The sequence below is a fragment of the Planomonospora corallina genome (assembly GCF_042650625.1).
GTDB classification, from domain to species: Bacteria; Actinomycetota; Actinomycetes; order Streptosporangiales; family Streptosporangiaceae; genus Planomonospora_B; species Planomonospora_B corallina.
This window is the reverse complement of the sequence record NZ_JBHSBM010000025.1, coordinates 164,638-220,755: the sequence shown is the minus strand read 5'-3', so window position 1 is coordinate 220,755 and position 56,118 is coordinate 164,638. Positions and strand designations below refer to the sequence as shown.

General features: G+C 73.2%; 53 protein-coding genes, 1 tRNA gene and 1 pseudogene. 29 read left to right on the top strand and 26 right to left on the bottom strand.

Translation table 11 applies throughout. The annotated features are described in order from the left end of the window. Positions 1–182 precede the first annotated feature (182 nt). The 6 genes from ACFOWE_RS23010 (at position 183) to ACFOWE_RS22985 (ending at position 5,161) form a co-directional block, all read left to right on the top strand. Positions 183–326 (top strand): hypothetical protein, encoded by a 144-nt coding sequence (locus ACFOWE_RS23010; RefSeq protein ID WP_344861243.1) that lies wholly within the window; start codon positions 183–185, stop codon positions 324–326. Positions 327–413: 87 nt separating this feature from the next. Continuing rightward, the gene (locus ACFOWE_RS23005; RefSeq protein WP_377291126.1) at positions 414–1,862 is read left to right on the top strand and encodes an FtsK/SpoIIIE domain-containing protein; all 1,449 of its coding nucleotides are present in this window, start codon (positions 414–416) and stop codon (positions 1,860–1,862) included. A gap of 1 nt (position 1,863) precedes the next feature. Then, positions 1,864–2,073 carry a hypothetical protein gene (locus tag ACFOWE_RS23000; RefSeq protein WP_377291124.1) on the top strand — a complete coding sequence of 70 codons (210 nt, stop codon included), beginning with the start codon at positions 1,864–1,866 and terminating at the stop codon, positions 2,071–2,073. Between the two features lie 39 nt (positions 2,074–2,112). Continuing rightward, complete coding sequence (locus tag ACFOWE_RS22995; protein WP_377291122.1) at positions 2,113–2,322, top strand: hypothetical protein; 210 nt, start codon at positions 2,113–2,115, stop codon at positions 2,320–2,322. Then, complete coding sequence (locus ACFOWE_RS22990) at positions 2,319–4,001, top strand: replication initiator (RefSeq protein WP_377291120.1); 1,683 nt, start codon at positions 2,319–2,321, stop codon at positions 3,999–4,001. Before ACFOWE_RS22995 ends, ACFOWE_RS22990 begins: the two co-directional genes overlap by 4 nt. Then, positions 4,001–5,161: a tyrosine-type recombinase/integrase gene (locus ACFOWE_RS22985; protein ID WP_377291118.1), complete on the top strand. Its 1,161-nt coding sequence runs from the start codon at positions 4,001–4,003 to the stop codon at positions 5,159–5,161. Before ACFOWE_RS22990 ends, ACFOWE_RS22985 begins: the two co-directional genes overlap by 1 nt. A gap of 56 nt (positions 5,162–5,217) precedes the next feature. Here ACFOWE_RS22985 and ACFOWE_RS22980 read toward each other — a convergent pair. The 7 genes from ACFOWE_RS22980 to ACFOWE_RS22950 form a co-directional block, all read right to left on the bottom strand. Continuing rightward, a tRNA-Val gene (locus ACFOWE_RS22980) sits at positions 5,218–5,292 on the bottom strand. A gap of 32 nt (positions 5,293–5,324) precedes the next feature. Next, positions 5,325–6,308, bottom strand: coding sequence for an ROK family protein (locus ACFOWE_RS22975; protein WP_377291116.1), 984 nt, complete (start codon positions 6,306–6,308; stop codon positions 5,325–5,327). Positions 6,309–6,367: 59 nt separating this feature from the next. Next, positions 6,368–6,700: a hypothetical protein gene (locus ACFOWE_RS22970; protein WP_377291114.1), complete on the bottom strand. Its 333-nt coding sequence runs from the start codon at positions 6,698–6,700 to the stop codon at positions 6,368–6,370. A gap of 53 nt (positions 6,701–6,753) precedes the next feature. Then, positions 6,754–7,212 (bottom strand): peroxiredoxin, encoded by a 459-nt coding sequence (locus ACFOWE_RS22965; RefSeq protein WP_377291112.1) that lies wholly within the window; start codon positions 7,210–7,212, stop codon positions 6,754–6,756. Positions 7,213–7,305: 93 nt separating this feature from the next. Continuing rightward, positions 7,306–7,734, bottom strand: coding sequence for a DUF3052 domain-containing protein (locus ACFOWE_RS22960; RefSeq protein ID WP_377291110.1), 429 nt, complete (start codon positions 7,732–7,734; stop codon positions 7,306–7,308). Positions 7,735–7,860: 126 nt separating this feature from the next. Then, entirely contained in the window at positions 7,861–8,268 is a 408-nt protein-coding gene (locus ACFOWE_RS22955) for a secondary thiamine-phosphate synthase enzyme YjbQ (RefSeq protein ID WP_377291108.1), read from the bottom strand. 33 nt (positions 8,269–8,301) lie between these two features. Beyond that, complete coding sequence (locus ACFOWE_RS22950; protein WP_377291106.1) at positions 8,302–8,496, bottom strand: DUF1918 domain-containing protein; 195 nt, start codon at positions 8,494–8,496, stop codon at positions 8,302–8,304. A gap of 257 nt (positions 8,497–8,753) precedes the next feature. On the opposite strand from ACFOWE_RS22950, the gene aceE reads away from it, so the two are divergent. After that, a complete protein-coding gene (gene aceE / locus ACFOWE_RS22945; protein ID WP_377291104.1) occupies positions 8,754–11,501 on the top strand; it encodes a pyruvate dehydrogenase (acetyl-transferring), homodimeric type in 2,748 nt (915 codons plus the stop codon). 92 nt (positions 11,502–11,593) lie between these two features. Beyond that, entirely contained in the window at positions 11,594–13,135 is a 1,542-nt protein-coding gene (locus ACFOWE_RS22940) for an alpha/beta hydrolase (protein ID WP_377291102.1), read from the top strand. 19 nt (positions 13,136–13,154) lie between these two features. Here the strand turns inward: ACFOWE_RS22940 and ACFOWE_RS22935 are convergent, their stop codons facing one another. From ACFOWE_RS22935 to ACFOWE_RS22925, 3 genes are all read right to left on the bottom strand, one after another. After that, positions 13,155–14,966, bottom strand: coding sequence for a serine/threonine-protein kinase (locus ACFOWE_RS22935; protein WP_377291100.1), 1,812 nt, complete (start codon positions 14,964–14,966; stop codon positions 13,155–13,157). 144 nt (positions 14,967–15,110) lie between these two features. Then, positions 15,111–15,794: a response regulator gene (locus ACFOWE_RS22930; protein ID WP_377291098.1), complete on the bottom strand. Its 684-nt coding sequence runs from the start codon at positions 15,792–15,794 to the stop codon at positions 15,111–15,113. Further along, positions 15,791–17,041: a sensor histidine kinase gene (locus ACFOWE_RS22925; RefSeq protein WP_377291096.1), complete on the bottom strand. Its 1,251-nt coding sequence runs from the start codon at positions 17,039–17,041 to the stop codon at positions 15,791–15,793. Before ACFOWE_RS22925 ends, ACFOWE_RS22930 begins: the two co-directional genes overlap by 4 nt. A 180-nt stretch (positions 17,042–17,221) precedes the next feature. Here ACFOWE_RS22925 and ACFOWE_RS22920 point away from each other — a divergent pair, with 180 nt between their 5' ends. Continuing rightward, a complete protein-coding gene (locus ACFOWE_RS22920) occupies positions 17,222–17,449 on the top strand; it encodes a hypothetical protein (RefSeq protein WP_377291094.1) in 228 nt (75 codons plus the stop codon). Here the strand turns inward: ACFOWE_RS22920 and ACFOWE_RS22915 are convergent. Next, a complete protein-coding gene (locus ACFOWE_RS22915; RefSeq protein ID WP_377291092.1) occupies positions 17,379–18,686 on the bottom strand; it encodes an amidohydrolase family protein in 1,308 nt (435 codons plus the stop codon). The genes ACFOWE_RS22920 and ACFOWE_RS22915 overlap by 71 nt on opposite strands. A 75-nt stretch (positions 18,687–18,761) precedes the next feature. Here ACFOWE_RS22915 and ACFOWE_RS22910 point away from each other — a divergent pair, with 75 nt between their 5' ends. Next, complete coding sequence (locus tag ACFOWE_RS22910) at positions 18,762–19,289, top strand: MarR family winged helix-turn-helix transcriptional regulator (RefSeq protein WP_377291090.1); 528 nt, start codon at positions 18,762–18,764, stop codon at positions 19,287–19,289. 121 nt (positions 19,290–19,410) lie between these two features. Here ACFOWE_RS22910 and ACFOWE_RS22905 read toward each other — a convergent pair whose 3' ends face one another. Both ACFOWE_RS22905 and ACFOWE_RS22900 read right to left on the bottom strand, forming a co-directional pair. Beyond that, on the bottom strand, positions 19,411–19,800 hold the full coding sequence (locus ACFOWE_RS22905; protein WP_377291088.1) for a VOC family protein: 390 nt from the start codon (positions 19,798–19,800) through the stop codon (positions 19,411–19,413). A 75-nt stretch (positions 19,801–19,875) separates the two neighbouring features. Further along, entirely contained in the window at positions 19,876–20,577 is a 702-nt protein-coding gene (locus ACFOWE_RS22900) for a helix-turn-helix transcriptional regulator (RefSeq protein ID WP_377291086.1), read from the bottom strand. A 153-nt stretch (positions 20,578–20,730) separates the two neighbouring features. On the opposite strand from ACFOWE_RS22900, the gene ACFOWE_RS22895 reads away from it, so the two are divergent. The 9 genes from ACFOWE_RS22895 to ACFOWE_RS22855 all read left to right on the top strand — a co-directional run bounded on the left by ACFOWE_RS22895 (position 20,731) and on the right by ACFOWE_RS22855 (position 29,230). Then, entirely contained in the window at positions 20,731–21,150 is a 420-nt protein-coding gene (locus ACFOWE_RS22895; RefSeq protein WP_377291084.1) for a hypothetical protein, read from the top strand. A 9-nt stretch (positions 21,151–21,159) separates the two neighbouring features. Beyond that, positions 21,160–22,320: a glutathionylspermidine synthase family protein gene (locus ACFOWE_RS22890; RefSeq protein WP_377291082.1), complete on the top strand. Its 1,161-nt coding sequence runs from the start codon at positions 21,160–21,162 to the stop codon at positions 22,318–22,320. 82 nt (positions 22,321–22,402) lie between these two features. After that, positions 22,403–22,885 (top strand): DUF350 domain-containing protein, encoded by a 483-nt coding sequence (locus ACFOWE_RS22885; protein WP_377291080.1) that lies wholly within the window; start codon positions 22,403–22,405, stop codon positions 22,883–22,885. A 118-nt stretch (positions 22,886–23,003) separates the two neighbouring features. Beyond that, positions 23,004–24,128 carry a PucR family transcriptional regulator gene (locus tag ACFOWE_RS22880; protein WP_377291345.1) on the top strand — a complete coding sequence of 375 codons (1,125 nt, stop codon included), beginning with the start codon at positions 23,004–23,006 and terminating at the stop codon, positions 24,126–24,128. Positions 24,129–24,231: 103 nt separating this feature from the next. Next, positions 24,232–25,161: an ACP S-malonyltransferase gene (locus tag ACFOWE_RS22875; RefSeq protein ID WP_377291078.1), complete on the top strand. Its 930-nt coding sequence runs from the start codon at positions 24,232–24,234 to the stop codon at positions 25,159–25,161. 40 nt (positions 25,162–25,201) lie between these two features. Then, entirely contained in the window at positions 25,202–26,155 is a 954-nt protein-coding gene (locus ACFOWE_RS22870; RefSeq protein ID WP_377291076.1) for a beta-ketoacyl-ACP synthase III, read from the top strand. A gap of 79 nt (positions 26,156–26,234) precedes the next feature. Then, a complete protein-coding gene (locus ACFOWE_RS22865; RefSeq protein WP_377291074.1) occupies positions 26,235–26,474 on the top strand; it encodes an acyl carrier protein in 240 nt (79 codons plus the stop codon). A 59-nt stretch (positions 26,475–26,533) separates the two neighbouring features. Continuing rightward, on the top strand, positions 26,534–27,766 hold the full coding sequence (gene fabF / locus ACFOWE_RS22860; RefSeq protein WP_377291072.1) for a beta-ketoacyl-ACP synthase II: 1,233 nt from the start codon (positions 26,534–26,536) through the stop codon (positions 27,764–27,766). Between the two features lie 12 nt (positions 27,767–27,778). Further along, entirely contained in the window at positions 27,779–29,230 is a 1,452-nt protein-coding gene (locus ACFOWE_RS22855) for an acyl-CoA carboxylase subunit beta (RefSeq protein WP_377291070.1), read from the top strand. Between the two features lie 271 nt (positions 29,231–29,501). On the opposite strand, the gene ACFOWE_RS22850 is transcribed toward ACFOWE_RS22855, so the two are convergent. Then, complete coding sequence (locus tag ACFOWE_RS22850; RefSeq protein ID WP_377291068.1) at positions 29,502–29,996, bottom strand: DUF3145 domain-containing protein; 495 nt, start codon at positions 29,994–29,996, stop codon at positions 29,502–29,504. 384 nt (positions 29,997–30,380) lie between these two features. Between ACFOWE_RS22850 and ACFOWE_RS22845 the strand changes: the two genes are divergently transcribed. The 4 genes from ACFOWE_RS22845 to ACFOWE_RS22830 all read left to right on the top strand — a co-directional run bounded on the left by ACFOWE_RS22845 (position 30,381) and on the right by ACFOWE_RS22830 (position 35,118). Further along, positions 30,381–31,445 (top strand): S8 family peptidase, encoded by a 1,065-nt coding sequence (locus ACFOWE_RS22845; RefSeq protein ID WP_377291066.1) that lies wholly within the window; start codon positions 30,381–30,383, stop codon positions 31,443–31,445. Positions 31,446–31,511: 66 nt separating this feature from the next. Next, entirely contained in the window at positions 31,512–32,078 is a 567-nt protein-coding gene (locus ACFOWE_RS22840) for an RNA polymerase sigma factor (protein ID WP_377291064.1), read from the top strand. After that, on the top strand, positions 32,075–32,581 hold the full coding sequence (locus tag ACFOWE_RS22835; RefSeq protein WP_377291062.1) for a hypothetical protein: 507 nt from the start codon (positions 32,075–32,077) through the stop codon (positions 32,579–32,581). The genes ACFOWE_RS22840 and ACFOWE_RS22835 overlap by 4 nt, the downstream gene beginning before the upstream one ends. Beyond that, the gene (locus tag ACFOWE_RS22830; protein ID WP_377291060.1) at positions 32,578–35,118 is read left to right on the top strand and encodes a CHAT domain-containing protein; all 2,541 of its coding nucleotides are present in this window, start codon (positions 32,578–32,580) and stop codon (positions 35,116–35,118) included. Before ACFOWE_RS22835 ends, ACFOWE_RS22830 begins: the two co-directional genes overlap by 4 nt. Here the strand turns inward: ACFOWE_RS22830 and ACFOWE_RS22825 are convergent. The 4 genes from ACFOWE_RS22825 to ACFOWE_RS22810 all read right to left on the bottom strand — a co-directional run bounded on the left by ACFOWE_RS22825 (position 35,058) and on the right by ACFOWE_RS22810 (position 40,432). Beyond that, positions 35,058–35,870 carry a sulfurtransferase gene (locus ACFOWE_RS22825; protein WP_377291058.1) on the bottom strand — a complete coding sequence of 271 codons (813 nt, stop codon included), beginning with the start codon at positions 35,868–35,870 and terminating at the stop codon, positions 35,058–35,060. The two genes, ACFOWE_RS22830 and ACFOWE_RS22825, sit on opposite strands and share 61 nt — an antisense overlap. Next, complete coding sequence (locus ACFOWE_RS22820) at positions 35,867–36,991, bottom strand: alkaline phosphatase family protein (RefSeq protein WP_377291056.1); 1,125 nt, start codon at positions 36,989–36,991, stop codon at positions 35,867–35,869. Before ACFOWE_RS22820 ends, ACFOWE_RS22825 begins: the two co-directional genes overlap by 4 nt. After that, on the bottom strand, positions 36,988–37,581 hold the full coding sequence (locus tag ACFOWE_RS22815; protein WP_377291054.1) for a DUF5998 family protein: 594 nt from the start codon (positions 37,579–37,581) through the stop codon (positions 36,988–36,990). Before ACFOWE_RS22815 ends, ACFOWE_RS22820 begins: the two co-directional genes overlap by 4 nt. Positions 37,582–37,648: 67 nt before the next feature. After that, positions 37,649–40,432 carry a bifunctional acetate--CoA ligase family protein/GNAT family N-acetyltransferase gene (locus ACFOWE_RS22810; RefSeq protein WP_377291052.1) on the bottom strand — a complete coding sequence of 928 codons (2,784 nt, stop codon included), beginning with the start codon at positions 40,430–40,432 and terminating at the stop codon, positions 37,649–37,651. Positions 40,433–40,608: 176 nt separating this feature from the next. Between ACFOWE_RS22810 and ACFOWE_RS22805 the strand changes: the two genes are divergently transcribed. Beyond that, positions 40,609–41,502: a carbohydrate kinase family protein gene (locus ACFOWE_RS22805; protein WP_377291050.1), complete on the top strand. Its 894-nt coding sequence runs from the start codon at positions 40,609–40,611 to the stop codon at positions 41,500–41,502. A gap of 37 nt (positions 41,503–41,539) precedes the next feature. Here the strand turns inward: ACFOWE_RS22805 and ACFOWE_RS22800 are convergent. From ACFOWE_RS22800 to ACFOWE_RS22785, 4 genes and pseudogenes are all read right to left on the bottom strand, one after another. Further along, positions 41,540–42,063: pseudogene (locus ACFOWE_RS22800) on the bottom strand (LuxR C-terminal-related transcriptional regulator); the annotation flags it as partial. 238 nt (positions 42,064–42,301) lie between these two features. After that, positions 42,302–43,147: an ATP-binding cassette domain-containing protein gene (locus tag ACFOWE_RS22795; RefSeq protein ID WP_377291048.1), complete on the bottom strand. Its 846-nt coding sequence runs from the start codon at positions 43,145–43,147 to the stop codon at positions 42,302–42,304. A gap of 129 nt (positions 43,148–43,276) precedes the next feature. Further along, a complete protein-coding gene (locus ACFOWE_RS22790) occupies positions 43,277–45,361 on the bottom strand; it encodes a RecQ family ATP-dependent DNA helicase (RefSeq protein WP_377291046.1) in 2,085 nt (694 codons plus the stop codon). 159 nt (positions 45,362–45,520) lie between these two features. Continuing rightward, positions 45,521–46,348: a hypothetical protein gene (locus ACFOWE_RS22785; RefSeq protein WP_377291044.1), complete on the bottom strand. Its 828-nt coding sequence runs from the start codon at positions 46,346–46,348 to the stop codon at positions 45,521–45,523. Positions 46,349–46,427: 79 nt separating this feature from the next. On the opposite strand from ACFOWE_RS22785, the gene ACFOWE_RS22780 reads away from it, so the two are divergent. Both ACFOWE_RS22780 and ACFOWE_RS22775 read left to right on the top strand, forming a co-directional pair. Further along, positions 46,428–47,018 carry a GNAT family N-acetyltransferase gene (locus tag ACFOWE_RS22780; RefSeq protein ID WP_377291042.1) on the top strand — a complete coding sequence of 197 codons (591 nt, stop codon included), beginning with the start codon at positions 46,428–46,430 and terminating at the stop codon, positions 47,016–47,018. A 63-nt stretch (positions 47,019–47,081) separates the two neighbouring features. Beyond that, entirely contained in the window at positions 47,082–49,604 is a 2,523-nt protein-coding gene (locus ACFOWE_RS22775) for a DNA gyrase/topoisomerase IV subunit A (RefSeq protein ID WP_377291040.1), read from the top strand. A 192-nt stretch (positions 49,605–49,796) separates the two neighbouring features. Here ACFOWE_RS22775 and ACFOWE_RS22770 read toward each other — a convergent pair whose 3' ends face one another. Continuing rightward, positions 49,797–50,162, bottom strand: a complete 366-nt coding sequence (locus tag ACFOWE_RS22770; protein WP_377291038.1) for a VOC family protein — start codon at positions 50,160–50,162, stop codon at positions 49,797–49,799. Between the two features lie 192 nt (positions 50,163–50,354). Continuing rightward, a complete protein-coding gene (locus tag ACFOWE_RS22765; protein ID WP_377291036.1) occupies positions 50,355–50,672 on the bottom strand; it encodes a hypothetical protein in 318 nt (105 codons plus the stop codon). A 165-nt stretch (positions 50,673–50,837) separates the two neighbouring features. Here ACFOWE_RS22765 and ACFOWE_RS22760 point away from each other — a divergent pair, with 165 nt between their 5' ends. Further along, a complete protein-coding gene (locus tag ACFOWE_RS22760; protein WP_377291034.1) occupies positions 50,838–51,332 on the top strand; it encodes a beta-class carbonic anhydrase in 495 nt (164 codons plus the stop codon). A gap of 201 nt (positions 51,333–51,533) precedes the next feature. Here ACFOWE_RS22760 and ACFOWE_RS22755 read toward each other — a convergent pair whose 3' ends face one another. Next, the gene (locus ACFOWE_RS22755) at positions 51,534–53,606 is read right to left on the bottom strand and encodes a DNA gyrase/topoisomerase IV subunit B (protein ID WP_377291032.1); all 2,073 of its coding nucleotides are present in this window, start codon (positions 53,604–53,606) and stop codon (positions 51,534–51,536) included. 237 nt (positions 53,607–53,843) lie between these two features. Here ACFOWE_RS22755 and ACFOWE_RS22750 point away from each other — a divergent pair, with 237 nt between their 5' ends. Beyond that, positions 53,844–54,074, top strand: coding sequence for a DUF7455 domain-containing protein (locus ACFOWE_RS22750; protein WP_377291030.1), 231 nt, complete (start codon positions 53,844–53,846; stop codon positions 54,072–54,074). A gap of 17 nt (positions 54,075–54,091) precedes the next feature. Here the strand turns inward: ACFOWE_RS22750 and ACFOWE_RS22745 are convergent, their stop codons facing one another. Continuing rightward, entirely contained in the window at positions 54,092–54,877 is a 786-nt protein-coding gene (locus tag ACFOWE_RS22745; protein ID WP_377291028.1) for a GNAT family N-acetyltransferase, read from the bottom strand. 141 nt (positions 54,878–55,018) lie between these two features. Between ACFOWE_RS22745 and ACFOWE_RS22740 the strand changes: the two genes are divergently transcribed. Continuing rightward, positions 55,019–55,753 carry a YaaA family protein gene (locus tag ACFOWE_RS22740; protein ID WP_377291026.1) on the top strand — a complete coding sequence of 245 codons (735 nt, stop codon included), beginning with the start codon at positions 55,019–55,021 and terminating at the stop codon, positions 55,751–55,753. The last annotated feature ends 365 nt before the right edge of the window (positions 55,754–56,118 follow it).

Genomic DNA, 56,118 nt, shown 5'->3' with positions numbered 1-56,118 from the left:
CGTATCTCCGCCCAGACCTGGACTATGGGCAAGGGCTGGCGCCAGACCGGTCCGAAGTGCCCCGACTGCAAGGGCCGCGGCACGCTCCCCACGCGCTGAGCCGACACGTTCCGATCATGACCCCGGCCCGTCCATCCGACCAAGAACGTCGGGCCGGGGCTCCTCGAAAGGAGATCTCCAGCATGGCACGACAGACCACGGTGCACCACATCCCCCGTCACGCCGGATGGCCGAACGGAGAGCCGCAGAGCGTCCGTGACGCTTACGACCGGATGCTCGCCGAGCAGGCCGGCCAGGACGGCGACAAGCGGGACGGCAAGTCCTGAAATCACGCGGGGCCACCGTGAAGCGGCAACTTCCGGTGGCCCCTGATCTCCCCGGTTCCCAGCAAGGATCAGGAAGGACCTCAGTTTATGCTGCGCAAACTCCCCGGTGACACCGCCCGTGATCTGGTGTCCACCACGCCGGACACGGCGATCGTGTTCCGGCCCACCGTCGTCAACACACCCGCGATCGTGGTGATCGTGATCGCGCTGTGGCGGTTCCTGGCCGGGATCGTCCACACCGTCTGGCGGCACCCGACCGCGGTCGCCTCGCTCCTCGTCCCCGCTGCCGTGGCCGTGCGCTACGGCTGGACCTGGGCGGGGCTCCTGGTCGGCTCCGTGCTCGTCCTCGGAGTCGTCTGGGCGCTGCTGCACCGGGTCTCGTTCCTGGCCGTGGCCGGCTGGCGGCTGCTGGCCTTCTGGCGCTGGATGTGGATCTATCGGCGGCACTGGCAGCCGGTCATGGTCATCGCGGGCCTGTCCAAGGTGATGAAGGGCCGCGACTACCTGCCCGTGCTCGTGCGCGTGTCCTGCGACGACTTCACCGACCGGGTGACGGTCAAGATGCTGTCGGGTCAGTCGGTGGAGGACTGGGCCAAGCGCACCGACCACCTCGCGCACGCCTTCGGCGCACTCTCCTGCCGGGTCTCGATCGTGCGGGCCGGTCGGCTGCTGCTGACCTTCCCGCGTCGTGATCCGCTGGCAACCCCGATCGAGGCGCTGCCGATCCCGCCTGCGGTGGACCTGGGCGCGGTGCCGGTCGGCAAGCGTGAGGACGGTCGGCCATGGACGCTCAAGCTGCACGGCACGCACGTTCTGGTGGCGGGTGCGACCGGTTCGGGCAAGGGCTCGATCATCTGGTCTGCGGTGCGTGGTCTGCTGCCGGCGGTCCGGGCCGGGCTGGTCCAGATCATCGGGCTGGACCCCAAGCTCATGGAGCTGTCCTATGGCCGGGAGCTGTTCCACCGCTATGCCTCCTCTCCCGAGGAGTGCGCCGATGCGCTGGAGGAGACGGTCGCGCTGATGCACGACCGGGCCGGTCTGTACGCCGGTCACCAGCGCTCGCACACGCCGTCCGTGGCCTACCCGTTCGTGCTCGTGGTCGTGGACGAGGTGGCGTTCCTGACCGCCTACCAGACCGACAAGCACCTTCGGGAGCGGGTCAAGGCCGCGCTCGCCACGCTGACCACGCAGGGCCGGGCGGTCGGTGTCGGGGTACTGGCGGCGCTCCAGGACCCCCGCAAGGAGGTCATGAGCATCCGCAACCTGTTCCCCGACAAGATCGCGCTCCGGTTGGACGAGTCGGAGCAGGTGGACATGGTCCTCGGCGAAGGTGCCCGCGACCGGGGCGCGCTGGCCGATCAGATCTCCCCGATCCCCGAGCGCGGCGCGGGCGTCGGCTTCGTGCGGCTGGAGACCTCGCCGGACCCGGTGCGGGTGCGAGCGGCCTACGTCTGCGACGCCGACATCCACGCGATGGTGGCCGAGTTCGCCTCCTCGCCCGCGCTGCCCGAGGTGCCTTCGGAGGAGGTGGCATGAGATGGCTCGCAAGCGCCCCGCCCCGGCTCGTGAGCGCGGCTTCCTCGACTGGACCGGCCAGGACGACGGCGTCAACCACTGGCTCGGCGGTCGCCGCCTGCCGTGCCGGATCTGCCACCGGCCGACGTTCCTGTGTGATGACGCTCAGGTCCCGTGCCACAAGACCTGTGCCGACGCCGAGTTCACCCGCGACCGACGAAAGGGGAGCTGACGTGACCCGTCCCAGCATCCTCAGTGTGGAGGTGGCTCGATGAGTGCCGAACCGTTGACCGGGCACCGCTGCCCGACCTGCAAGGCCAAGGGCACTTGCTGGCTCGACGCCGAGACCCAGCAGATCACCTGCACCGAGTGCGGACAGGCGTCCCTCGTCCTGATCGCACCCGAGCCCATGCCGGAGCCTGCGCCGGCCAAGCCCACTCGCCGTACCCGCAAGAGCACCGCCAGGAGCACGGCCAAGTGACCACCTCGACCGACCGGACGACGCCCCGGGCGCTGCGGATGGCTCAACCGCTCGCCCGGGATGTCGTCGATCAGATCGCCGCCGAGTACGGCGTGTGCCTGCGCCCTATCCCGATGTACCGCCTGGATGAGGTCACCGGCGAGACCAGGCTGTTCGATCTGCCGTGCGGGGCCACCCTGGCTAGCAAGTGCGCTCCCTGCGCGGAGCGGAACCGGCTGCTGCGCATGGCCCAGTGCCGCGAGGGCTGGCACCTGGAGACCGAACCCGTCATCCCGCCCAAGCCGCCAACCGAGGAACAGCGGTGGCTGATCGAGTTCCGCGCTGACTGGCAGGCCAAGCGGGACGCCGCCCACGCCGCCGGCGAGGACACCAGCGAGCATGACGAGGTGCTGCGCGGTCTGGATGCGGAGATCCGGGCCGCCGGGATGCGGGGCAGCGTGACCGGTCGGGCCTCGACGGCTCGTAAGCGCTCGACCCGCCGCCGCCAGGATGCCCCGGACTTGCCCAGGCGACGCAGGGTCGCCACGACGCTCGGGCGGACCTACACCGGACGGGACGGCAGGCGGTTCCGTCCGTCGATGTTCATCACGCTGACCCTGCCCTCCTACGGCAAGATCCAGACCGATCGCGGGGTGCCGGTCGATCCGGACGCCTACGACTACCGGCGGGCCGCCCGGGATGCGATCCACTTCGCCCGCCTGGTGGACCGCTTCGTGCAGAACCTGCGCCGGGTGGCCGGCTATGACGTGCAGTACTTCGCCGCGGTGGAGCCGCAGAAACGGCTGGCGCCGCATCTGCACATGGCCATGCGGGGCACCCTGTCGCGGGCGGAGATCAAGCAGATCGCGGCGGCCACCTACCACCAGGTGTGGTGGCCTTCGGTGGACGTGGTGCGCTTCGAGGGCGAGCACCTGCCCGTCTGGGTGGAGCGGGCCGAACGCGAAGACGGCACGCCGTACCCGGACCGCCAGAGCGGCGACTACATCGACCCGGCCACGGGCGAGGTCCTGCCGACCTGGGATGAGGCATTGGACGCGATCGGCGACGACGACGAACCCATGCACGTGATCCGCTTCGGTGAGCAGGTCAAGGCGGACGGCATCATGGCCGGCACCAAGGACGCCGACAAGGCGATCGGCTACATCTCCAAGTACTTGACCAAGTCGATCGGCGAGAGCGTCAGCACCGGCGGCCCCGACGATCCCGACCAGCAGGCCCGCCAGGCGCACGCCGCCCGGATGGTCGAGGCCCTGCGCTACGAGCCGTGCTCGCCCACCTGCGCGAACTGGCTGCGCTACGGCGTGCAGCCGAAGAACGCCCGTGCCGGAATGGTCCCGGGCCGGTGTCGAGGCAAGGCGCACAAGCCCGAACACCTCGGCTACGCGGGCCGGCGGGTGCTGGTCTCCCGGAAGTGGTCGAACAAGACGCTGACCGATCACCGGGCCGACCGGCGGGCCTTCGCCCTGGAAGCGCTCGGTCTTTCGGCAACGGAGGAGACCGACCCGGGCCGCTACTCCTGGCGGCCGGTCCCATCCGGTGACCCCGGCCTTCGGCCGCTGGGTGAGCGGCTCCTCCTGGCCGTGGCCGAGCGCCAACGTTGGCGACGCCTGCGCGACGAGCTACGGGCCAGAGCAGACGGACAAGATCTTTCGGCAACCGAGAAGAGGAGGGCGGCGTGATGGCGAACAAGCCCGGCAAACGACGGTTCGGCAGTATCCGCAAGCTGCCCTCCGGCCGGTTCCAGATCCGCTATCCCGGTCCTGACGGCCGGATGCGGACCGGTGAGACGACCTACGAGCGGGAGCGCGACGCGGACAAGGCGCTCTCCCTCCTGGAGGCCAAGCTCACCGCTGGCGGGTGGACCGACCCTCAGCGGGCCAAGGTCAAGCTCGGCGACTACGCCGCGAAGTGGATCAGGGAGCGGACCAACCTCCGGCCCCGCACAGTGGAGATCTACGAAGGGCTTCTCCGGCGGTTCGTCGTTCCGCATCTCGGCAACGTCCCGCTCGGGAAGATCGATACGGCGATGGTCCGGGAGTGGCGGGTCACCCTGATCGGCAGCGGTGTCGGCTCGTCCGAGGTTGCCAAGTCCTACCGGTTCCTGCGGGCCGTGCTGATGACCGCGACCGATGACCAGATCATCCCGCGCAATCCCTGCCGCATCCGGGGCGCCGGGGAGGAGAAGCCCGACGAGCGGCCGGTCCTGACGGTGGCCAAGGTGTTCGAGCTGGCCGACCTGGTGCCGGAACGCCTCCGCGCTCTCATCCTGCTGTCCACCTTCGCGAGTCTGCGCTGGGGTGAGGCGGCGGCGCTGCGCCGGATGGACCTCGACCTCGTCGCCGGCACGGTCAGCGTTCGGCAACAGCATGTCGAATTGGACTCGGGAGAGTTGATCGTCGGTCCGCCGAAGTCCCGGGCCGGTGCCCGTACGGTCGCCATCCCTACGGCGATCATTCCGGCGCTCCAGGATCACCTCGCCGAGTTCACCGGGCCACAGCCGGAAGCGCTGGTCTTCACCGGAGCCCGTGGCGCTCGGATGCGGCGGAGCAACTTCTACCGGGCGAGCAAGTGGGTCGAGATCCGCAAGAAGATCGGCTACCCGGAACTGCACTTCCACGATCTCCGGCACACCGGGAACACGATCGCGGCCAGCTCGGGCGCGAGCCTGCGGGACCTCATGGAGCGCATGGGCCATGACTCGGTGCGGGCCGCACTGATCTACCAGCACCGCACGACGGAAGCCGATCGGAAGATCGCAGACGCGATGAACGACAAGATCTCCGAGGTCCGCCCGGACGACGACGAAGGATCTTCAGGAGTGCCCGCCCGGATCGGCTAATGGCACGCTAATGGCACGACGCCCCGTTTCCATGATCGGAAACGGGGCGTTTTCGCTGGTGGGCGCTACCGGGTTCGAACCAGTGACATCTCGCTTGTAAGGCGAGCGCTCTACCGCTGAGCTAAGCGCCCGGGAAATCCCGTCACACAGACGGGATACAACCTTACGGCACAGCGGGGGTCTTCGGCACATCGAGCGTCCAGGAGGCCCCCGCCTCCGGCGCTCCGGCCGCCCGCCAGCCGAGCAGGGCCGCGCCGAACATGCCCGCGGAGACACCGAGGGCGGCCCTGCGCAGCGGCGGGGCGCTGCGGAAGGTCAGCCTTTCGCCGAGGCGGGCGGCCAGCGGGTCGGAGAGCAGGGCTCCGGCCTCGGCCAGGCCGCCGCCCAGCACGATCGCGGAGGGGTCCAGCAGGAGCGTGTAGGTGGCCAGTGCCAGCGACAGCGCCTCGACCGCGTCGTCCCAGACCTTCACCGCCAGCGGGTCGCCGGCCGCGGTGAGCCGGGCGACCTCCTCGGCGGTGGCGGGGGACGCGGCGCGGGCCGAGTAACGGCGGGCGACGGCCGAGGCGGAGGCGTAGGTCTCCAGGCAGCCGGTCTGGCCGCAGGCGCACGGCTCCCCCTCGGGGAAGACCGGGATGTGCCCGATCTCGCCGGCCCAGCCGGAGGTCCCGCCGTACGGCCCGCCCTTGATGATCATTGCGCCCGCGATGCCGGTGCCGATCGGCAGGAAAAGGAAGTCGGACAGCTCCCGGCCGGCTCCGAGCACGCTCTCGGCCAGCCCGCCGGTGCGCACGTCGTGGCCGAGCAGGACGGGGACGTCGAGCGGGACGAGGGCGGTGGCGGGGACGTCTCGCCAGCCGAGGTTGGCGGCGTAGAGGGCGGTGGCCGTCGCGTCGTCCACCAGCCCCGGTACGGCGATGCCGGCCGCCGCGGGTCCCCGCCCGAGCAGGGAGGCGCCCCGCGCGGCCAGTTCCCCGACGAAGGAGCGGATGACGGCGACCACGTTGTCCGGCCCGCCCTCGGCGCCGGTCGGTCGGCGGCCGGTCACGGCCAGCTCGCCGGAGCGGGTGACGATCCCGCCCTTCATGGAGGTGCCGCCGACGTCGACGGCCACCACGTAGTCGCTCATCCCGGCCTCTCCCGTCACCGGCGCCTCCTTCTCCGGCGGCGCGCGCCGGATCACCCTAGCCCAGGAAGCGCGGGCCGTCAGGCGGGGGAGAACCGGCCGAGCACGCGGTCCAGCGCCGCCGCGACCTCGTCGGCCAGGCCGTCGGCCCGCTCCGGGGCGCAGGGCCGTTCCGGGGCCGCGGTGGGCCGCTCGGCGAGCCGTACCGCGCCGCAGGAGCGGCACTCCACCTCTCCGAGGCGGCAGATGAGCGCGATGGAGCCGCACGAGGCGCAGGTGTCGAGATCCAGGTCGTGGGTGCGCTGGCAGTCCGGGCAGATCAGCACCTGGGTCTGCCTGCGCACTCCGCGCTTCCACGGACTGGCGCCGCGGACCGGGTCGGTCTGCCGGGCCCCGCACGAGAAGCAGGGCATGATCGCCTCCGAGTGGTCGAGAACGGCGGGAGCGCGCCCCGCCGGGTCACCGCTTAGGAAATCTCGGCGAGCACCTTGCGGTACTCGGCGATGTCGCGCGCCTCGGGGATCGGGTTCACGACGCGCCAGCGGACCACGCCCTCGCCGTCGATGACGAAGGTCCCCCGCAGCGCGACGCCCTTCTCCTCGTCGAACACACCGTACGCCCGCGCGACCTCGCCGTGCGGCCAGAAGTCGGCCAGCAGGGGGAAGTCGTAGCCTTCCTGGTCGGCCCAGGCCCGGTGGGCGAAGACCGAGTCGACCGAGACGGTGAGGACCTGCACGTCCTCGGGGAGCTCGGGGACGAGCTCGTCCCGCAGGGCGCAGAGCTCACCGTTGCAGACGCCGGTGAAGGCGAGGGGGTAGAAGATCAGCACGACCTTCCTGCCCCGGTGGTCCGAGAGCCTGACCGGAGCGCCGTGCTGGTCCTTCAGCTCGAAGTCCGGCGCGGGGGATCCCACCTCGACAGCCATGTCGCTGGTCCTTTTCTCGATGATGGACGAACATCATCATCCTGCCGTACGGCTCGCGTGAGCCGTACGGCAGGGTGGACCGTTACCGGACCCTTACCGGCGCGCCTTGGGCGTGACCAGACGTGTCCCGGACCAGTCGGGGGCGGCGCTGATGCTGCTGGTCTGCGACAGACCCGCGGTCGTGGCGTCCTCCCCGATGTCGCTGGGCTCCACGTGGCCCTCTCGACCGGCCTTGGGCGTCAGCAGCCAGATCTGGCCGCCGTCGGTCAGGTTGGTCACCACCCCGCTCAGGGCGTCGAACAGGTCACCATCACCGTCCCGCCACCACAGCAGCACGACGTCGACGACGTCCTCATAGTCCTCGTCGACCAGTTCGTTGCCGGTCAGCTCCTCGATGGAGTCGCGCAGGTCGTCGTCGACGTCGTCGTCCCATCCGACCTCCTGCACCACTTGGCCCGGCTTGAGACCGAGCCGTTCGGCCAGGCTGCGTTCGCCCTGCGCCTGACCCGCGGTCGCGCTCACGTCTATCCCTCCTGCTTCGATGGCCCCGCCTCCGTACGGCGGTGCTCAAAGTGCTTCGGCACAGTCCACACGCTGTGACCCTCAGTCGTCAACGGTCGCCACGGCAACGACTGGGCTACGCGCGAATCAGTCCGACAAAAACGACAACCGGACCTGCCGTTCGCGGTTGTCGACGTTGAGGTCCACCACGGCGACGGACTGCCACGTGCCCAGCGCGAGCCTCCCGGCGAGGACCGGGACGGTGGCGTACGGAGGGATGAGAGCCGGCATGACATGCGACCTCCCATGCCCTCTGGATCCGTGCGCATGCCTCCACCGGTCGTCCGCCGGGAGCAGGTCCGCGAGCGCGGCGAGGAGGTCGTCGTCGCTGCCCGAGCCGAGCTCGATCAGCGCGACCCCCGCGGTCGCGTGGGGCACGAAGACGTGCAGCAGTCCGTCGCCTCCGCACGCCCGGGCGAAGTCCTCGCACTCGGCGGTGATGTCGTGCACCCGCTCCCGCGAGCCGGTCACCACCTCGATCGTCTGTGATCTCACCCGCGGAATCCTACGAGCCGCGCCGGGCCGCACTCACGTCCGCGCCCCCGCCGGGAGCACGAGCGCGTCCGGGCCGGGGAACACGAGTCCGGTGTGGCCGTCGTCGAACCGCACCAGGTAAGGAGGGGCCCCGCCGTCCCCGCGGACCTCGAGGATCTCCCCTCTCCGGTCGTGGTGGCCGACCGTGTCGCCGTGGACCAGGATCTGATCCCCCACTGTCGCGTGCATCTTCTCGCGCCTCCTCTCAACAGCTGCCGACGACCTTCTTCCAAGGGTCGTACCCAGCGCCTCCGCAGAAAAGAGCACCCCGGGTGTTACCTTTGAGATCCATTCGTCCTACGATCGGTGGACTAGGCCACATCGCCGCTCCTGCCAGCGGCTACATCCTGGTTACCGGCTAGTAGTGATGCACTTTCCGGAGTGAGCGACCAGGATGGATGGTGACCGACACAGACATGAAGTCCATCCTCGGAAGGCGAGACCCAGTGGCTTCCGGACGCCAGCGTTTCTCGATCATCAGCGACGGCCTACCCAGTCAGCTCCCTGATGTCGACCCCAGCGAGACCCAGGAGTGGCTCGAGTCGCTCGACAACGTCGTCAAGACGGAGGGCCGTACCCGTGCCCGCTACTTGATGCTCCGCCTCTTGGAGCGGGCCCGCGAGCACCAGGTCGGCGTCCCCGGCCTGCGCAGCACCGACTACATCAACACGATCCCGCCGGAGCGCGAGCCCTGGTTCCCCGGCGACGAGCACGTCGAGCGGCGGATCCGCGCCTACATCCGGTGGAACGCCGCGGTCATGGTGACCCGGGCCAACGCCCGCACCAACGTCGGCGGCCACATCGCGACCTACGCCTCGGCCGCCTCCCTCTACGAGGTGGGCTTCAACCACTTCTTCCGGGGCAAGGACCACGGCGAGTCCGGCGACCAGGTCTTCTTCCAGGGCCACGCGGCGCCGGGCATCTACGCCCGGGCCTTCCTGGAGGGCCGCCTCAACGAGGCGCAGCTCGACGCGTTCCGCCAGGAGCTGTCGCACGGCTTCCGCGGCCTGCCCTCCTACCCGCACCCGCGCCTGATGCCCGACTTCTGGGAGTACCCCACGGTCTCCATGGGCCTGGGCCCGATCAGCGCGATCTACCAGGCCCGGTTCAACCGCTACCTGCTGAACCGGAAGATCAAGGACACCAGCCGCAGCCACGTCTGGTGCTTCCTCGGCGACGGCGAGATGGACGAGCCTGAGTCGCTCGGCGCGATCGGCGTGGCCGCCCGCGAGGAGCTCGACAACCTCACCTTCGTCATCAACTGCAACCTGCAGCGCCTGGACGGCCCGGTCCGCGGCAACGGAAAGATCATCCAGGAGCTGGAGACCTACTTCCGCGGCGCCGGCTGGAACGTCATCAAGGTCGTCTGGGGCCGCGACTGGGACCCGCTGCTCGCGGCCGACGTCGACGGCGTGCTCGTCAACCAGATGAACACCACGCCCGACGGCCAGTTCCAGACCTACTCCGTCGAGTCGGGCGCCTACATCCGCGAGAACTTCTTCGGCGGCGACCCCCGCCTGCGCAAGATGGCCGAGCACCTGTCCGACGACGAGATCCGCAAGCTCTCGCGCGGCGGCCACGACTACCGCAAGGTCTACGCGGCCTTCAAGGCGGCCCGCGAGCACGTCGGCCAGCCGACGGTCATCCTCGCCCAGACCATCAAGGGCTGGACGCTCGGCAAGGACTTCGAGGCGCGCAACGCGACGCACCAGATGAAGAAGATGTCCAAGGCCGAGCTGAAGGAGTTCCGCGACCGGCTCTACCTGCCGATCCCGGACTCCGCGCTCGACGCGGACCTGCCGCCCTACTTCCACCCGGGCGAGAACGACCCCGAGATCGCCTACATGAAGGAGCGGCGCGCCGCGCTGGGCGGCTTCCTGCCCCGGCGCACGGTCCGCGCCAAGCCGATCAGGCTGCCCGGCGAGGAGTCCTACGCGCAGCTGAAGAAGGGCTCCGGCAAGCAGAACGTCGCCACCACCATGGCCTTCGTCCGCCTGCTCAAGGACCTCATGCGCGACAAGGAGATCGGCCACCGCTTCGTGCCGATCATCCCGGACGAGGCCCGTACCTTCGGCCTCGACGCGATCTTCCCGACCGCGAAGATCTACTCGCCGCACGGCCAGACCTACGAGGCCGTGGACCGCGAGCTGCTGCTGTCGTACAAGGAGTCGACCGAGGGCCAGATCCTGCACGAGGGCATCAGCGAGGCCGGCTCGATGGCCTCGACGATCGCCGCCGGCACGTCGTACGCCACGCACGGCGAGCACATGATCCCGGTCTACATCTTCTACTCGATGTTCGGCTGGCAGCGCACCGGCGACCAGATGTGGCAGCTGGCCGATCAGATGGGCCGGGGCTTCCTGCTCGGCGCCACCGCCGGCCGCACCACGCTGAACGGCGAGGGCCTGCAGCACGAGGACGGCCACTCCCCGCTCATCGCCTCGACGAACCCCGCTGCGGTCTCCTACGACCCTGCGTGGGCGTTCGAGATCGGCCACATCGTCCGGGACGGCCTGCGGAGGATGTACGGCGAGGCTCCGGAGAACGTCTTCTACTACCTGACGGTCTACAACGAGCCCTACCCCCAGCCGGCCGAGCCCGCCGACCTGGACGTGGAGGGCCTGCTCAAGGGCCTGTACCGGTTCGCCCCCGCTCCGCAGGTCCAGGGGCCGAAGGCCAACATCCTGGTCTCCGGCGTGGCCGGTCCGTGGGCGGTGGAGGCCCAGCGCATGCTGGCCGAGGAGTGGGGCGTGGCCGCCGACGTCTGGTCGGCCACCTCCTGGTCGGAGCTGCGCCGCGAGGCGCTGGAGGCCGAGGAGCACAACCTGCTCAACCCCGACGCCGAGCAGCGCGTGCCGTACGTGACCCGGGTGCTGTCGAAGGCCCAGGGCCCGTTCGTGGGCGTCAGCGACTACATGCGCGCGGTGCAGGACCAGATCGCCCGCTGGGTGCCCGGTGACTGGGCCTCGCTCGGCACCGACGGCTTCGGCCTGTCGGACACCCGCTCGGCGCTGCGCCGCCACTTCCACGTGGACGCGGCCTCGATCACCCTGGCCGTGCTCACCCAGCTCGCCAGGCGCGGCGAGGTCAACGAGGAGGTGCTGCGCGAGGCCATCTCCCGCTACCACCTCAAGAACGGCGTGACCGAGGCCGGAGGCGCCGAGAGCAACGACACCCAGTCCATGGGTCTGTGAGATCCTTCCGGGTGGGGTCCGCCGGCGGGCCCCACCCGGGGACGGAGGCCGGACCGCTCCCCCCGGGGTGATCCTTAGGGGGGATGCACGTCATGCGAGGAATCCCGGCGACGGCCGCGACCGCGGCGCTGTCCGTGGCACTGGCCGCCACACTGGCCGCCTGCGGCGCCGGGGAGGACGGCGAACGCGGCGGGACGGCCGCCCCGAGCGCCACCGCCACGGCGCCGGGCGCGATCGCCTGGGGGCCGTGCACCGACATCCAGCGTCCCGGCGGCCAGAGCGCCGCCCCGGAGCCGGGCGAGGAGTGCGGGAAGCTGGCCGTGCCGCTCGACTACGCCGATCCTTCGGCCGGGACGATCGACATCGCCCTCATCCGTGTCAAGGCCACCGGTCCCGGGGAGCGGATCGGCTCGCTGCTGTTCAACTTCGGCGGTCCCGGCGCCTCCGGCGTCGACACCCTGGCCCAGGCCGCCAAGGTGCTCGGCAGCCTGCGCACCCGCTACGACCTGGTCAGCTTCGACCCGCGCGGGGTGGAGCGCAGCTCCGGCGTCCGGTGCGGCGGCACCGCGGAGATGGACGAGTTCACCGCGGTGGACAGCACCCCCGAGGACGCGGCCGAGCGCGCGGAGATCGAGCAGGTCATCGAGGAGTTCGCCGGCGCCTGCGAGAAGACCTCCGGGAAGGTCCTGCCGTACATCGGCACCGTGAGCGCCGCCGAGGACATGGAGCGCATCCGCCAGGCGCTGGGCGACGCGAAGCTCAATTACGTCGGCATGTCGTACGGCACCGAGCTCGGCGCGGTCTACGCGACCCGGTACCCGAAGAACGTGGGCCGGTTCCTGCTGGACGCCCCGGTCGACCCCAGCCTCTCGATGCGCGAGCACACGCTGGCCCAGACGGCCGGCTTCCAGCAGGCCTACGAGTCCTTCCTGAAGGACTGCGTCAAGGACGGCCAGTGCAAGATCGGCGCCGACCAGGATGCCGCGGACGAGAACGTCGCGGCGCTGCTGAAGAAGCTGAACGACAAGCCCCTGCCGGTCGGCTCCGGCCGGGAGCTCACCGAGGGCCTGGCGATCACCGCGATCGCCTCCGCCCTCTACTCGGAGCAGACCTGGCCCTTCCTGGACCAGGCCCTGAGCACGGCGATCAGGGGCAACGGCCAGGCGCTGATGGCCCTGGCCGACAACTACAACGGCCGCGAGCCCGACGGCTCCTACAGCACGATCATGAGCAGCTTCCCCGCCATCAGCTGCGTGGACACCGCCGAGCGGCCCGACGAGGCGGAGCTGCTCAGGACGGAGAAGGAGGCGCTGAAGATCTCCCCGCTGTTCGGCAGCGCCGGCATGGGGACCATCTGCTCCTCCTGGCCGATCCCCGGCAACGACGAGTCCAAGAAGATCGACGCCTCCGGCTCCGCGCCGATCGTGGTGATCGCCGGCACCGGCGACCCCGCCACGCCGTACGAGTGGGGGCCGAAGCTGGTCGAGCAGCTGGGCACGGGCGTGCTGGTCACCTACAAGGGCGAGGGCCACGGCGCCTACCTGTCCGGTGACGCCTGCGTGAAGCAGGTCTCCGACGACTACCTGCTCGACGGGAAGGTTCCCGCGGAGGGCACGACCTGCCCGAAGGAGTGACGCGTGTCCCGAGCCCCGCCTACCGGCAGGGCTCGGGACGGGGGCGCCGGGTCTGGAACCCGAAGTCCACCGCCCCGAAGTGGTGCTCGAGGAGCTCGCGCACGCTCCCGTCCGCGTACATCGCCGCTATCGCCTCGCTGACCGCCTCGCAGGCCACGGGGTCGCCCCTGCGGAGCGCCACGCCGTACGGCTCGCGCCTGAGCCGGAGCCCGAGGACCTCGAACTCGCCGCTCTCCCGCGCGCCGAACCCGGCGACCACCAGGTCGTCGCCGGGGAAGGCGTCCACGATGCCGGCGGCCACGTTCCTGGCGCACTCCGCCATGTCCGCCGCCGGGACGAGCTCGACGCCGGCGACCCGGTCCTTGATCAGCGCGGCGGTGGTCGTGCTGCCCGCAGCGCAGACCTTCCTGCCGCGCAGGTCCTCCAGGGTGGAGATCCCCGACCCCTTCCGGACGAGCACGTCGCGGTAGGCGAGGTAGTACGGCCCGGCGAAGGCCACCCGTTTCCGGCTCTGCCCGGTGATCGAGAGGTTGGCGACGACCAGGTCGACCTCGCCGCCGTCGACCGCGTCCTCGCGGCGGACACCGACGTTCCGGAAGACGACCCCGCCGGCGGGCACGCCCAGCTCGGCCGCGATGCGCCGGGCCACGTCGATCTCGAAGCCCGCCGGCGAGCCGGACCGCTCCAGGGCCACCCCGGGCAGGCCCGCGCGGTAGCCGATCGTGATCGTCCGCGTCCTGGCGATCCGGTCGAGCAGCGGCGATCCGGTGGAGGGGGCCGCGGTCGTCGCGGCCGGGGTCGTGACCGCGGGCGGCGTGGCGGTGGCGCCGGAGCCGGACGGCGCGCCGAACTGGGCGAAGGCGACCGCGGCGGCCAGGACCGCGGCCGCGGCCCCTCCCGCGGCCACCTGCCGGCGCCAGGCGGGGCGGGACCGGGCCGGGCTCCCTCCCCGGGTCAGGTCGGCCGTGGCCGCCTGCGCGCCCTCGGCGAGCTCGGCGTCGGAGGCCTCCGCTCCGTCCTGGGCCGGATGGCCGAGCAGGCGTCTGAGCACCTCGTCCGCGGCCGGCCTGCGGGCCTGGTCCTTGGCCAGGCAGTCGGCGACGATCTCCCGCAGGTCGCCGGGGAGCCCGCTCAGGTCCGCCTCGTGGTTGATGACCCGGTGGAGCGTCGCCACGATCGTGTCGCCGCCGAAGGGCGCCCGGCCGGTCGCGGTGAAGACCATGGTCGCGCCCCAGGCGAACACGTCGGCCGGGCGGCCGACCCGCTCCCCGGAGATCTGCTCGGGCGCCATGTAGGCGGGGGTGCCGACCGCCCGGGTGGTGATCGTCCCGCTCTCATCGATGATCTTCGCGATGCCGAAGTCGACGACCCGCGGACCGTCCGGGGCCAGGAGCACGTTGTCGGGCTTGAAATCGCGGTGCACGATCCCGGCGCGGTGGATCGCGGCCAGCGCGGTGGCCGTGCCGATCGCCAGCCGCTCCAGGTCCTCCCCCGCCAGCGGCCCGCCGCGCTGGACGACCCGGCGCAGCGACGGCCCGTCGATCAGCTCGCTGGCGATGTACGGCGTCTCGCCGTCGAGGTCGGCGGCCAGCACCCGGGCCGTGCAGAAGGCCTCCACCCGCCGGGCCGCCTGCAGCTCGCGCGCGAAACGGGAGTGGGCGTGCTCGTCGCCGGTGAAGCGCACATGGAGCAGCTTGACGGCGGCGCGCTCCCCGCTCGCGGACTCCCCGAGGTAGACGACCCCCTGGCCGCCCTCCCCCAGCCTGCCCCGCAGTTCGTAGTCGCCCAGCCGCGGCGGGTCCCCCGGCCGCAGCGGTCCGATCTCCGACATCGCCGACCCCTCGTCCCACGGCGTTCTTCCCGGACACTACACATCTCCGGCGGCCGGGACCGCCCCGCTCGCCGAATCGTGATCAACGCGGACCCGCGGCGCGTCCCGCGCCCGTCCGGCAGACGCCGGACGGGGGCGTCCGGTTCACCGCTCCGCCTCCAGCAGCCCGGCGTCGTGGACCAGGAGCGCGATCTGGACCCGGTTGTTGAGGCCGAGTTTGGCGAGCACGGCGGAGACGTGGGTCTTGACCGTGGGGACACTGAGGTGGAGCACGGCGCCGATCCCGGCGTTGGACCTGCCCTGGGCGACGGCGAGGGCGACCTCGCGCTCCCGCTCGTTCAGCAGCTCCAGCCGTTCCCTGGCCCGGGTGCGGCGCAGGTCGGGGCCGGGGTCGGCGACCCGGGCGATGAGCCGCCGGGTCACCTCCGGGGACAGGACCGGCTGCCCCCGCGCCACCCGGCGCACCGCGGCCACGATCTCGTCGGGCGGGGTGTCCTTGAGCAGGAAGCCCGCGGCCCCGGCGCGCAGCGCCCGCAGGACGTGCTCGTCGGCGTCGAAGGTGGTCAGGACGACGACCTCCGGCGCGTGCGCCCGGGCCCGCAGCGCCTCGGTGGCGGCGAGGCCGTCCATCACCGGCATCCTGATGTCCATCAGGACCACGTCGGGGGCGTGCCGGTCGGCCAGGGGCAGCGCCTCGGCGCCGTTGCCCGCCTCGGCCACCACGCGGATGTCGGGGGCGCCGCCCAGCATCATCGCCAGTCCGGCGCGGACCAGCGGGTCGTCGTCGACGATGAGCACGCCGATGGAGCCGGGTTCGCATGCGGTCATGGCGGCCACGGTAGCCAGGCCGCCAGCCGCCAGCCACCCCCGGCGGCGGGGCCGTACTCCAGGCGCCCCTCGGCCAGGGCGACGCGCTCGGCGAGGCCGGTCAGTCCCTGGCCGGACCCGGCGGGCGGGGCGGAGGCGCCGTCCGGAAGGCGGCGGCTCCCCACGGGGACGGGCACGGCGGCGGGCACAGGGGCGGACGCAGGGGCGGACGCAGGGGCGGGCACCGTGGCGGGCGCGGTGTCGCGCACTTCGACGGTCAGCCCGGCGCCAGGCTCCCCCGCCACCCGGATGCGCACCTCGGCGCCCGGGGCGTGCTTGCGGACGTTGGTCAGGCCCTCCTGCACGATCCGGTACGCGGTGCGGCCCGCGCTCTCGGGAACGGCGCCGGAGGTCTCCTCCCGCAGCTCCACCCGCATCCCCGCCCCGTCCGACTCCGCGGCCAGGTGCCGCAGGTCGTCGAGGGTGGGCTGGGGCAGCTCGCCGACCGGCGCGCGCAGCACGCCCACGACCTCCCGCAGGTCCTGCAGCGCCCCGTGGGCGCTCTGGCGGATCACCCTGGCCGCGCGGGCGATGTCCTCGGCGGAGGCGCCGGGGTTGAACTCCAGTGCGCCGGCGTGCACGCTCAGCAGCGACAGGCGGTGGCCGAGCACGTCGTGGATCTCCCGGGCGATCTCCTGGCGGGCGTGGTAGCGGGCCTGCTCGGCGCGGAGACGGGCCTCGGTCTCGGCCCGGACGGCGCGCTCGCGCAGCGAGGACAGGAGCCGCCGCCGGTGGTGGACGAACAATCCCCAGCCGACCGCGGCGGTCTGGAGCCCGACGCCCAGGACCAGCATCGCGAACGCGGGGAACGCGGGGTCCCGGTGGAACATGACGAACAGGAGCGCGGCGGGCAGGCTCAGCGCGAAGACGACGGCCGTGGTCCGCGGGGGCCGGTGGACGGCGACCGTGAACAGGGCGACCAGCAGCGCGCCGCCGGCCAGCTCGGAGACGACCGACAGGACGGTCAGCGCCACGGCCAGCTCGACCGGCCACCGGCGGCGCAGCCACAGGGCGGCGCAGCCCAGCGCGGCGGCGACCTGGTCGAGATGGAAGAGCCACTCCGGGACGATCGGGGCGCTCACCCGCTCGCCGTAGCTCATCAGCCCGAGGAGCACGGCCGCCAGGAACAGGCAGGTGTCCACGATCCAGTCGCGCAGGCTGCGGCGGGGCGCGGGGGCGGGTGCGGACACGGTCTCAGAGTCGTTCATCGTCCCGGAGCGTACGGCGGGCCGCGGGGCCGTGCCCACCCCCGCGGCCGGAGGCGATACCGGTGAGGGGACGGCCGATACTTTCGTCGGGGTGCGGCGGCCGGAGATCGGAACCGGAGTCGGGAGAGGGGATCCCGGTGGCCGACCCCCCGCCGCAGGGCGCGCGCCCAGCATGGAGCCATGCGCAAAGTCATCCAGCTCCTGGGCGTCGTCATGGTCCTGTCCGGCGTCAGCGGAGCCATCGACCACGTGGCGGTCCAGCCCTTCATCGGCGTGCTCAACCTCTTCAACCGCCTGGTCGCCGAGCGGGTGGAGCTCTTCGAGGGGTACGAGGTCTTCACGAACCTGAGCCTGGCCGTGCTGGGGGCCGTGCTGATCGCCGCGGCCCGCCTGACCGATCCGTCGTGACCCGCGCGAGGCGGTCCGCCGAGGCGGCCGCGCGGGCGCGGGCCGCGTGCAGGCCCGGGTGGACGAGGCGGCCGGCCCGCTTCACGATCCGCCCGGCGACCAGCACGGTGTCCACGTTGCCCGGCCCGGCGGCGGTGACCACCGCGGCGACCGGGTCGCGGACCGGCGCCAGGTTGGGGGCGTCGGCGCGCAGCAGCACCAGGTCGGCCTGCTTGCCCGGCCGCAGCGAGCCGATCCGGTCCGCCAGCCCGAGTACGGCCGCGCCCTCGATCGTGGCCGTGCGCAGCACCTCGGCCGCGGTCAGGCCGCCCCCGCGCACCCGTTCGGCCGCGAACGCGGCGCGCATGACGGCGAACATGTCTCCCGGCACGTTCACCACCGTGTCGACGCCGAGCCCGGTCGGGACGCCGGCCCGGCGGAATCTGCCGGTCTCCGGGTGGCCGTGTCCCATCTGCATCTCCACCGCGGGCGCCACGGAGGCGGCTCCCCCGCTGCCGGCGACCAGTTCCACGGCCTCCCCGGTGAACCCGTTGCCGTGCACGAACGTGACGTCCGGCCCGAGCAGGCCCGCGTCGTGCAGCCGTTCGACCGCGCCGGTCCCGGTGGCGTGCAGGCTGATCCGGAGGCCGAGCTCGCGGGCGAGCCGCCAGTCCGCCTCCGCCTCCTCCACCGGCCCGTAGACGGGCCCCGAGGCGGCGAGGGCGGCGGTGACGAGACCGGAGTCGCCGAGCAGCGAGGCGACCCGCCGCACCTCGTCCGGGCGGCGGGCCTCGCCCGGGCCGGGGTGGGCGTAGGCGAAGACCGCCCGGATGCCCGACTCCCGCAGGGCCGCCAGCGCGGCGTCGGTGTGCTCGGGGGTCGACTGGATGTGGGACCAGTCGCAGAGGGTGGTGATCCCGGCGTCGAGGGCCTCCAGCGCGCCCCACAGGTTCGCCGTGTGCACGTCCTCGGCCCGGTAGGCGGGGGCGAGGCGGCCGAGCACGAGCGAGAGGTAGTCGCCCAGGGTGGCGTCGGCGAAGGCGCCGCGCAGGACGCTCTGCCAGACGTGTCGGTGGGTGTCGACGAGGCCGGGCAGCACGAGCATGCCCGAGGCGTCGACGACCCGTGCGCCGGAGACGGCGAGTCCCGGGCCGACGGCGGCGATGAGCCCGTCCTCGACGAGCACGTCGGCCCCGGGCAGGACACGGGGCGCGGGCTCGGTGTCGATCACGGTGCCGCCGGTGATGAGGGTGCGCACGGCAGACCTCTTTCCTGATAGCTATAGGAAAAGCTTTTAGAAAAGCTATCAGGTGCGAGGGATACCCTCAATGCCATGGCAAGGGGAGAGACGGACCTGGTCGACGAACTGGTCGCGGCGTGGCGGGCCGAGCTGCCCGAGGCCGCCACCCTCGAACTGGAGATCGTCAAACGGGCTGCGCGGCTGAAGGGCCGCATCGAGGAGACCACTCAGTCCGTCCTGGGCCGGTACGGCCTCACCTACGCCGACTTCGACGTCCTGGCGACGCTGCGCCGGGCGGGCGCCCCGTACCGGCTCAAGCCCGGGCGGCTCGCCACCCGCTCCTCGCTCACCACCGGCGGGACGAGCAACATCCTGCAGCGGCTCACCGGGGCCGGGCTCGTCGAGCGCGAGCCCGACCCCGCCGACCGCCGCAGTTCCTGGGTCCGGCTGACCCCCGAGGGCGTCCGGCTGGCCGAGGAGCTCACCCTCGCCACCGCCGAGGCCCACCGGGAGCTGTTCGCCGGCGTCCCCGCGGCCACCGCGCGGGCCCTGGCGGACCTGCTGCGCGAGGTGCTCGTCGCGCTCGGGGACCGGCCGGAGCAGCACCGCGCCCTTCGGTGACCCGCCGGGGCCCGGTGACCCCCCGGGGCCCCACCGCGCGGGCCGCCGGGGACCGGCCGGGCCCGCGCCGAGGCCGGGCGGGCCGGGCGGGCCGGAGCCTCCGGACGCCGGCGCGGCGGCCCTACTCCCGCGTCCCGCGCAGGTGCGGCGGGGTGAAGAGGCCGAACAGGTTGCCCGAGGTGTCGCGGACGTAGGCGAAGTCGGGACCGTTCGGGTTCTCGAGCAGCTTGAACACGACCTGCCCGCCCAGGCTCTCGACCCGCTCGCAGGCGGCGCCGGTGTCGGCGACGACGACGGAGAAGACCGCGTGGTTCGGGGACCCCCCTCCGGTGGCGTACAGGCCGCCCTTGGGACCGTCGCCGCCGGGGTAGCCGACGAGCCGGTAGTCCATGCCGTTCTTCGCCGACCCCTCGTCGGTGGCGAAGGACCAGCCGAACAGCTCGCCGTAGAACTTCTCCGCGCCCTGCGGGTCGTCGGTGGCGATCTCGAACCAGGCCACGGTGTTGATCATCAGGTGTCCTCTCGGAACGGTTTCTCGAACACCTCCACGATGGACCGGGCCGGCGACAACCCTATGTCGGTGTTTTCACTCGAGTTCCGGACTTCCGAAAATCAGCCCGGGCACCTGTGGCATGACCCGCTCCGGCGGGTGCTCGGGCGAGGGCTCGTCGGTCTCCTCCGCGCGGCCGATCCGGTCGAGCCGGAAGATCCGCACGTCCCGACGGAGCCGGCACCACCCCACGAGATACCAGTGGCCGCCGCGCCCGCCCACGAAGACGGCCGGCTCCACCTCGCGCCGGGTCGCCTCGCCCTTGGCGTCCATGTAGTCGATCACCAGCACGCGCCGGTGCAGCAGCGCCTGCTCGATCACCCGCGACACCCGGGGGTACGGCTCCGGCTCGACGAGCAGGTGGACGCGGGCGGCCAGCCGCCTGGCCCGCTCCCCCTCCTGCGGGGGCATCGCGGCCACCAGCTTGCGCAGGGCGCTGCGGGCGTGGCGGGCGAAAGGGCTGCCGGAGGCCTCGCTGAGCGCCACGGCGACCGCGACCGCCTCGGCGGGGGTGAAGTTCAGCGGCGGCAGGGAGACGCTCTTGTCCAGCACGTAACCGCCGCGCCTGCCGGGCTCGGCGTAGATCGGCACCCCGGACTGCTGGAGCGCGGAGATGTCGCGCTCGACGGTGCGCACGCTCACCTCGAACCTGCCGGCGAGCTCGCGTGCGGAGCGGGGCCGGGGCGAGACGGCGCGCAGCTCCTCCACCAGGGCGTAGAGCCGATCGGTGCGGTTCACACTCCGACGGTACGCGCCCCCGCCGACATTTCCCCGCGGAGTCCGGCCTTCCCCCACGAAAGCGGACGGAAAGGGAACCTTCCGGCGCCTTCGACCGGTTGAACAGTCAAAAGACCGCAGATACCCTATCCCGACACTTCTCATTGGAGTTCGATGGCACAGAAACACCCGATGGCCCGGAAACCCCCGCGCAAACCCGTCCGGTTCGAACCGGGCGGAAAGGCGTCCAAGGCCATCGTGATCTCCGGGATAACGATCATATCCCTGCTCGTCGTCGGCGCGTGCGCGGCCGACGACGACTACGAGGAGGTCGGCGCCGACTGCGTCAACCTCGACAACCAGCTGCCCGACGGCTCGTACGAGGTCGTCGACGAGGACCTCTGCGACGACGACGGCACCGTCCGCTACCACGGCTCCCACGGCGCCTACGGCTGGTACTACGGCGGCGCCCGCAGCGGGACCAAGGTGTCCAAGGGCACCACCGTCAGGCCCTCCGACGTCCAGATCACCACCCGCAAGGGCACCGTGATCCAGCGCGGCGGCTTCGGCGGCCGCGGCTCCAGCGGCAGCTGACCTTCCCCGATGAGACGCGAGAGCTCGCCTCCCCGCCCCGGCTGGGAGAGGATCATCGAGGAGCAGGGCCTGGCCTACCACCGCTCCGCCCACCCCGGCGGCACCGGCCGCCCCTACTGGGACGAGAGCGTGCACTACGTCTTCTCCATGGACGAGGTCCTGGCCCTGGAGGAGCAGGTCGAGGAACTGCACCGGATGTGCCTGCACGCGGTGGAGCACGTGATCGCCACCGGGCGCTACCGCGACTTCGCGATCCCCGAGTGGGTCGCGCCGGAGATCGCCCGTTCCTGGGAGCGGCGCGACCCGCACCTGTACGGCCGCTTCGATCTGCGCTACGACGGGACCGGCCCGGCCAAGCTACTGGAGTACAACGCCGACACCCCGACCAGCCTGCTGGAGAGCTCCGTCGTGCAGTGGTTCTGGCTGCAGGACCGCCACCCGGGCGACGACCAGTGGAACTCCATCCACGAGCGGCTGATCGACCGGTGGCGGCAGATCGCCGCGGCGCTGCCCACCGGCCCCGCGCACTTCGCCTGGACCTCCATGGACGAAAGCGGCGAGGAGGCGATGACCGTCGCCTACCTCCAGGAGACCGCCGGCCAGGCCGGCCTGGCGACGGTCGCGGTGGCGATGGAGGACATCGGCTGGGACGCGCTCAACCTCCGGTTCGTGGACGTGGAGCGCCGGGTGATCCGCACGCTCTGCAAGCTCTACCCGTGGGAGTGGGTGGTCGCCGACCCGTTCGGGGCGGACGCGGTGCGCCAGCAGGTCTCGATGACCTGGATCGAGCCGCTGTGGAAGATGCTGCTGTCGAACAAGGCGCTGCTGGCCGTCCTGTGGGAGCTGTACCCCGGCCACCCGAACCTCCTGCCGGCCTACCTCGACGGCCCCCGCGACCTGCCCGCGCACATCGCCAAACCGCTGCTGGGCCGGGAGGGGGCGAGCATGCGCATCGCCGCCCCCGGCCAGGAGCTGCGCACCGGCGGCGGCTACGGCGCCGAGGGCTACGTCCACCAGGCCTTCGAGCCGCTGCCCGACTTCGGCGGCCAGCGGCCGGTGCTCGGCGCCTGGGTCGTCCACGACGAGTCCGCCGGGCTCGGCATCCGCGAGACCTCCGGGCTGATCACCGACAACACCTCCTCCTTCGTCCCGCACCGCATCGCCGGCTGAGGCCCGGCCCTCCGCGACGCGCGACCACCCGATCCGCACACGGCCCCGCGCCACCGACCCCCAAGACCATGGAGACAACGACATGAGCACCACCCCGGCCCCGCTCCCCGCCCCCGCCGACACCGAGACGACCCTGTCGCTCGCCGAGCTCCTCGGCCGGGGGTCGCTCGCCATCGCCTCCTACGCGGCGCTCGGCGTCCTGTTGCTGATCGTCGGCTTCTACGTGATCGACCTGGCCATCCCGGGCAAGCTCAGCAAGTTGATCAAGACCGACCGCAACCCCAACGCGACCCTGCTCACCACCTCCGGCCTGGCCGCGGTCGGCCTGATCGTCGCGGCCTCCATCTGGTCGTCCGGGGGCGCCCTGCAGGAAGGGCTGCTGGCCACGGCGGTCTTCGGCCTGGTAGGCATCGCGGTGCAGACCGTGGCGATGGTCGTCTTCGACAAGGTCGCCGGCATCTCGGTCCGCGAGCTGGTCGCCGAGCCCGACCTGCAGCCCGGCGCCCGGCTGCTCGCCGTCACGCACGTGGCCATCGGCCTGATCACCGCCGTGGCGGTCATCTGACCCGGTCCGCCCGCCGCCCGCGGGGCACCGTACGGCTTCCGCATCCCGGTCGAACTGGCAGTCTTGAGGCGTGAACGATCAGATTCGCGAGGACACCACGCGCAGACTGGAACGGGCCATGGGCGCCCTGGGCACGGCGGCCATGGCCCGGATGGACGACCGGCTGCCGTGGTTCCGTGCCCTGTCCGCCGAGGACAGGTCCTGGGTGGGGCTGGTCGCACAGGCGGGGATCGCCGCGTTCGTGGAGTGGTTCCAGCACGCCGGCGAGGGACGGCCGACCCCCAGCATCGAGTTCTTCGGCACCGCCCCCCGGGAGCTGAAGCGGTCGATCTCGCTGCAGCAGACCGTCGACATCGTCCGGACCGTGGTCGAGGTCGTCGAGGAGCGGACCGGCGAGCTGGCCGCCCCGGGCGGCGAGGACCAGCTGGAGCAGGCGATGCTGCGCTACACCCGGGACGTCGCCTTCGCCGCGGCCCACGTCTACGCCCGCGAGGCGGAGGTGCGCGGGGCGTGGGACGCCCGGCTGGAGGCGCTCATCGTGGACGCGCTCGTCCGCGGCGAGGTCGACGACGGCCTGCACTCGTGGGCCGCCGCGCTGGGCTGGACCTCCTCCCCGGTGGTCGTGCTCGCCGGGCACGCGCCCGACGACGACCCCCAGGCGGTCATCGACGGCCTGCGGGAGCGGGGCCGCCGGGCCGGGATGGACATGCTGGCCGGGGTCCAGGGCGACCAGCTGATCGTGATCGTGGGCGGCGCCGACAGCGTCAACGCGGCGGCCAGGCACGTGGTGCCCCGCTTCGGGCCCGGCCCGATCGTGATCGGCCCCGAGGTGAGCGATCTGCACACGGCGGCGAGCTCCGCGCGGGCCGCGATCGCCGGGCTGCGGGCCGCCGCCGGCTGGCCGGACGCGCCCCGGCCGGTCCACGCCGAGGAGCTGCTCGCGGAGCGGGCCATCGACGGCGACGACGCCGCCAGGGCGGAGCTCGTCCAGACCGTCTACCTGCCGCTCGTCGGCACCCCTCTTCTCGACACGCTAGCGACATACCTGGAGCAAGGTACGTCACTAGAGGCGACGGCTCGGCTACTCTTCGTACATCCGAACACGGTGCGCTACCGGCTGCGAAAGATCACGGAGCTGACCGGATACCAGCCGACGGAGGGCCGCTCCGCCTTCACCCTGCAGGTGGGCCTCATCCTCGGACGGCTGTCCGAGACCTCTGTGATCCAATCGCCCTTTGCTTAACGCGGGCGAAACCTCTTCCGTAGGTTTCCTACAAAAAACTGTGGAAGAAGTTCGTTCGGATCTCCATCCATGTGGCTAACTCCTACAGGGCAGGCTGGATTTCGTGCTCGTCATCGTCGCTCCGGGCCAAGGCGCCCAGACCCCAGGCTTCCTGACCCCGTGGCTCGAGATACCGGGCCTGGCGGACCGTCTGTCCGCCTGGTCCGAGGTGGTGGGCCTCGACCTGATCTCCTACGGGACCACCGCGGACGCGGACGCGATCCGTGACACCGCGGTGGCGCAGCCACTGCTCGTCGCGGCCGGACTGGCCGCCGCCGAGGCCCTCGGCGTCTCCCTGTCCCCCGCTTCTCAGGCGGGGACGGTCGCGCCGGACCTCGTCGCCGGCCACAGCGTCGGAGAGCTGACCGCCGCCGCGCTGGCCGGAGTCCTCACCCCCGAGCAGGCCCTCGCCCTGGTGCGGGAGCGCGGCCAGGCCATGGCCAAGGCCGCGGCGGTCACCGAGACCGGCATGGTCGCGGTGCTCGGCGGGGCCGAGGACGAGGTCCTCGCCGCCATCGAGAGGCACGGGCTCACCCCGGCCAACATCAACGGCGCCGGCCAGATCGTGGCCGGCGGCACGCTGGAGCGGCTGGAGGCGTTCCGCGCCGAGCCGCCCGCGCGCGCCCGGCTGATCCCGCTCTCGGTCGCGGGCGCCTTCCACACCGTCCACATGGCGCCGGCCGTCGACCACCTGCGCGAGGCCGTCGCCTCGATCACGCCCCGGGACCCCTCCGTCGACCTGCTGTCCAACGCGGACGGCGCGCAGGTCGCCTCGGGCGCCGACTTCCTCGGCCGCCTGGTCGACCAGGTCGCCAACCCCGTCCGCTGGGACGCCTGCATGGCCACGATGGCCGGCCGGGGCGTCACCGCGATGATCGAGCTGCTGCCCGGAGGCACGCTCACCGGCCTGGCCAAGCGCGGACTGCGCGGGATCGCGACCGTGGCGCTGAAGACCCCGGACGACCTCGACGCCGCCCGGGAGGTCGCGAAGTGAACCCGGTACGGCACGGCGGAGGAGGAACGGTGATCGGCGCATGAAGGTCTCACAGGGCGCCCCCGGCGCGAAGATCCTGGCCTTCGGCCACTACCAGCCGTCCAAGGTGGTCACCAACGACGACCTGTCGAAGGTCATGGAGACCAGCGACGAGTGGATCCGCAGCCGGGTCGGCATCGCGGAGCGCCGCGTCGCCGAGGGCGAGTCCGAGATCGACCTGGCCGTGCAGGCGGGCGGCAAGGCCCTCGCCGCCAGCGGGCTGGCCGCCTCCGACATCGACCTGGTGATCGTCGCCACCTGCACGCTGGAGACGCAGATCCCCAACGCGGCGGGCCGGGTCGCCTCCCGGCTCGGCATCGGCGCCCCCGGCGCCCTCGACGTGAACACCGCCTGCTCCGGCTTCTGCTACGCCCTGGCCGTCGCCGACAACGCGATCCGGGCCGGCTCGGCCACCCACGTCCTGGTCGTCGGCACCGAGAAGTTCTCCCCCTGGATCGACTGGAGCGACCGGAGCACCGCGGTGATCTTCGCCGACGGCGCGGGCGCCGCGGTCGTGGGCCCGTCGGAGACCCCCGGCATCGGCCCCGTGGTCTGGGGCAGCGCCGGCGACAAGGCCGACGCGATCATGGTCAAGGACCGCCACTCCTTCCTGAAGCAGGAGGGCCAGACCGTCTTCCGCTGGGCCACCACCGCGCTCCACCCGGTGGCCAGGCAGGCATGTGAGCGGGCCGGAGTGGACCCCGCCGAACTGGCGGCCTTCGTGCCCCACCAGGCGAACGTGCGCATCATCGAGGCCATCGCCCGGAAGATCGGCGCCGACAACGCCGTCGTCGCCAAGGACATCGTGCTGGCGGGCAACACCTCGGCGGCGTCGATCCCGATGGCGCTGTCCCGGATGATCGAGCGCGGCGAGGTGCCGTCGGGCGGCCTGGCCCTGCTGCTGGGCTTCGGCGCCGGCCTGACCTACGCCGGCCAGGTCGTCGAGATCCCGTAGGCATCCGCAGACCCCGTAAAGACTTGCGCGGCCCCACCGCGCAACACGAGAAGAAACCAACCCAAGGAGAACACCCGACATGGCCATGACCGAGCAGGAGATCCTCGCTGGTATCGGCAAGATCATCAACGAGATCACCGGCATCCCGGCCGCCGAGGTCACCCCGGAGAAGAGCTTCGTGGACGACCTCGACATCGACTCGCTGTCCATGGTCGAGATCGCCGTCGCCGCCCAGGACGAGTTCGGTGTCGAGATCCCCGACGACCAGCTCAAGCACCTGAAGACCGTCAAGGACGTCGTCAACCTCATCCAGAGCTGACGGGACGCCGTCCCGGAGCCTCGAAGAGCCAGACCCGCGATGCACAAGGAGCGCAGAACGTGAGTACAGACCAGGTACGTGTCGTCGTCACCGGGCTCGGCGCGACGACGCCCCTCGGCGGAGACGTCGCCTCGACCTGGTCGGCGCTCCTCGCCGGTCGGTCCGGGGTCCGCCCCATCACCGAGGACTGGGCCGAGTCCGTCCCCGTGAGGTTCGCCGCCTCCGCCGCCGTGGACCCGGCCGAGGTGCTGCCCCGGCCGGAGGCGCGGCGGCTGGACCGGACCGAGCAGTTCGCCCTGGTGGCGGCCCGCCAGGCGTGGGCGGACGCCGGGATCGAGAACGTCGACGCCGAGAGGCTCGGCGTCGTCGTGGGCAGCGGGATCGGTGGCATCACCACGATCCTGAACGCCTACGACACCTTCCGGGAGAAGGGCTGGCAGCGGCTCTCGCCGTACACCGTGCCGATGCTGATGCCGAACGGCCCCGCGGGCTGGATCGGCCTCGAGATCGGCGCCCGGGCCGGCGTGCACGCCACCGTCAGCGCCTGCGCCACCGGCGCGGAGTCGATCGGCTACGCCATCGAGATGATCCGCTCGGGCCGTGCCGACGTGGTGGTGGCCGGCGGCACCGAGGCCGCCATCCACCCGCTGAACATCGGCTCCTTCGCCGCGATGCGGGCCATGTCCACGCGCAACGACGACCCGCAGGGCGCCTCGCGCCCCTGGGACCGGGGCCGGGACGGCTTCGTGCTCGGCGAGGGCGCGGGCATCGTCGTGCTGGAGTCCGAGGAGCACGCCCGCGCCCGCGGCGCGAAGATCTACGCGGTGGCCGCGGGTGTCGGCTACTCGGCCGACGCCCACCACATCGCGCAGCCGGAGCCGAACGGGACCGGGGTCATGACGGCCATGCGCCGGGCCCTGGAGAACGCCGGGCTCACCGGCCAGGACGTCAGGCACGTCAACGCGCACGCCACCTCCACCCCCGCCGGCGACGTGGTGGAGACCATCGCGATCAACAAGGTCGTCGGCGGGCATCCGATGGTGACCTCGACCAAGTCGATGACCGGCCACCTGCTCGGCGGCGCCGGGGGCATCGAGTCGGTCTTCACGATCCTCGCCCTGCACGAGCGGATCGTCCCCGGCACGATCAACGTGGACGACCCCGACGACGGCATCGAGGTCGACCTGGTGCTCGGGGAGCCGCGCAAGCTCCCGGACGGCCAGATCGCCGCGATCAACAACTCCTTCGGGTTCGGCGGACACGACGTCGCCGTCGCCTTCACCAGCCTCTGACAGGAGATCGCCATGACCGTGCTCGAGAACAGACTCGGCAACAGATCCGTCGAGGGCGCCGCGGCGGCCGAGGCCTCCTCCGGCGAGGAGTCCGTCGATCCCCGTGATCCGCAGGTGCGCCTGGCGGCTCTTCTCGACGAGGGATCGATCCGGCTGATCACGCCGGTGGACCGCAGCGGCGTGCTCGCCGCGATGGGCCGCATGGAGGGCGTGCCGGTCGTCGTGTTCTGCAGCGACGCCCGCGTCCAGGGCGGTGCCATGGGAAGCGAGGGCTGCGAGCACATCGTGCACGCCTACGACGTGGCGGTCCGCGAGCGGGTCCCGATCCTCGGCGTCTGGCACTCCGGCGGCGCCCGGCTGGCCGAGGGGGTCGAGTCCCTGCACGCCGTCGGCCGCGTGTTCGCCGCGATGACCCGCGCCTCCGGCGTGGTCCCGCAGCTGTCCGTGGTCGTCGGCCCGGCGGCCGGCGGCGCCGCCTACGGCCCGGCGCTGACCGACATCGTGATCCTGGCCGACGAGGGCCGCATCTTCGTCACCGGCCCCGACGTGGTCCGCAGCGTCACCGGCGAGCAGATCGACATGGCCGCGCTCGGCGGCCCGGAGCCGCACAGCAAGCGCAGCGGCGTCGTGCACGTGGTCGCCAAGTCCGAGACCGACGCCTACGTGCAGGCCCGCCGCCTGGCGGTGCTCCTGGGCCACCAGGGCCGGATCCGCCCGGACGTCGAGGACGTCGACTTCTCCGGCCTGCTGCCGGACAGCCCGCGCCGCGCCTACGACGTCAAGCCCCTGGTGAAGGGCCTGCTGGACGAGCCGGGCGTGGAGCTGCACCCCAAGTGGGCGCCGAACATCGTCACCACGCTGGGCCGCCTCGGGGGCCGGACCATCGGAGTGATCGCCAACAACCCCATGCGGCTGGGAGGCTGCCTGGACTCGGCCTCCGCCGAGAAGGCCGCCCGCTTCGTGCGCATGTGCGACGCCTTCGGGGTGCCGCTGGTGGTGCTGGTGGACGTGCCCGGCTACCTGCCCGGGGTGGGCCAGGAGCACGACGGCGTGGTGCGCCGCGGCGCCAAGCTGCTGCACGCCTTCGCCGAGGCGTCGGTGCCGCGCGTCACCCTGGTGACCCGCAAGGCGTACGGCGGCGCCTACATCGCGATGAACTCCCGTTCCCTGGGCGCCACCAAGGTCTTCGCCTGGCCGACCACCGAGGTGGCGGTGATGGGCGCGCTGGCCGCGGTGCGCATCCTCAAGCGCCGGGAGATCGCGGCGGCTCCGGAGGAGGAGCGTTCCGCCCTGGAGGCGCGGCTCGCCGCCGAGCACGAGGTCCTCGCCGGAGGTCTCGACCGGGCCATCGAGCTCGGCGTGGTGGACGAGGTGATCAAGCCCGCCGAGACCCGCGGCGCCATCGCCCGGGTCCTGGCCCGGGCCACCCCGGCCCGCGGCGCCCACGGCAACATCCCCCTGTAGGCCCCGAAGGCGACAGGCCGACACGGCGACGGCCCCGTACGGAGATCCGTACGGGGCCGTCGCCGTGTCGGCCGGAGCCGGCACCGGACCCGGGCGGGACGGCCGGTTCCCTCCGCGGCGGGAGGAGCGCGGAGGTCCGCCGGAGGCCCGCAGGGGCGGCCACGGAGGAGGGCGTGAGAGGCCGGGAGCCGCCTCCTCGGGGACGTCCCCGGGGAGGCGGGGACGCGAGGAGGTCGCAAGGCGCGCGGAGACGGACCGGCCAGGCCCTCCGTCAGACGGCGGCGTGCAGCCAGCGGACCGGGGCGCCCTCGCCCGCGTAGCGGAACGATTCGAGCTCCTCGTCCCACTGCTTGCCGAGCAGCCGGTCCAGCTCCTCCTCCAGGACCACCCGGCCCTGGCGGGCCATCAGCATGGCGGAGCGGAGCCTGTCCTCGGGCACGAGGACGTCACCCGTGGCGCCGATCACCGCCGTGAAGGCGCCGAGGCTCGGGGTGTAGGCGTGACGGGAGCCGTCGCATCCCGGGGAGGCGTCCTCGGTGACCTCGAAGCGGATCCGCTGCCAGCCCATCAGGGACGAGGTGATGGCCGCGGCCGTTCCCGGCCGTCCCTCCCACTCGGCCTGCGCACGCACGTGGCCCGGCGCGGCGGGCTGCGGCGTCCACGTCAGGTCTACGGGCACGCCGAGGACACCCGCGACCGCCCATTCGATATGAGGGCACAGCGCGGGCTGAGCCGAGTGGACGTAAAGCACGCCACGAGCAGACACCGGACCTCCCGTTTCGTACGAGGTGCGCCTTCCCCAACGGCCTCGTCCCCGGATGATCACAAGTGACTGAAGGAGAGACTACCGTCGGTCGCGACATCACACCAGAGGGGGGTCATACCGAGATGGTGCGGTGCCGATCTCTCTCGTACCGGGATGGCCGGGCCGTACCGTTTCGCCGGGGCGTCCAGGCCTTTTCGCCTCCCTCACTTTACGAATACATTACCGGATTCCCGGTTCAGGACCGCTCTGGAGTTCCCATCGCGGAATGGTCCCAGGCCGTGGATGCGGGAAGGAAAATCCCTGCTTCCGCTTCCGGGAGACCCATCTGCGACATCGTCGGAGAGGACGGTTTCCACGAGGCGGCGACCGATACCGGAGGACCACATGGACACCGACATCATCCGGGTCGAACCCGTGCCGGGCTCACCCGCCCTGATCAGGGCGGGCCAGCTGCTGACCGACGCCCCCGGAATGGAGGCCAGCGCCCGCTGGACCGCCGCCGTCTCCGAGGCCGACGGGATCTTCCGGCTCCGGCTCTCCCCCGGCGTGGACGTCTGCGACCTGGCGGCCACCGTACGCGAACGGGGCCACCGCGCCTCCCCCAACCACATCCTGATGGGCCAGCCCCTCTTCTTCGGCGGCCCCGCCTCCCGCCCGTTCCCCGCTCCGCCCCTCCCGGCGCCGGCCTGCGCCCCGCCGGCGGACGAGAGCCCGGTGACCGTGGCGGTGCTCGACACCGGAGTGGCCGAGCACCCGTGGTGGCGGGAGAGCCTCTGGTTCGCCGAGCGGCGGACCGAGGCCGCCGAGACGCCGGACGCGGACCGCGACGGGGTGCTGGACGCCCAGGCCGGCCACGGCACCTTCGTCGCCGGGCTGGTCCTGCGCGCGGCCCCGCAGGCGCGGCTCCACCCGCTCCAGGTGCTGGACGGCCACGGCGTCGGAGACGAGTCCGGGCTGCTGCGCGCCCTGACCCGGCTGCGCGACGACCCGCCGCAGGTGCTCAATCTCTCCTTCGGCTGCCACACCTTCGATGACCGCCCCTCCCCTCTGGTGGAGGCGGCGCTGGACGGGCTGTCCGGCGCGGCGGTGGTCGCCTGCGCCGGCAACACCGCCTCGGACCGCCCGTTCTGGCCCGCCGCGCTGCCGGACGTGGTCGCCGTCGGCGCGCTGGACGCCGCCCAGCAGGAGCGGGCGCCGTTCTCGGCCCACGGCCCCTGGGTGGACGCCTGCGCCCGGGGCGAGTGGCTGACCAGCGCCTTCCTCGAGTACGGGACCTTCCGCGGCTACGCGCGCTGGAGCGGCACCTCCTTCGCCGCCGCCGTGGTCTCCGGAGCCGTCGCCGCGGCCGCCCGGGACATGTCGCCCCGGGAGGCGGTGGCCCATGTCCTCGACCCCCGGCGCACCCGGAAGATCCCCGATCTCGGGACCCTCGTGCCCCTCGCCGGGTAAAGTCCCACCCGAAGTGATCGCGTGGGCACGCCGAGTGCCCGAAGAGGGGCTGCAGCGGAGGCGCCGGTGGTCGACCAGCACACGATCGAGGCCGTCCTGGCGGGCGACCAGACGGCCTGGGACGAGCTGGTCCGGCGCTTCGGCCCGGTGATCTGGGCCGCGGTCCGCGCCTACGGGCTGAGCCCGGCCGACGCCTCCGACATCGTGCAGGGGACGTGGCTGCGGCTGCTGGAGAGCCTGCACACCATCCGGGACCCGGAGCGGATCGGCTCCTGGCTGTTCACCACCGCCCGGCGCGAGGCGGTCCGGCTCCTGCGGCGGAGCCGGGGCGAGCGCCTGACCGCGGAGCCCGCCGAACCGGACGGGGCCGCCGGTCCGGACGGGGCCGGGCACCTCACGGACCCCGCGGTGGCCGTGCTCACGGCCGACGAGGGCCGCCGCCTCTGGCGGGCCGTCGAGACCATGAACGAGCCCTGCCGGTCGCTGTTCCGGCTGATGGCGACGGCCCCCGACGCGGGCGTCCACCAGCTGGCCGGACGGCTGGGCATGCCCTCCGGCAGCTACGGCCCCACCCGGCGCCGCTGCCTCGACCGGCTCCGCGCCCTGCTCACCCCGCAGGAGGCCGCGTCATGACACGGCACCCGCCCTCCCCGAGCCCCTACGGCGGCGCCCCTCACGACGGCGGCCCCCGCGACGACGCGGCCCTGATCGCCGCCCTCCGCCTGGCCTCCGGCCGCGACCCCGTGCCCGAGACCGTCACCGCCGCCGCCCGGGCGGCCTTCGGCCTGCGGCTCCCCGGCGCCGTCACGGCCCGTCCGGTGGCCGTGCCCGCTCCCTCGGGCGTGCGCTCCGCCGCGCAGGCCGGCCTGCTCCGGTTCGACGCCGGCGACCTCACCATCGAGCTGGACGTCGACTCCTCGGGCGGGCTCGTCGACCTGGCCGGACGGGTCTGTCCGCATCCGGGACCGGACGCGGGGGTCGAGATCCGCACCCCCGGCCTGACCGAGTCGCGCGGGCTCTCCCCCACCGGGCAGTTCGCCGTGGTCGGCCTGCCCGGTGGCTGGTTCAGCGTGGTGTGCCACCGTCCGGACCGGCCGCCCGTCGCCACCAGCTGGACCCTCATCCGACCGGCATGACCGGCTCCGCCGTCCCGGACGGGACCGTGGCCGCGGCGGAGCGGGCGGTCCGTCTCTCCGGCGACGATCCCGCCGAGGCCCGGACGCTGGCGCTGGCCGTCCTGCACGCGGGGGCCGCCGGGGAGGCCGCCGCCGTCGCGCACCGGGCGCTGGCGCTCGCCGCCCGGGAACTGGGTGACCTCCCTCTGGCCGACGATCACCTGCGCCGCTCCGAACGCGTCGCGCTGCGCGCGGGCACGCCCCACCGGGCCGCGCAGGCGCGACTCTCCCTCGTCCATGTCCTGACCGAGCTCGGCCACCCCGCCGAAGCCCTGGAGGTGGCCGCGGCGGCCGAGCCGTACCTCACCGCGGCCGAGGCCGCCAGGCTCGGGGTGAACCGGGCGGCGGCCCTGGTCCGGCTGGGCCGCCACGGCGAGGCGGTCGGCCACTGCGACCGCGCCGTCGCCCTCCTCGGCGGGGACCCCGCCTTCCTGGCGGGGGCGATGCTGAACCGCGGGCTCGCCCGCGTCTACCTCGAGGAGTTCGCGGCGGCCGAGGCCGATCTGGCGCGGAGCGCCGAGCTGGCCCGGGCCGCGGGGCTCGACCACGTGCTCGCGCTGGCGGAGGGCAACCTGCCGTTCCTGGCCGCGCGTCGCGGTGATCTCCCCGCGGCATTCGCCGCCTACCGGCGGGCGGAGCGGAGCCTGTTCGGCTGCCCGGAACGGCTGGCCACGGTCCGCTGCGACCTGGCCGAGGCGCTGGTCGCGGCCGGCCGGCCCGGCGAGGCGCGGGTGCTGCTGGACCTGGCGGTGCCGGAGCTGGAGGCGGCGGAGGCCCGCACGGCCCTGGCCGAGGCGCGCCTGATGCTCGCCAGGGTCGAGCTGCGCACCGGCGATGCCCGCCGTGCCCTGCACAGTGCCGGGGCGGCCCGGGACGAGCTGGCCCGCCAGGGACGCGCCCTCATGGTCCCGCTCGCCACCGAGGTCATGCTGCGCGCGAGGCTGGAGCTCGGCGAGGCCGATCCCGCCCACCGCCTGGTCGCCGAGATGCTCGAGTGCGCGGCCGACCTCGACCGCGCGGGCCACCCGGCGGAGCCGCTCCGGCTCACCGCCGCGGAGCTCGCGCTCCGGCTGGGCGACGGCCGCGTCGCCGGCGAGCAGCTCTCCCTCCTGGCATCCGGCCCCGGCCCGGCCGGACGGCACGCGACCGCGCTGCTGCGGGCCGCGGCCGGCGACCGGCGCGGGGCGCTCGCCGCGCTCCGCGCCGGACTGGCCACCCTCGACGGCAGTCCGGCGGCGGCCGCGGGCTCCCCGGCGCGGACCGGGGCCGTCCGGGCGGGAGAGCCGCTGGCCGCCGCGGGACCGGCCCTCGCCCTGCGCGGCGGCCGGGCCCGCACGGTGCTGGCCTGGGCCGAGCGGTGGCGGGCCCGCGCAGGCGGCGCAGGGGACGACGGCGGAAACGGCTTCGGCGGCCCCGGACGGCTCTCTCCCCCGGACCTGGAGGAACTGCGGGCGGCACTGGACGGCGCGGGGCTGGTCGAGTTCGTCCGCCACGGCGACGACCTGGCCGCGGTGGCGGTCACCCCGGACCGGGTGGCGCTGCGCCGGCTGGGATCCCTGGCCGCGGCCGCCGAGGCCGTCGTCCGCCTCCGGTACGGCCTGCGCCGCCGGCACCTGCTCGACGGGGAGGCGCCCGGCCTGGCCGTGGAGGCGCGGGCGGTGGAAACGCTGCTGCTCGGCCCGCTCCTTCCCCTCCTGGGCGGGCGGCCGCTGGTCGTCGTCCCGGCCGGGGCGCTGCACGTCCTGCCCTGGCAGGTGCTCCCGTCGAACGCGGGCCGGCCGGTGACCGTCGCGGTGAGCGCCTCCGCCTGGCTGGCCGCGCGGCGGGCGGCGGGCGCGCAACGGGCTGTCCCGCCGCCGACGCTCCCACCGCCGTCGGCCCCGCCCCGGACGGGTCCGCGGCAGGCGAGCCCGCGGCGGGGCGGAACCGTGGCCGTGGCCGGTCCGGGACTGCACTGCGCCGGAGCCGAGGCCGAGGTGGTCGCCGCCCACCACCCGGGGACCGAGCGGGTGCCGGCGACGCGGCAGGCCGTCACCGCCGCCCTGGAGCGGGCGGCGGTGGCGCACCTGGCCGCGCACGGCACGTTCTGCGCGCACAGCCCGCTGCTCTCCGGAATCGACCTCGACGACGGCCGCCTCATGGCCTACGACCTGCTCCGGATCCGCACGCCGCCGGAGCTCGTGGTGCTCTCGGCGTGCGACGCGGGAATGGCGCACGCTCCCGCCGACGGATCGCCTCTCGGACTGGCCGGGACGTTCCTGTCGTCGGGGACGCGCTGCGTGGTGGCCGGACTGGTGCCGGTGCGCGACGACGAGACCCTGACGCTGATGACGGCCTTCCACGGCCTGCTGGCCACCGGGCTGGCACCCGCCGCGGCGCTGGCCGCGGCGGCCCGGGAGACGCGCGTGGACGGCTTCGCGTGCTTCGGGTACGGGGATCAGCCGGTGGCGACCGGCCGGGACGGGTCGGCCACCCACTCGGACCAGGAGCCGACGTAGAGGGAGGCCGGGATGCCCGCGACCTCCAGTGCCAGCACCTGGTGGGCGGCCGTCACGCCGGAACCGCAGTAGGCGCCCACCTCCACCCCGGGCACCGCGCCGAGGGTGTTGAAGCGCTCGCGCAGGAAGTGCGGCGGGTGGAAGCGCCCGGACGGCTCGACGTTCTCCGTCGTGGGGGCGCTGACCGCGCCGGGGACGTGCCCGGCGACGGGGTCGATCGGCTCGACCTCCCCCCGGTAGCGCTCGGCCGCGCGGGCGTCCAGCAGGACCCCTTCGGCGGCCAGCTCGGCGGCCGCGTCGGCGTCGAGCACCGGCATGCCGCCCGGCCGGGCGGTGAAGTCGCCGGGGGCGGGCTCCGGGGTCCCGGTGGAGAGGGGACGCCCCTCGGCGCTCCAGGCCCGCAGGCCCCCGTCGAGGACCCGGACGTCGGGATGGCCGAAGTAGCGCAGCGTCCACCAGGCGCGGGCGGCGGCCATGGAGCCGGCGTCGTCGTAGACGACCACGGGCCGCGAGGCGGAGACGCCGAGGCGGCGCATCGCGGTCTGGAAACGGCCGGCCTCCGGCAGCGGGTGGCGGCCCCGCGGTCCCGGCGGACCGGCCAGGTCGGCCTCGAGGTCGCAGAAGACCGCGTCCGGGACGTGCCCGCGCCGGTACTCCTCGATCCCGGGCGGCCCGCCGAGCTTCCAGCGCACGTCGAGGACGGACGCCTCCGGCAGCGCGGCCAGGCCGGCGGGCGTGATCAGCGGGCTCATCGGGTGCTCACCTCCAGGAGGGGGACGTACTGCTCGGCGGGGGTCAGCGAGCCGTGGTAGCCGGTGAACGACGACTCCAGCGGTTCCGCGACCGAGGCGGTGACGACGGTCCCGTCGCGCGGCACGGCGACCACGTCGCCGATCCTGGGCAGCCACTCGGACCGGACCCGGGGACCGAACCAGCCGGACTCGACCGCCTCGGCCCGGGAGGCCACCCAGGCGGCCTCCCCCAGCACGCCGCGCCAGGTCTCCAGCACCGCGCCGGCGGCTCCGGGCTCGGCGTAGACGTGGCGGGCCCTGGCCTCGCCGCCCAGCAGGGCGACGCCCTCGCGCAGGGCGGGGACGGTGTCGGCGTCGACGCGGTCGGTGGCGTTGACCATGCCGTGGTCGGCGGTGACGTACATCGCCGACCCGGGCGGGAGCGTCTCGGCCAGCCGCTCGGCCATCCGGTCGACCAGGGCGAGCTGGTCGAGCCACTCGGGGGTGCCCCAGCCGCACATGTGGCCGACGGCGTCCAGGTCCCCGTAGTAGACGGTGACGTGGGCCCGGGGCTCGGCCAGGGCGCGGCGGACCCCCTCGATCCGCTCGTCGATCCCGTCCGCCCCGACGAAGCCGACGCCGCGGTAGACGGCCTGGTTGAACCCGGTGCCCTCGAAGTGGGACGGGGCGACGTAGCGGACGCTGATCCCGGCGGCCGCCGCGCGCTCGAAGACGGTCGTGGTGGGCTGCCACTCCTCGGGCGCGATCAGCGGGCCGAGGGCGGTCCAGCGCAGGCAGTTGAACAGGTAGCCCGCGCCGGGCACGGCCAGCTGGTAGCCCAGCATGCCGTGCTCGCCCGGCGGCAGGCCGGTGCCGAGCGTGCCCAGGCTGGTCGCGGTGGTGGCGGGGAAGCCCGCGGTCAGCACGCGGCCGGTCCGCGAGGCCAGGAAGGGTGCCCGCTCGGGGCGGGCGCGGAGCAGCTCGGCGCCCAGGCCGTCGACGAGGAAGAGCAGGACCCGGTCGGCGGGGGCGAGCTCCAGCGGGTTGCCGCCGCCGGCGCCCAGCACGGCGAGGAGCGAGGCCGACAGGTCGGCCAGCGACGCCTCGCCGTACGCGGGGACCAGCGGGGAGGCCGCCGTCACGAGGCCGCCGCGCGGGCGGTGGCCTCCGACAGCGCCTTGGCGAAGGCCAGCACCTGGGAGACCGCCTCCGGCCCGTCGGCCGCCGCGCTCACCCGCAGGGAGAGGTCGTCGGCGGTGACCGCGCCGGTGTATCCGTGGTCCGCCTCGCAGTTCTCGTCGCCGCAGGCGGCCGGCTCCAGGTCGACGTGGGAGATGGCGCCCCAGCCGATGGTGAGCGTGACCTCGGTGGGCGGCACGCCGGGCGCGTAGGAGGCGGGATCGGGGACGACCCGGGTGACGGCCACGGACTGGATCCGGCGCAGGGGCACCGCCTCGGTGGTCGTGGAGGCGTGGGAGGCCGAGACCCCTTCCACCGCCGGGTGCTCGTCGGTGTGGCAGACCAGCAGCCTGCTCGGCGAGAGCACCAGGACGGTGACGTGCCTGCGCACCTCCATGGCGGGGTCGAAGGTGGCCTCGTGGTGGACCACGTAGGCGCTCACCTGCTCCTTGCCCAGGGCGGATTCGACCGCGTCGGCGACCAGGTCGGGATAGTAGCCGCTGCGGTCGATGGCCTCGCGCAGGCCGGCGGTCGAGAGTCGGGTTTCCCTCATGGGTCCATCCTGCCCTGTCCCGGGTGCCGGTTTCACCCCGAGCGCCCCGCCCTCCGGCCCGCCCTCCTCAGCGCAGGCGGCGGGGACCGCCGTCGGGGCGGGGCCAGGCGGGGTGCCGCAGTACGGCGCGGGCCCCCAGCACGACGACCTCCGACTGGCCCACCAGCACCGGGTCGAGGTCGAGCCGCGCCACCTCGGGAAGGTCGTCGGCCAGCCTGCCGACCCGCACCAGCAGCTCCTCCAGCGCCTCGACCGCCACCGGCGGGTAACCGTACTGGCCGAACAGCAGCGGCGCCGCGCGCGGCGACTCGACGAGCTCGGCCGCGTCCTCGCGGGTCAGCGGGGCCAGCCGGTAGGCCTCGTCCCGCAGCAGCCGGGCCGTCACCTCGCCCAGCCCGAAGGAGACCACGGCGCCGAAGCCGGGATCCTCCACGACGCGCACCACCGTCGGCACCGCCGGCTGCGGGACCATGCGCTGCACGGCGAGCACGGCCTCGGCCCCGAGCTGCCGGTGCAGGTCCGCGTAGGCGTCGCGCACCCCGTCGGGGCCGGACAGGCCGAGCCGGACCGTCCCGGCCCGTTGGGCCGCCTCCGGCTCGGCGGCCTTCAGCACCACCGGCCAGCCCAGCCGCTCGGCGGCGTCCACGGCCTGCTCCGGTGAGGAGACCACCTCGGCGGGCCAGACGGTCAGCCCGTAGCAGGCCAGCAGCTCCGCGACCTCCGCCTCGGACGGCACGCGCTCGGCGTGCTGCGGCACCGCACCCACCGCGCCCGGCGCCTCCGCCTCCGCCTCCGCATCCGCATCCGCATCCGCAACCGCATCCGCAACCAGCGCGCCCGGCGCCCCTGCATCCGCCACCACCGCGTCCGGCGCCCCGGTCGCGGCCGCCACCGCCGTGTCCGTGCCGAGCAGCCGCTCGACGAGCGCGTGCGCGGCCGTACCGTCGACGCCGTCGAACTCCACGGGCGCGCCGGCGGACCGCTCCCGCCAGCGCGCGTACCGCACGACGTGGGCCAGGGCGCGCACCGCCTCCTCCGGCGCCGCGTAGGAAGGGATGGAGCCGTGCCCGGGCACGTCCGCGCCGACCCGCAGCTCCGGGAGCATGCCGAGACGTCCCTCGAAGGTGGCCAGCACCGGCTTGCCGCCCTCACGCGAGACCCGCAGCAGTTCGGCGGCGACCTCGCCGGCCCGGCCCGGGATCGGCGGCATGTAGATCGCGACCGCGGCGTCCACCTCCGGGAGCAGGGAGGCCAGGGCCTGACCGAACTCGGCGGCTCCGGCGTGCGGACCGAGGTTGACCGGCGGGCGGGGGTCGAGGTCCGCGCGCGCGCAGGCGTCCACGGCCAGCAGGGCCAGCGCGTCGGAGTTGCTCACCAGGCCGACCCGGGGCCCGGCGGGCAGCGGCTGGTGGGCCAGCAGCTGCGCCACATCGAACTGCTGGATGAGGTCGTCCACCCGGATCACCCCCGCCTGCTCGAACAGTGCGCTGAGCGCGGTGTCGGGCAGGCCGAGCACCGACGCGGCGTGGCCGATCGGCACGCCCTGGGTGGTACCGCCGCTCTTGACCGCCACGACCGGCTTGCGCCGGGAGATGCGCCGCGCCAGCCGGGCGAACTTGCGGGGGTTCCCCAGCGACTCCAGGTAGAGCAGGATCACATCGGTGTCCGGATCCTCCTCCCAGTACTGCAGCAGGTCGTTGCCGGACACGTCGGCGCGGTTGCCCGCCGAGACGAACGAGGAGATGCCCATGCCCCGCTCGGCGACCCGCTGCAGCAGCGCCGTGCCGAGGGCGCCCGACTGGCTGAAGAAGCCGACCCGGCCCCGGCCGGGGATGGTCGCGGCGAGGGTGGCGTTCAGCCGGACCGCCGGATCGGTGTTGGCGATGCCGAGGCAGTTGGGACCGACCACGCGCAGGCCGTACGCGCGGGCGATGCGGACCAGCTCGTCCTGGCGGGCCCGTCCCTGCGGCCCGGTCTCGCCGAAGCCGGAGGAGACCACGATCAGCCCGCGCACGCCCTTCTCGGCGCACTCCTTGACTACCTCGATCACCCCGTCGGCCGGTACGGCGAGCACCGCGAGGTCCACCTCACCGTCGATGGCCGTCACGCTCGGGTAGGCCCGGACCCCGGCGACGGCCCGCGCCTGCCGGTGGACGGGGTAGACCGGACCGGCGAAGTCCGCGGCCAGCAGGTTGCGCAGCACGGTCTGGCCGACCCCGCCCGGGTCCCGGCCGGCGCCGACGACCGCCACCGAACCGGGGGTGAGCAGCCGCTCGATGGAGCGGGCCTCGGCCCGGTGCTCGCGGGAGGCGGTCACCGCCTGGGAGGTCTCGGTCGGGGTGAGGTCGAGCGTCATCCGCACCACGCCGTCGGCGAAGCGGCTGCGCGCGGTGTAGCCGGCCTGCTTGAGCACCGCCATCATCTTCTGGTTGGCGGGCAGCACGTCGGCGACGAACCGGGTGATGCCGTTCTCCCGAGCGGTCTCGGCCAGGTGCTCCAGCAGGACCGAGGCGACACCCCGGCCCTGGTGGGCGTCCTCGACGAGGAAGGCCACCTCGGCCTCCCCGTCCTCGATCCGGTCGTAGCGGATCACGGCCACCATCTCGGTGCCGATCGTCGCGATCAGCGCGACCCGGTCCACGTAGTCGACGTTGGTGAAGCGGGTCACCTCCCGGTCCGACAGGCGGGGCCGGGGGCCGAAGAAGCGGAAGTAGATGGACTCCTCGGAGAGCCGGGAGTAGAAGGACCGGAGCCGGTCGGCGTCGGCGGGCCGGATCGGGCGCACGTGCGCGGTGCCGCCGTCGGACAGGACGACGTCCGCCTCCCAGTGGGCGGGGTATTGAGCCTCCACAGTCCCGAGAGTAGACGCGAATCCCACATGTCGGACCGGCCGGGTGCGTTCTCGCAACGCTTGTGCATCGACTCATGTCCGGTGTCCGTTCCGCACCCCCCGGGCAGGGCGGAAACTGTTAGGTTTTCCGCAGTCCCCTAAGCACGTCGGCATCGAAGGCACAAGGCGGTGACATCATGACGCGGGTGGTCGTGGTGGGCGATCTCATGACCGACGCTGTCGCGCGGGCCCGCTATCCGCTGGCGCGGGCCAGCGACACCCCGGCCGTGGTCACGATGCACGGCGGCGGCTCCGGGGCCAACATCGCCTCCTGGCTGGCCGTGGAGGGCTCGGAGGTGGCCTTCATCGGCCGCCGCGGCGCCGACATCACCGGGCGCAACCGCGACATGGAGCTCATGGGATACGGCGTGGACGCCCGCCTCGTCATGGATCCCGAACGGCCGACCGGCACCTGCGTCGTGCTCGTCACCCACAAGGGCGAGCGCACCATGCTCTCCGACCCCGGGGCCAACGCGGCGCTGTCCCCGGAGGACCTCCCCCGCGACCTGTTCTCGCAGGGCGGCCACCTCCACCTGTCGGGCTACACCCTGCTCAACGAGGGCTCCCGCGAGGCCGGGCTGGCGGCCCTGGAGGCTGCCGGCCGCGCCGGGATGACCATCTCGGTCGACTGCGCCTCCTCCGCCCCGCTGGAGCGCACCGGGGCCGAGCCGTTCCTGGAGTGGACCCAGGACGCCAAGCTGCTGTTCGCCAACGCCGACCAGGCCAAGGTGCTCACCGGCCGCGACGAGCCCGCCGCGGCGGCCAAGGTGCTCACCGCGTGGTTCCCCCAGGTCGTGATCAAGCAGGGCGCCGAGGGCTCGCTCTGGTACTCCAACAGCCGCAACGAGCCGGTCACGGCCCCCGCCGAGACCGTGGAGCGGGTGGTCGACGGCACCGGCGCCGGCGACGCGTTCGCCGCCGGCTTCCTTCCGGCCTGGCTGGAGGGTAAGCCCCCGGCCGACGCCCTCGCCGCCGGCAACCGCCTGGCCGCCAAGGCCCTGTCCCACCTCGGCGCACGCCCGCGCCTCTGACCGCCCCTGACCGGCCGTGCCGCGGCGGGCCGGACGGTCAGCCGTCGAGATAGCGCAGGATCGCCAGCGCCCTGCGGCTGTAGTCCGGGTCGTGCGGCAGGCCGAGCTTGTCCATGATCGCGTTGACGTGCTTCTCGACGGTGCTCAGCGAGACGTGCAGGCGCGCGGCGATCGCCGCGTTGACGAAGCCCTGCGCCAGGTGCTCCAGGACCTCCGCCTCGCGCCCGCTCAGCCTGCTCAGGGGGGCGGCGCGGGTGGTCCGGGCGAGGAGCTGGCGGACCACCTCGGGGTCGAAGACGGCGCCTCCCGCGTGCACCCGCTCGAGCGAGGCGAGGAAGTCGGCCACCTCCGAGACCCGGTCCTTCAGCAGATAGCCCGGCCCCGCCGGAGGCCCGGCGAGGAGCGTGGCCGCGTAGGTCTTCTCCGCGTACTGCGACAGGACGGGCAGCCGGCCTCCGGACGGCGCTCGCGGAGCTCCAGCGCGGCCCGCAGCCCCTCGTCGGTGTGGGTCGGCGGCATCCGCACGTCGATGACGGCGACGTCGGGCCGGTGCCGTTCGACGGTGCCGTTCGACGGTGCCGTTCGACGGCGTCGAGCATCCGCCCGCGGACCGGTACGGCCTGCAGGGTGGGGCGGATGCCGCCCGAGGAGTACTCGGAGGTGATCGTCAGCATCGCCATGGCGACCAGCGCGAACTGGGCGAAGACCGCCGCTGAGACCACCGGTTCGCTCGCCGGGAAGGTCGCCGCCCCGCCACCGCCGTCGCGGAGCCTCTCCGTCGCCGTGGCCCCGCCCACCATCAGCGCGCTCGGCACCGTGAGCACGACCGCGCCCGCCAGGCACCACCAGGTCGAGCGGACCGGCCACAGCTTCGTCCACTCGGCGCCGGCCGCCCGGCCCAGTTCACCGATCGCCATCCCGTGCCCCCTCCCTCCGGGCGCCGTACTCCGTGCTGTCCGCGGTCAGCTCCGCGTAGGCCTGCTCCAGCCACCACGGCGGTCAGCGAGCTACGCGCGATGACCTCCGCCAGCGGCGCGTCCATGATGAGCCGCCCCCTGCCGCTCACCACCAGGTGGTCGGCGGTCAGCTGCATCTCGCGCATCAGGTGGCTGGAGACGAAGACCGTGCGGCCCTGGTCGGCCAGCGAGCGCATCAGATGGCGCACCCAGCGCACGCCGTCGGGATCGAGGCCGTTTACGGGCTCGCCGAACATCTTCACCTCGGGATCGCCCAGCAGTGCGCCCGCGATGCCGAGCCGCTGGCTCATGCCCGGCGAGAGCGCGCCGGCCCGCCGGTGCGCCACGTCCGCCAGCCCGACCGTCTCGAGGACCTCCTCCACCCGGTTCCTCGCGATGCCGTTGCTGCGGGCCAGCGCCAGCAGGTGCGCCCCGGGTACACCGCGCGCGTCGAGCAGCGCGCCGACCGTCCGCAGCGGCTGCCTGATCTCGTGGTACGGCACGCCCCCGATGAAAACCGTGCCCGCGGTCGGGCGGTCGAGGCCCAGGATCATGCGCATCGTGGTGGACTCGCCCGCACCGTTCGACCCGAGGAAACCGGTCACCGCACCCGGCTTCACGTCCAGTGACAGATCGTCCACGGCCGTCCGGCCGCCGTAGCGTTTGCTCAAGCCTCTAAGGCTGATCACACCGCCCCACGCTAGGCACCCGCCGGGCCGTCCACCATGGGTGCGGACCGCCGACCCGCATGGCGGATGACCGTAACGTCCCGCCCCGGGGCGCCGTGCTCAGCCCGCCACCGCTCAGCCCGCCACCGCTCAGCTCGTCACCGCGAGCACGAGCGGCAGCACGGCGGGCGCCCCGGCGTGGCGGAGCAGCGCGGCCCCCAGCGTCATGGTCCAGCCGGTGTCGACACGGTCGTCGACCAGCAGGACCGGGCCGCCCGTGGCGGCGACCGCCGCCCCGAGCGCCGTGGGCATGGCGAGCGTGGCCCGGACCGCCTGGACCCGTTGGGCGCTGTTGAAGCGCCGCGCGGGCGGCCCCGACCGGTAGCCCAGATCACCGAGGTACGGCAGGCGCCCGACCTGGGAGAGCCGCTCGGCCAGGCTGCGGACCAGCAACGGGCGGGTGGCCGACGGCACCGCGACCACGGCGGCCGGGCGGTGCTCCCACTCCCACGACGAGAGCACGGCGACCACGGCGGCGAACACGTCGTCGGGGACCGGGCCGTCGGGAGCGCTCTCGGCCAGCAGGGCGCGCAGCCGGTTGCCCCACCCGATGTCGGTCAGGCGGCCCAGCGCCCGGCCCGGCTCGGCGCCCAGCTCGGGCTTGATCCGCCCCTTGAGGTCGCTCAGCCCGGTCGGCCACTGCCGGCGCGGCTCGATCTCCACGCCGGGCCGGTGCAGGCTCGCGGCGGCGCGCTCGACGTCCTCCGCCTCGACCTCGGGCGAGCGGTGCGTCCCGGTGCAGTTGTCGCAGCGCCCGCACGGGGTGGCCGTGTCGTCGTCCAGCCTGCGGCGGAGGAACTCCTCGCGGCATCCGGTGATGTCGAGGTATTCCAGCATGGCGCGCTGCTCGGCCTCGCGCTCGGCGGCGACCCGGGCGTAGCGCTCGGCGTCGTAGGCCCACTCCTCGCCGGTGGCCTCCCAGCCGCCCTTGACCCGGCGGACCGCGCCGTCGACGTCGAGCACCTTGAGCATGGTCTCCAGGCGGGTCCGGCTGAGGTCGACCCGGCTCTCCAGCGCGGCGGTGGACATCACCCCGCCGTCGGCCAGAGCGGCCAGCACGGAACGCACGACCGGCTCGGGCGGGAAGGCCAGCGAGGCGAAGTAGGCCCAGATCTCCCGGTCCTCGGCGCCGGGCAGCAGGATGACCTCGGCCCGCTCGACCCCGCGCCCGGCGCGGCCGACCTGCTGGTAGTAGGCGACCGGCGACGGCGGGGCGCCGACGTGGACGACGAAGCCGAGGTCGGGCTTGTCGTAGCCCATGCCGAGCGCGGAGGTGGCGACCAGCGCCTTGACCTTGTTGTCGAGCAGCGCCTGCTCGGCGGCGAGCCGCTCGGCCTGCTCGGTCTGACCGGAGTAGGCGATCACCTCGTGGCCCTGCTCGCGCAGGTGGGCGGCGACCTCCTGGGCGGCGGCCACGGTGAGCGTGTAGACGATGCCGGAGCCCGGCAGCTCGTGCAGGGTGCGGGCGAGCCAGGCCAGGCGCTGCTCGGCGCCGCGCAGCCGTACCACGCTGAGGTGGAGGCTCTCGCGCTCCAGCGGCCCGCGCAGCACGAGCGTCTCGTCGCCGAGCTGCTCGGCGACGTCGCGGGTGACGCGGGCGTTGGCGGTGGCCGTGGTGGCCAGCACCGGCACGCCCTCCGGCAGCTCTTCGAAGAGCGTGCGCAGCCGCCGGTAGTCGGGGCGGAAGTCGTGGCCCCAGTCGGAGATGCAGTGCGCCTCGTCCACCACGACCAGGCCCGCGCTCTCGGCCAGCTCGGGCAGGACCTGGTCGCGGAAGTCGGGGTTGTTGAGCCGCTCGGGGCTGACCAGGAGGACGTCGACCGCGCCCTCGGCGACCTGCCCGTAGATCTGCTCCCACTCCTCGGGGTTGGCGGAGTTGACGGTGACCGCGTGGATGCCGGCCCGCTCGGCGGCGGCGATCTGGTTGCGCATCAGGGCCAGCAGCGGCGAGACGATGACCGTGGGTCCTTCGCCCAGCTCGCGCAGGAGCGCGGTGGCGATGAAGTAGACGGCCGACTTGCCCCAGCCGGTGCGCTGCACGACGAGCACCCGGCGCCGGTCCTCCACCAGCGCCTTGATCGCCTCCCACTGGTCGTCGCGGAGCCGGGCGTGCTCCCCGGCGAGCGCCCGCAGGCGCTCCTCGGCCTCCTGCCGCAGCAGCTGCTCTTCGCTCACCGGTCATTGCTATCAGGTCCGGGCGACGGTTTCGTCCATCCGCGTCCGGCCGCACGGGACTCCACGGCCGGGGCCGGCGGGGTGGACCCCTCACGTCCACCCCGCCCGTACGGCGGACGCGGGGCCGCAGGCGGCGGCGCGGGCCGGCTCCCCCGTCGGTCAGATCTCCTCGACCGTCCCGCACTCCCCTTCCTTCAGCGGGGCCGTCTCCTCGTCGGAGTAGGCGTCCTGCGCCGGCCCGTCGCCGCCCTCGTACCGGAAGGAGGGACGGTGGAAGGCGTCGGGGGAGCCGCACTCCGTCCCCGCGCTCCACCTGTCGATCTCGTCGCCCTCCCAGTGGCGGAGCCTGCCGCCGGGCTCGTCCCGCCAGAACTCGTGGCGCGCGTTGGTGTAGGCCATCACCCGGACGATGGGGCCCTTCTTGCCCGCGGGACGGACCGCGTAGACGAACCGCGCCTCGTAGGTGACCACCAGCATCTCGCCGACGTCCTTGTCCCTCCCCGGCGCGGCGGAGAGCTTCCCCTGCACCTTGACGACGTCGCCGACCAGCTCGGTCGTCCCCGGCGCGAAGCTGAACACCCAGCCCCTGGTGTCCTTCTTCACGTCCTTGTGGTCGAGGTTCTTCAGGAAGAACGTGCGCTGCTCGGGGTCGAGCAGCCGGGCGTAGGCCTCGGGCTTCCCGCCGAGCAGGCTCTTCTCGTCGAGGTAGGCGGCCTCCAGCAGGCGCCTGCTGACCTGGTAGGCCGAGCGGACGTCCTTGGCGGAGAAGCGGCCCACGGCCTTGGCCTCGGGTATCTCGACGCCCGCGATCCCGTCGGCGAACCTCTCCGAGGGAGATCCCCTGAACGGCGCGTCCTCGGTGATCACGGCCGGGTCCGCCGCGGCTTCTCCGGCGGCCTTCCCCAGCTCCTCCAGCGCTCCGCAGCCGGTCAGCGCTCCGGCCAGGCACATGGCGGCGGCGGCCCGCCGCACTCCGCGTCCAAACATGGTCGGATCATATTGATCGCGACTTCTCCTGCCTCATCCGGATGTCCCGGATGAGGGGCGGGGAGGAGGACATGGTTTCATGAGGCTCACCATGGACGTCATCACCTGGTATCTCGAACAGACCTCGCCGTCGGACCTGCGCCCCGCCAAGCCTCCGGAGATCGGGCTCGACATCGTGCGCGCCGAGGTGCCCTCCCCGGAGTTCAACCGGTTCCTCTACACGGCGGTCGGCGGTGACTGGCAGTGGACCGAGCGGCTGCCGTGGACCTGGCGGCAGTGGGCGGACCACCTGGACCAGGGGGTGGAGACCTGGGTGGCCTACCACCGCGGCACCCCCGCCGGGTACGTCGAACTGGTCCCGCAGGAGGACGCCGCCGTCGAGATCGCCTACTTCGGGCTCCTGCCCTGGGCGATCGGCCGGGGCGCGGGCGGGCGCCTGCTGGAGGCCGGTACGGCACGCGCCTGGGACCTGGCCGACCGCCGTCCGGACCGTGAGCCGACCCGCCGGGTGTGGCTGCACACCTGCTCCCTCGACGGCCCCGCGGCGCTGGCCAACTACCAGGCCCGGGGATTCCGGGTCTACGACACCAGGACTGGCGTCCCCGGCGACCGGGACGAGGGCGTCACCCCCGGTCCCTGGCCCGGCGCCGGTCCCCGCGGCCGCGCGTGACGCCTGCCGGGCACCGGCCCGCTCGGGCGTTGGAGTCGCGGGCACCCCTTGTCCTTCGGCACAATGTTCGATATGGCCCGACGGACGACCACACCCCCCGCTGACGAGGACTTCGAGGAGCGGATCGTCGACATCGACGTGTCCGCCGAGATGCGCACCAGCTTCCTCGAGTACGCATACTCGGTGATCTACCAGCGTGCCCTGCCCGACGCGCGCGACGGCCTCAAGCCGGTCCAGCGCCGCATCCTCTACTCGATGCGGGAGATGGGCCTGCGGCCGGACCGGGGGCACGTCAAGTCGTCGCGGGTCGTCGGCGACGTCATGGGCAAGCTCCACCCGCACGGCGACACCGCCATCTACGACGCGCTGGTCCGCATGGCGCAGCCGTTCTCGATGCGCCTGCCGCTGGTCGACGGGCACGGCAACTTCGGCTCGCCGGACGACCTGCCGGCCGCCATGCGCTACACCGAGGCGCGCCTGGCCCCCTCGGCCATGGCGATGGTGGAGTCGATCGACGAGGACACCGTCGACTTCAAGCCCAACTACGACGGCCAGGAGACCGAGCCCACGGTCATGCCGTCGGCCTTCCCGAACCTCCTGGTCAACGGGGCCGCCGGCATCGCGGTCGGCATGGCCACCAACATGGCGCCGCACAACCTGGGCGAGGTCGTCGCCGCCGCCCGCCACCTGCTGAAGAAGCCCCAGGCCACGCTCGAGGACCTGATGCGCTTCATCCCGGGCCCCGACCTGCCCACGGGCGGCGTGATCATCGGGCTGGACGGCGTCCGCGACGCCTACGAGCGGGGACGGGGCACCTTCCGGATGCGCGCCACCTGCTCCATCGAGCAGGTCAGCCCCCGCCGCAAGGGCATCGTCGTCACCGAGCTGCCGTTCAACGTCGGTCCCGAGCGCGTGGTCACCAAGATCCGCGAGCTGGTCACCGCCAAGAAGCTCCAGGGCATCTCCGACCTGAAGGACCTCAGCGACCGTCACCGCGGCCTGCGGCTGGTCATCGAGATCAAGAACGGCTTCATCCCCGAGGCCGTGCTGGAGGAGCTCTACCGGCTGACGCCGATGGAGGAGACCTTCGGCATCAACAACGTGGCGCTGGTCGACGGCCAGCCCCGCACCCTCGGCCTGCGCGAGCTGCTCCAGGTCTACGTGGACCACCGCCTCGAGGTGGTCCGCCGCCGCTCGGCCCACCGCCGCGGCAAGCGCGAGGAGCGCCTGCACCTCGTCGAGGGCCTCGTCATCGCCCTGCTCAACATCGACGAGGTCATCCGCGTCATCCGCTCCTCCGACGACTCGGCCCAGGCCCGCGAGCGCCTGATGGAGACCTTCGCGCTCTCGCAGATCCAGGCCGCCTACATCCTCGACACCCCGCTGCGCCGGCTGACCCGCTACGACAAGCTGGAGCTCGACCGGGAGCAGGAGACCCTGCGGGCGGAGATCGCCGAGCTGACCGCGATCCTCTCCTCGGAGGACCGGCTGCGCAAGGTCGTCTCCGACGAACTCGCCCAGGTCGCCAAGACGTACGGCACCCCGCGCCGCACGGTCCTGCTGGAGTCCACCGGCGCGCCCCGCAAGGCCTCCGCCCCGATCGAGCTGGAGGTGCCCGACGACCCGTGCCTGGTCCTGTTCTCCTCCACCGGCCTGCTGGCCCGCACGGCCGACGCGAGCCCGCTGCCCCGCCAGGGCGGGCGCTCGCCCCACGACGTGCTGGTCTCGGCGGTCGCCAGCACGGTCCGGGGCGAGGTGGGCGTGGTCACCGACCTCGGCCGGATGATCCGGGTCCAGGTGGTGGACCTGCCGACGCTCCCGCCCTCGGCGGATCCGCCCTCGCTCTCCGGCGGCCATCCCGTCTCCGAGTACGTCACGCTGGAGCCCGGCGAGAAGGTCGTGGGCGTCGGCTCCCTCGATCCCGACGGACCGGGCCTGGCGCTGGGCACCGCCCAGGGCGTGGTCAAGCGGGTCGTGCCCGACTACCCGGCCAACCGCGACGAGTTCGAGGTCATCGGGCTCAAGGAGGGCGACACCGTGGTGGGCGCGGTCGAGCTGACCTCCGAGGATCACGATCTGGTCTTCATCACCTCCGACGCGCAGCTCCTGCGCTTCCCCGCCTCCGCCGTACGGCCTCAGGGCCGGCCCGCGGGCGGCATGGCCGGGATCCGGCTGGCCGACGCGGCCCGGGCGATCTGGTTCGGCGCGGTGGATCCGGCGCTGGAGTCCAGGGTCGTGACGATCGCCGGCTCCGCCACCGCGCTGCCCGGCACCCAGACCGGCGGGGTGAAGGTGTCCGACTTCGCCGAGTACCCGGCGAAGGGACGCGCCACCGGCGGCGTGCGCGCCCAGCGCTTCCTCAAGGGAGAGGACGTGCTCCTGCTCGCCTGGGCCGGGCCCGGGCCGGCCCGGGCCGTCTCCGCCACCGGCAAGCCGGTCCCGCTCCCCGAGGAGCTCGGCCGCCGGGACGGCTCCGGCGTGCGTCTCACGCACGCGGTCGCCGCGGTGGGCGGCGCCCTGGCCTCCTCCTCCGGCGGCACCGCCTCCGGTGGCGCCGGACGGCAGGCTCCGCCGGCCGAGGAGTAGGCCGGCGGCACCCCCGAAAGGGCCGTCCGGCCCGGAACGCGCGGGGAAACGGGCGTTCCGGGCCGGACGGCCCTCATCTTTCACGGCGCGGCCGCAGGCGGCTCCGGTCTCGCGGAGTCCCGCGGGGTCTCGCGAAGCCCTGCGGCGGGTCGTGCCGGCGCCGCGCTCCACCGCTCCGAGGCCCTGCGGATCTCAGGCCCTGCAGAGACAGAACGGGTGACCGGCCGGGTCGAGATACACGCGGAACGAGTCGTCCTCGCTCGGCTGGTGCGCGTGCTTGACCGCGCCCAGCTTCAGCGTGGCGGCCTCCGCCTCGTCCAGGTCGTCGACGGTCAGGTCGAGATGGATCTGCTGGGGCCGCTCCGAGCTCGGCCAGTCCGGCGGCCGGTGGTCCGGCGCCTTCTGGAAGGAGAGCCGCTGCGATCGCTCCCCGGTGAGCGTCACCCAGTCGTCCTCGGCCACCGTGATCTTCCAGTCGAGGAGCGCGCCGTAGAAGTCGGCCAGCCGGACAGGGTCGGGGCAGTCGAGAACGACGGCCCGCATACGTGCGATCGCCACGGTTCCTCCTGGATCGACACCACCGAAATGCATACGGTGGTACTGGAGATGGTCGAAGATCCCCTTCCCCGTCTCCCCCTGCGCATACGCGCCGGGAGGAGTCCGACCCGTCCCGCCCGGACCGGACGTCCGCGACGGGGAGGTCCTCCGCCCCCTGCGGAGGGCGCCCGCCGACGCCGCAGGAGGGGCGGATCAGGCCGGCGACCCCTGCAGGGCGGACCGGATGGCCGCCAGCAGCTGCCGGGGTTCGCCCGCCTCCCAGAACCGGATGAGCCGTTCGACCTCCTCCGCCGCGCGGAAGTCACCTGATCCCCCGGGCCCGAAACACCCGGCCTCCGCGAGAGCCGTCAACTGCGGGTCGTCGTCATCGAGAGACTCCACGTAGACCGTCGCGTCCAGCAGCGAGAGCGCCGAACGGGCGTTGCGCCCACCGTCGCGGAGCTCCACGCGATCCAGTTTCCTGCGTGCCTGGGCGCGTAGATAGCCGGCCAGGGATTCGGTTCTGCTCATGATTCTTCCCACATGTCTTTACTTTACGTTAGAGCATCATCACCTAAAGTGATCCACGATGCGGGATCTTAGCCGACGAGAGTGGGAGTGGGACCCCGGAAACCTCTATGAAACGGACATGAGGGATCATCGATCTGCCCATTTCACCGACCGAGAGGTGTGCCTGTGAGTGCCTTCGACGACCTGCTGTCCGCCAACGAGGAGTTCGCCTCGACGTTCACCGACGCCGAGCTGACCGGCACGGCGGCCCGCGGACTGGCCGTGGTCACCTGCATGGACTCCCGTATCGATCCACTGGGCGTGTTCGGACTGCGGCCCGGCGACGCGAAGATCCTGCGCAACGCCGGAGCCCGCGTCACCGACGACGTGCTGCGCACCCTCGTGCTGGCCGTCTATCTACTGGGCGTGAACCGGGTCCTGGTGATGCCGCACACCGACTGCGGCATGGCGAAGGTCAGCGACGACGACGTGCACGCGATCGCCGGCCGGCAGGGTGTGGACACCCGCAGCCTGGAGTTCCACACGGTCCCCGACCAGGACGCCGCCCTCCGCCACGACCTGCTCAGGATCAGGACCAGCCCCTTCCTGCCCAAGGACATGCCCGTGGGCGGAGCCATCTACGACGTGCGCACCGGAAAGCTGCAGCCGGTCGAACTCTGACTCCGCACACGGCCCGCGGGCTCGTGAGGTGCCCGGGAGCCCCGGGACCCGGCGCGAGCGAGGCGCCCGGGAGCCCCGGTGCGACACCGGCAGCGGCGGTATCCCGGGGAGCCTCCGCCGGCGGGGAGCGCCGGCGGGCGGCCGGCACGGAGCGGCCGGGGGACGTTCCGGATCTCCGGAACGTCCCCCGGCCGCCGCCCGTCAGGCGTCGATCTGGTCGCGGTCGATCTCCGCCGCGCTGCCGACGATGAACTCCCGGCGCGGGGCCACGTCGCTGCCCATGAGGAGGTCGAAGATGCGCTCGGCCTGCTCGGCGTCCTCGATCCTGACCCGGCGCAGGGTCCGGTGCCGGGGCTCCATCGTCGTCTCGGCCAGCTGGTCGGCGTCCATCTCGCCCAGGCCCTTGTAACGCTGGACCGGGTCCTTCCACCGCTTGCCGCGGCGCTCGAGATCGGCGAGGACCCGGTGGAGCTCGGCGTCGGAGTAGCAGTAGACGTACTTCTCCTTGCCCCGGCCCGGGTTGAGGATCTCGATCCGGTGCAGCGGCGGGACCGCGGCGAAGACCCTCCCGGCCTCCACCAGCGGCCGCATGTAGCGGTGGAACAGGGTGAGCAGCAGGCACCGGATGTGCGCGCCGTCGACGTCGGCGTCGGCCATCAGGATGACCTTGCCGTACCGCGCGGCGTCGAGGTCGAACGACCTTCCGGAGCCCGCCCCGATGACCTGGATGATCGCCGCGCACTCGGCGTTCTTGAGCATGTCGGCGACGGAGGCCTTCTGCACGTTCAGGATCTTGCCGCGGATCGGCAGCAGCGCCTGGAACTCCGAGTCGCGGGCCGCGCGGGCGGTGCCCAGCGCCGAGTCGCCCTCGACGATGAACAGCTCGGTGCGGTCGACGTCGTCGCTGCGGCAGTCGACCAGCTTGGCCGGGAGCGCGGAGTTCTCCAGCGCGGTCTTGCGCCGCTGGTTGTCGCGGTGCTCGCGGGCCGCGATGCGGGCCTTGGCCGCGGCGGCGATCTTCTCCAGGACCGCGCGCAGCTGCGGCTTGAGCGCACGCGACGGGTTGGCGAAGCGCTCCTTGAGCTCCCTGGAGACGACGTGGGAGACGATCCTGCTGGCCGCGGCCGTGCCCAGGACCTCCTTGGTCTGCCCCTCGAACTGCGGCTCGGGCACCCGGACGGTCACCACCGCGGTGAGCCCCTCCAGGATGTCCTCCCGGGTGACCGGGGCGTCGTTGCTCTTGAGCAGGCGGGTCTCCCGGAGCTGCTCGTTCAGCGTGCGGACCAGAGCGCGCTCGAACCCGTTGACGTGGGTGCCGCCCTTCGGGGTGGCGATCACGTTGACGAAGGAGCGCACGGTGGCGTCGTAGCCCCTGCCCCAGCGCAGCGCCACGTCCACGGTGAGCTCGCGCTGGATCTCGGTGGGCGTCATGTGGCCCAGGTCGTCGAGGACCGGGACGGTCTCGTGGAAGTGCCCGACCCCCTGCAGGCGCAGCACCTCGCAGACGGCCTCGTCGCGGGCGAGGAACTCGGTGAACTCGGAGATGCCGCCGTCGAAGCGGAACTCCTCCTCGGAGGGCTCCTCTCCCCGGCTGTCGCGCACGGCCAGGGTCAGCCCGGGGACCAGGAACGCGGTCTGCCGGAGGCGGACGTGGATCTCGTCGAGGGAGACCTCGGCCTCGGGCAGGAAGATCTGGCGGTCCGCCCAGAAGCGGACGCGGGTGCCGGTGACGTCGCGGTCGAGCGGCCCGCCGTCGCGCAGCCCCGACTTCTTCTTGAACTTCGCGGTGGGCCCGTCGCCGTCGAAGATCCCGGGGACGCCCCGGCGGAAGCTGATCTGGTGGGTCCGGCCCCCGCGGTCGACCTCGACGTCCAGCCGGGAGGACAGCGCGTTCACCACGGAGGCGCCGACGCCGTGCAGACCTCCGGAGGCGGCGTAGGAGCCGCCGCCGAACTTGCCCCCGGCGTGGAGCTTGGTGTAGACGAGCTCGACTCCGGCCAGGCCGCTCTTCGGCTCGACGTCGACGGGGATGCCGCGCCCGTCGTCGCGGACCTCGATCGAGCCGTCGGGATGCAGCTCGACCTCGATGCGCGTGCAGTGGCCCGCCAGGGCCTCGTCGACGCCGTTGTCCACGATCTCCCAGAGACAGTGCATGAGACCGCGGCTGTCGGTGGACCCGATGTACATGCCCGGGCGCTTGCGGACGGCTTCGAGTCCTTCCAGCACCGACAGATGACGGGCTGTATAACCCGCCTCTGCGCTAACTGCGGTCACACCCACTCCCTATGCTCGAACACGTGTGCGCAGCTTACCGTTTTCCCGCCGCGGCGCGTCCCAGCTTGCCAGGAGGAGCCGATCGGCGTTACCCCCGGCGAGATCCTCGTCACCGACGGACACATTCCGCTCTCGGCGTAGCCGGGGGCCGGTTGGGAACGTCCACATCGGGTTAGATGTTGTCTCAAGTGACTGACGCCCGATCCCCCACGTCGGGGATGACCCGAAAGGCGATACGTGACTGGAGCACTCGCCCCCGCCAAGCCTCTGAAGACCACGGACCGCTGTGACCGGTGTGGCGCCCAGGCTTACATCCGCGCGACCCTTCCCGTCGGTGGGGAGCTGCTGTTCTGCGCCCACCACGGCCGGCAGCACATCGCAGTGCTGCGGGACAAGGGCGCCGACATCCAGGACGAGTCGGCGCGCCTGAGCGCGACTCCCGCCACCGCCCGCAACGACGAACGCTAGACCGGCAAGGGTCCGCCTCAGCGGACCCGGTAGTGATATCGGCCCGACACCGTGAAGCCCAGCTGCTCGTAGAGCGACCGGGCCGCGGTGTTGGCTTCGACGACCACCAGATACGCCTGCTTCGCGCCCTGTTCCCGCCCGTGTGAGAGCAGGGCGTTCAGCATGCGCCGTCCGTGGCCGCGCCGCCGCGCGCGTGCCGCCGTGGCCATGCAGTAGATCCCGAACCACTCGCCCTGGACGACGCCCCGTCCGACCGCCTCCTCGCCGATCGAGCCGTAGACGGCCGGGACACCGGCGAGGATCCGCGCGGCCGTCTCCCGGGCGTCCTCACCGCCCCGGCCGTCCACCTCCCACCAGACGTCCAGCCAACGGCCGTCCGGCTCGGCCGCGAGCCGGACCGCCGGCCCCGTCCCGGCCTCCGACGGCTCGGCCCGCGGCCCGCCGACGTCCTCGCCCGTCCCCGGGCCGGGCCCGCCGTCCTCCGCCGACCCTCTGCGGACCAGGGGGGCGACCATCACCAGCGTGGGATCCACCACCCGGTAACCACGCGCCCCGAGAAGGCCGTCCAGGCCCGGGGTGGCGCCCATCCCCACGGAGAAGACGCAGGGCAGCCCCCGCCCGGCGTAGAACCTCTCCGCCTCCTCCACGGCCGCCGCCAGATCCGGCCGCTCCCCCAGAGGCAGGACCGAGTTGGCGCGCTTGGTCACCCCGTCCGCGGTGCGCAGCGTCCATCCGCCGGACTCCACTCTGCCGAGCGCCGGCCATGCCTGGTCGACGAGACGGTCGAACACCTCGTTGATCATGATGTTGGATCCTAGGACCCGTCGCCGGGCCACCGGACCCCGGGTCACCGCACCCGCCCGCCCGCCCATGGGACCCGCCGCGGATCTCCGGGCTCCCGTACCGGCCAGTCCGCTCCCGGGCGCCCTCTAAGCTCGAAGACCGTGCTGATTGTGCTGCCTCCCTCCGAGGGCAAGGCCGCGACCGGTGACGGTCCCGCCCTCGATCTGTCCTCCGTGAGCTTCCCCTCCCTGCCCAGGCAGACCGTGCTGGACGCGCTGATCTCGCTGTGCGGGCGGCCGGAGGCCCGGTCGGTGCTCGGACTGTCGGAGGGCCAGATCGACCAGGTCGCCCGGAACCGGGAGCTGCGGACCGCCCCCACGCTGACGGCCGCCGAGCTCTACACCGGGGTGCTCTACGACAACCTCGGCCTGACCTCGCTGCCGGAGGCGGCCGCCGCCCGCGCCGCAGAGGACCTGCTGATCTTCTCCGGGCTCTGGGGACTGCTCCGCACCACCGACCGGGTCCCGCCGTACCGGCTGTCCATGGGCGTGAAGCTGCCGTCCCTCGGCGGCCTGGCGGCCTTCTGGCGCCGGGCGGTCACTCCCGTGCTCGACGCGACGCCCGGCCTGGTCGTGGACCTGCGCTCCAGCACCTACGCCGCCGCCTGGCAGCCGGGGGACCGGGCGGTGGCGGTGCGCGTGCTCAAGGACGGCAAGGTCGTCAGCCACATGGCCAAGGCCACCCGGGGCGCGATCGCCCGCTCCCTGCTGGAGGCGGGCGCCGACCCGCAGAGCCCGGACGAGCTGGCCAAGCTCCTCGGCGACCTCGGTCACGTGGTGAGCCTGGGCCCGGCGCCCGGCGGCAGGCGCCCGTGGACCCTCGACGTCATGGTTTGACATCCTCCTCCGCTTGAAAGCGGAGGATTCCAACCTGATCCCCGAGGGGGGAACCATGCTGAGGTTCGCGGTTCACCGGCTGGGCAATCCCGAAGCCTCCCCGCGCAGCCACCCCATGCCCTGGGGCGGTCGTGCCGGTGGTGGCTTGGCTATCGCCACCGGGGAAGACCGTAGTAGAACACGGGGTTTCTTGGTCCGGATTCCTCCCCGGTCTGAAGGCCGGGGCATCCTCCGGAGGGCCCGGTGACGTCGAGCCCGCCGCAGGCACGCTGGAACCGCTGAGCGGGATCCCCCGGATAGGACCGGGGCACCCCGGCCGCCGGTCCGGACGAGGTGGTTGCGGGCGGGCGGACATGGGAAAGGGG

Bases quoted from the DNA above. Each gene is read 5' to 3' on its own strand.
- ACFOWE_RS23010 (WP_344861243.1), top strand. From the start codon at position 183: ATGGCACGACAGACCACGGTGCACCACATCCCCCGTCACGCCGGATGG.
- ACFOWE_RS23005 (WP_377291126.1), top strand. From the start codon at position 414: ATGCTGCGCAAACTCCCCGGTGACACCGCCCGTGATCTGGTGTCCACC.
- ACFOWE_RS23000 (WP_377291124.1), top strand. From the start codon at position 1,864: ATGGCTCGCAAGCGCCCCGCCCCGGCTCGTGAGCGCGGCTTCCTCGAC.
- ACFOWE_RS22995 (WP_377291122.1), top strand. From the start codon at position 2,113: ATGAGTGCCGAACCGTTGACCGGGCACCGCTGCCCGACCTGCAAGGCC.
- ACFOWE_RS22985 (WP_377291118.1), top strand. From the start codon at position 4,001: ATGGCGAACAAGCCCGGCAAACGACGGTTCGGCAGTATCCGCAAGCTG.
- ACFOWE_RS22970 (WP_377291114.1), bottom strand. From the start codon at position 6,700: ATGCCCTGCTTCTCGTGCGGGGCCCGGCAGACCGACCCGGTCCGCGGC.
- ACFOWE_RS22965 (WP_377291112.1), bottom strand. From the start codon at position 7,212: ATGGCTGTCGAGGTGGGATCCCCCGCGCCGGACTTCGAGCTGAAGGAC.
- ACFOWE_RS22950 (WP_377291106.1), bottom strand. From the start codon at position 8,496: ATGCACGCGACAGTGGGGGATCAGATCCTGGTCCACGGCGACACGGTC.
- ACFOWE_RS22940 (WP_377291102.1), top strand. From the start codon at position 11,594: ATGCGAGGAATCCCGGCGACGGCCGCGACCGCGGCGCTGTCCGTGGCA.
- ACFOWE_RS22935 (WP_377291100.1), bottom strand. From the start codon at position 14,966: ATGTCGGAGATCGGACCGCTGCGGCCGGGGGACCCGCCGCGGCTGGGC.
- ACFOWE_RS22930 (WP_377291098.1), bottom strand. From the start codon at position 15,794: ATGACCGCATGCGAACCCGGCTCCATCGGCGTGCTCATCGTCGACGAC.
- ACFOWE_RS22925 (WP_377291096.1), bottom strand. From the start codon at position 17,041: ATGAACGACTCTGAGACCGTGTCCGCACCCGCCCCCGCGCCCCGCCGC.
- ACFOWE_RS22920 (WP_377291094.1), top strand. From the start codon at position 17,222: ATGCGCAAAGTCATCCAGCTCCTGGGCGTCGTCATGGTCCTGTCCGGC.
- ACFOWE_RS22910 (WP_377291090.1), top strand. From the start codon at position 18,762: ATGGCAAGGGGAGAGACGGACCTGGTCGACGAACTGGTCGCGGCGTGG.
- ACFOWE_RS22905 (WP_377291088.1), bottom strand. From the start codon at position 19,800: ATGATCAACACCGTGGCCTGGTTCGAGATCGCCACCGACGACCCGCAG.
- ACFOWE_RS22895 (WP_377291084.1), top strand. From the start codon at position 20,731: ATGGCACAGAAACACCCGATGGCCCGGAAACCCCCGCGCAAACCCGTC.
- ACFOWE_RS22890 (WP_377291082.1), top strand. From the start codon at position 21,160: ATGAGACGCGAGAGCTCGCCTCCCCGCCCCGGCTGGGAGAGGATCATC.
- ACFOWE_RS22885 (WP_377291080.1), top strand. From the start codon at position 22,403: ATGAGCACCACCCCGGCCCCGCTCCCCGCCCCCGCCGACACCGAGACG.
- ACFOWE_RS22880 (WP_377291345.1), top strand. From the start codon at position 23,004: ATGGGCGCCCTGGGCACGGCGGCCATGGCCCGGATGGACGACCGGCTG.
- ACFOWE_RS22870 (WP_377291076.1), top strand. From the start codon at position 25,202: ATGAAGGTCTCACAGGGCGCCCCCGGCGCGAAGATCCTGGCCTTCGGC.
- ACFOWE_RS22865 (WP_377291074.1), top strand. From the start codon at position 26,235: ATGGCCATGACCGAGCAGGAGATCCTCGCTGGTATCGGCAAGATCATC.
- ACFOWE_RS22855 (WP_377291070.1), top strand. From the start codon at position 27,779: ATGACCGTGCTCGAGAACAGACTCGGCAACAGATCCGTCGAGGGCGCC.
- ACFOWE_RS22845 (WP_377291066.1), top strand. From the start codon at position 30,381: ATGGACACCGACATCATCCGGGTCGAACCCGTGCCGGGCTCACCCGCC.
- ACFOWE_RS22835 (WP_377291062.1), top strand. From the start codon at position 32,075: ATGACACGGCACCCGCCCTCCCCGAGCCCCTACGGCGGCGCCCCTCAC.
- ACFOWE_RS22830 (WP_377291060.1), top strand. From the start codon at position 32,578: ATGACCGGCTCCGCCGTCCCGGACGGGACCGTGGCCGCGGCGGAGCGG.
- ACFOWE_RS22825 (WP_377291058.1), bottom strand. From the start codon at position 35,870: ATGAGCCCGCTGATCACGCCCGCCGGCCTGGCCGCGCTGCCGGAGGCG.
- ACFOWE_RS22815 (WP_377291054.1), bottom strand. From the start codon at position 37,581: ATGAGGGAAACCCGACTCTCGACCGCCGGCCTGCGCGAGGCCATCGAC.
- ACFOWE_RS22805 (WP_377291050.1), top strand. From the start codon at position 40,609: ATGACGCGGGTGGTCGTGGTGGGCGATCTCATGACCGACGCTGTCGCG.
- ACFOWE_RS22785 (WP_377291044.1), bottom strand. From the start codon at position 46,348: ATGTTTGGACGCGGAGTGCGGCGGGCCGCCGCCGCCATGTGCCTGGCC.
- ACFOWE_RS22780 (WP_377291042.1), top strand. From the start codon at position 46,428: ATGAGGCTCACCATGGACGTCATCACCTGGTATCTCGAACAGACCTCG.
- ACFOWE_RS22775 (WP_377291040.1), top strand. From the start codon at position 47,082: ATGTTCGATATGGCCCGACGGACGACCACACCCCCCGCTGACGAGGAC.
- ACFOWE_RS22765 (WP_377291036.1), bottom strand. From the start codon at position 50,672: ATGAGCAGAACCGAATCCCTGGCCGGCTATCTACGCGCCCAGGCACGC.
- ACFOWE_RS22745 (WP_377291028.1), bottom strand. From the start codon at position 54,877: ATGATCAACGAGGTGTTCGACCGTCTCGTCGACCAGGCATGGCCGGCG.